This is a genomic window from Brevundimonas sp. LjRoot202 (assembly GCF_964253355.1).
Lineage (GTDB): Bacteria > Pseudomonadota > Alphaproteobacteria > Caulobacterales > Caulobacteraceae > Brevundimonas.
Genome location: NZ_CAXUQW020000002.1, coordinates 302559 through 359520, shown reverse-complemented (window position 1 = coordinate 359520; position 56962 = coordinate 302559). Strand labels below are relative to the sequence as shown.

Genomic DNA, 56962 nt, shown 5'->3' with positions numbered 1-56962 from the left:
GACTATCTCGTGGTCGCCGGCATCGTGATCCTCGGCGCGGTCATGGTCTACGGTCTGGCCACGGCGTCCGGCGACGTCCCCTGGCTCTAGGGGGGAGCGGCGGGACTGGAGCGGCCGGCGGGAATCGAACCCGCGACATTCAGCTTGGGAAGCTGACGTTCTACCTCTGAACTACGGCCGCGACCGGGGTCGCCGGGTCGGAGGCGGACCATAGCTTCGCGCGGGCAAAAGAAAAGGCCCGGCGCGGCGGCCGGGCCTCTCCATACGGGGGGCGTCCGTCGGTTACGGAGCGACCTCGACGTCGACGCCGCGGCGCTCGAGGATGTCCTGGACGCTGTCGTCGCCGGCGAGGTGGGCAGCGCCCACGGCGATGAACACCGTGCCCGAGCCGTCCAGCATGGTCTGGATCTGGTCGGCCCAGTTGGTGTTCCGCCGGACCAGCAGGGCCTGGTAGAGCGCCTCGCCGCTCTCGCGCATCGGCTCGACGCCCAGCGTTTCGATAGCCTCGACGTCGCCGGTCGCCCACGCCTCGACCAGCTTGTCCAGATCGACCGTGGCGGTCTCGAAATCCTCCAGGGTGCTGCGCAGGAAGGCCAGCTGCTCGTCCTCGGGGAAACCGGCGAGGATGCGGATCTGCTCGTCGATGGTCTCGAAGCCGGTGACCGGTTTGCCGGCGGCCTCGGCGCGGGCCTTGAGGATCAGTTCGACGCCGGAGGCGGGGTCGTAGCCGGCCTTGGCCAGCGGCGCGACCGACAGGGTCAGGGCGGCGAACCACGGGCGGAACGGGTCCATCTGGGCGGCGCTGAGCCCGAGGGTCTTGGCGGCGGTGTCGAGGGCGGCTAGCTCCTCGGCGTTGAGCAGGCTGGACAGCGGGGTGGCCAGCGACAGGCCGTGCTGCTGGATCAGCGGGATCACCGCGGCCTGGTCGTCGGGGTTGGAGATCTCGAGCACCAGCTTGTCGGCGCTGTCGAAGGCGGCGTCGACGCGCTGCGTGCCCCAGGCCGTGGTCGGGCGCAGCAGGTGGACGGTGCCGAACAGGTAGAGGGTCGAGTCGGCGTCCTTGATGACCCACAGGGCGGGGCCCTGGCCCTCGGCCGGCGGGACGGCGCGGATGGCGGGGGTCTCATCGGCGACCGGCGGCGTCACGACCTGTGCGGCGGCGGGCGAGACGACCGCGGCGGCGAGCCCGAGACCCAGCACGGCGCCGAGGGTCAGGCGGCCGACGGCGGAGACGGTGGTCTTGAGGCGCTTCTTGAAGGTCATGTCAGGTCCTTGACGGGAGAAAGAGGGAAAATCGGGGCGTCATTCGGCGATGAAGATGGCTTCGATCGGCTGTCCGAAGACGCGGGCGATGCGGAAGGCGAGGGGCAGGGAGGGGTCGTAACGGCCCGTCTCCAGGGCGTTGACGGTCTGGCGCGACACGCCGAGCCGCTCGGCCAGGTCGGCCTGGCTCCAGTTCAGTTCGGCGCGGAGGACCTTGAGGCGGTTGTTCATCGGAGCCTCCTAGCGGCGCTTCAGCCACCAGGCGGCCCAGGCGATGGCGTAGCCGACCAGCTGGAACAGCAGGATGGTCATCATGCCGCCGACGACCAGGTCGGCGGCGCTGAGTTCCCGGGTCGCGACGGGCAAGACGCCGTCACGGGCGGTGAGGGTGATCAGCAGGATGGCGCCGAAGGCCATGCCGCCGGAGCCGCCCCACCACCACGCCCATTTGTGGGCCTCGCGGGCGGCCTCGTCGATGCCGCGCCACCACCAGATGGAGACGAAACCGACGATGACCATGGTGATGAAAATGGGAATGAAGCTCAGCACCAGGCCGAACAGGCCGGGCTGCTCGCCGAGCAGGGCCGCGCCCCCGCCCAGGATGGCGCCGACAACGGCGAGTCCGCCCACCATCAGCAGATAGGTTCCGAGGCCGAATGGGCGTTTGGGCTGTCGGGTCATGGAGGTCCTTGTCGTGGTGACAAGGGTGTTTTACATCAGCCCCGGATAGTGTCAAGCAGGCTTGTCAAAAAGTCTGCAGACCTTGTCGTGCTATTCGGCGGCGATGTCGGGGGCCGGCGCGGCGAGTTCAGGGCGCGACAGGGAGCGAGGCGCGGACTCCACCGGCGGCAGTTCGGGCAGGTCCTTGCCCTCGTGGTCGACGTGGAGATCCTCGAACCGTCGCGCCGAGACCATGACCTGGCTTTCGAGCGAGCCGACGAACTGGTTGTACTTGCCGACGGCGGTGTCGAGGGCGCGGCCGACGGCGGCGGCGTGGCCGCCCATCACCGACAGGCGCTTGTAGAGCTCCTTGCCCAGTTTCGCGACCTGCTCGGCGTTCTTGGCCTGCTCCTCGGCGCGCCAGCCGTAGGCCACCGCCTTGCACAGGGCGAACAGGGTGGTGGGGGTGGCGATCAGCACGCGGGCGTCCATGGCCTGGGTGATCAGGTCGGGCTCGTGGTCGAGGGCGGCGGACAGGAAGGACTCGCCCGGCACGAACATCACGACCACATCGGGACTCGGCTTGAACTGGTCCTGATAGGCCTTGGACGACAGCTGGCGGACGTGGGTCTTCATGCTGGCGGCGGTGCGCATCGCGGCGGCGCGGCTCTGGGCCTCCTCGTCGCCGTCGGCGGAATCGGCGAAGGCCAGCGGCACCTTGGCGTCGATCACGAACATGCCGCCGCCGGGCATGCGGACGATGAAGTCGGGGCGCTGCTGGCGGCCCTGGTCGTCGGCGGCCGAGGTCTGTTCGGTGAAATCGAACCGCCCGGCCATGCCGGCGGCCTCGAGCACGTTGCGGCAGGTCTGCTCGCCCCAGCGGCCGCGCCGGCCGGTATTGCCCTTGAGCGCCTCGGTCAGGCGGCGGGCTTCGTCGCGGGTGGCGGTGGAGGCGGTCATCAGCAGCTGGAGCTGTTCCTTGAGGCCGCCGGTCTCCTCGGCCCGGACCTTCTCGAGCGCGGCGACGTGTTCCTGGAACGACTTCAGGGTGTCGGCCACGGGCTTGAGCTGGGCCTCCATGCGCTGCTGGGCCATCAGTTCGCGGTTTCGGAAGGTCTCGTCGGTGCGCTTGAGCAGTTCCTCGGCGACAGTGGAGGCGGACTCCCGGGCCTGGGCGCGAAGCAGTTCGCTGGAGGCGGCGGCCTGATCCTCGAACAGCCGCATGCGCGCCTCGGTTTCGGCATGGCGCTCGCGCAACTCCCAATTCCGGGCCTCGGCGGCGCCGGCGCGGCGGCGCTCCATCAGGGCCCAGGCGAGGGCGATGAGGGCGACGATGGCGGCGGCGAAAAAGGCGACGAGCGAAGCGTTCATGCTCCGTTCCTTAACGGGAGTCGCCGGGAGCCGCCATGGCGGCCAGTGGCGGAAAAACACCGTCTACGTCGTCTAAAGCCTCTACGGCTCGGTCGGGATCGTGCGTCATGTCGATACGCTGCACCCGGCCTGCGTCAGGATCGGACGTAAGCGGCCCGGGATGACGGGGATGAGGGGGTTGAGCTCAGGCCGGACGGCGGGCGCGCAGGGCCTGGATAATCGTCCCGTCGTCGAGCCAGTCGAGCTCGCCGCCGACCGGAACGCCGCGGGCGAGGGAGGTTATCTCGACGCCGGAGCCGGCCAGCCGTTCGGCGAGGTAGTGGGCCGTGGTCTGGCCGTCGACGGTGGCGGGCAGGGCCAGCACCACTTCCTTGGCTTCGCCCCCGCGCACCCGGCCGACCAGTTCGGCGATGCGCAGGGCGTCGGGACCGACGCCGTCCAGCGCCGACAGCAGGCCGCCGAGCACATGGTATTTGCCGCGGAAGGCGCCCGAGCGCTCCATGGCCCACAGGGCGCCGGCTTCCTCGACGACGCAGATCAGGCCGTTGTCCCGCGTCCGGTCAGAGCAGATCGAGCAGGGATCGCGGGTGTCGGGCGCGCCGCAGACGGAACAGGAGACCACCTTCTCGGCCGTCTCGGCGAGCGAGGCCGCCAGCGGGACGAGCAGTTGTTCACGGCGCTTGAGCAGGGCCAGGGCCGCGCGTCGGGCGGAACGGGGGCCGAGGCCCGGCAGCTTGGCCAGAAGGCCGATCAGCCGCTCGATCTCTGGTCCGGCGGAGGCGGCCAATCAGAACAGCTTGGGCATGCCGGGGATGTTCATCCCGGCCATGGGGCCGGCGGCCTCGCGCATCAGGGCGGAGTTGACCTCGTCCAGCTTGCGTTTGGCGTCGGCGTGGGCGGCGACGATCAGGTCGGCGAGGATCTCGGTCTCGCCGGGGACCATCAGGCTGTCGTCTATTGCGACCCGGGTGACTTCGCCCGGACCTTTGAGGTCGATGGTCACCAGGCCGCCGCCGGAACTGCCGGAGGCCGTGGTCTCGGCCATTTTCGCCTGGGCGTCCTGCAGCTTCTGCTGCATCGCCTGGGCCTGTTGCATGAGGGCGTTGAGGTCTTTCATGGGCCCTAGATAGGCCTCGCCGCCCCGCACCCGCAAGGGAGCGGCGGGAGCCAGTCGGTGGCGATCTGTAACAGTTTTTGTTTCTGAGCCCTTGGCATGACGCCTGCCGGTCTCTAATTAGCACTCACTACAGTTGCTATTACTGATCAGGAGGATTTTCCATGGCCTTTGACGCTTCCGCCGTCCGCGATCGCCCGCTGTCCGAACCGGCTCTCGCCCAGTTGTTCACCGAGGCGCGCACGCGCAACGCCTGGTCCGACCGTCCGGTGTCGGAGGACCTGCTGCACAGGCTGTACGACCTGACCAAATTCGGCCCGACGGCGGTGAACAACACCCCGGCCCGCTTCGTGTTCGTGACCTCGCCCGAGGCCAAGGCGCGGTTGATCCCGCTGATGAGCGAGGGCAACCAGGCCAAGTCGCTGCAGGCGCCGGTGAATGTGATCATCGGCATGGATCTGGATTTCCACGAGCAGCTGCCGGTGCTGTTCCCGCATGCGCCGGGGGCCAGGGACTGGTTCGTCGACGAGGCCGGCCGGCGCGAGTCGGCGTTCCGAAACAGCTCGCTGCAGGGCGGCTATTTCCTGCTGGCCGCGCGGGCCCTGGGTCTGGACGTCGGCCCGATGTCGGGCTTCGACCCGGCGGGTGTGAAGGCGGAGTTCTTCCCGGGGACGGCGGTTGAGCCGAATTTCGTGGTCAACCTCGGCTATGGCACGGACGAAAACCTGTTCCCGCGGTCGCCGCGGCTGGCGTTCGAGGAAGCGGCGGCGATTCTTTAGGGAGCCGGGAGTTCGGACAGCAGCCGTCTCAACGACTTCGAGATCACAGGTAGGAACCGTCAGGAGCCGGCAGGCTGATCTCGAACTCGTTGAAGAGGATCACCGGCGACAGGTGGTCGTTCCAGAAATGAACCTGCGTGTCCAACAGCCCCTGATCGAGAGTCCGGTCCACCTCGATGCGCAGCCTTGCCGCTGCCGGCGCCGGAGCCAGCAGGGGCAGAAGCATCGCGAACTGCTCGGTCGGCAAACAGAGATGTATAACGTACCGCTCGGGGCTGATCAGCGCCATGACGCCCCGATGCGGCCCCAGTTCCACCGCCCTTCCATGCTTGATGGGCAGTATCGTGCGCCCGGAATGTCCGTCGTAAATCCCCAGAAATCCTGAAAGCTGTGGCAGGGTCCGGTCGAGGCTTTCGACCACCGTAGGTGCGGAGGCTGTCACGGTGGCGGTGATGCGCCGCAGCATCGAACCGGTCACGATGAAGTTCGCGCCAGGACGAATATCGGATAGCTCGAACTCGGGCTCGGCGCCGAATGCGGGGCCTTCGGTGACACGCCAGTCGTCCTCAGGATGATCGGCCACGACGGTTATCCCAGAAGCAGGACGTCTCGCGCCGCTGCCGGGTCAGAATGCGGGCCATTGCGAACCTCTGCAACGGGGCAAGGCGGGCTTCGGCCCGGTCGGGCTTCGCCCAAGGGGCTGTCCACGACAGCATGGCGCTGAGCCGCTTCGGCCGTATAATCCCCTGGACTCATGGGAGGCGACCGATGAACGTCCGAGCGTTCGGCATCAGCTTGCTGTTTCTGTCCAGCCCGTCGCTTGCATGGGCGCAAATCCCGGAACGGTTCGATATCGACTGTGTCTGGACCCAGACCGACGCAACCGAAGGGCGGGCTCCGAGCACCCTCGACGGAATACGGCAGCGGTTTCGCATCGACACGGTCCGGATGGCCAAGTGCGAAGACGAATGCTCCCGCCTGTTCTCGATCGCCGAGGTGACGCCCGATCGCGTTGTGCTGATGAGGTCCACGGCGCCCATCAACCTCATGGAATATCGCGCCGACGGAACATTCGTGTGGGACACCGAATACCCGGAGTCGAACCGGCGGATTACGAGGCGCGGCGTCTGCGAAGTCCGGCGGTTCAGCGGCTTTCCAAGAGACGCACGGGACTACACCGACGACTAGAGGGCGCTAGCTGTCTTCATCCGACGCCTCGTCGGGGATCACCGGCAGTTCCACCGCCGGGGCCAGCGTCTTGATGTCGCCGATCTTCGCGCCGGGGAAGGCCTCCATGACCGCGACCACGAAGGGGTCCGCCTCGACGCCGGCGCGTTCCTCGGCGCGCTTGCGGCGGTCGATCTCGATCATGGTCTCGCCGCCGCCCTGGCCGTTGGCGGCGATCAGCCAGGTGCGGCCGGTCCACTCCCTGAGGCGCGAGGACAGGCGGCGGGCGAGGTCGATCGGGGCGCCCTCGATGCTCTCGTAGGTGATGGCGCCGGGCTTGAAGGCGACCGGGCGGACGTAGCGCTGGACGTCCATTTGCAGGCCGACCTCGCGCTTGTCGCCGATCAGGGCGACCACGGCCTCGAACGACTGGGGGTCGGGGAGCGCGGGGGCCTGGACCGGGCGGGCCGCCAGCTGGGCCGAGGCGCCGCCTCCACCCCCGCCGCCGCCTGAGGGACCGCGCGGGGCTGCGCCACCGCCCATGGGCTCGCCGTCGCGCAGGGCTTTCAGAGCCTCTTCCGGGCCGGGCAGGTCGGCGGCGTAGGCGAGGCGGACGATGGCCATCTCGACGGCGTCGGCGGGATTGGGCGCGCGGCGCACCTCGTCCAGCGCCTTGAGCAGCATCTGCCAGACCCGCGCCAGGGTCCCGGCCGAGATGACGGCGCCGAGGGCGGTCAGCTTCTGGGCCTGGTCGTTGGGCAGGCGGGTGGCCTGCGGGCCGAGCATCTTGGCCACCGAGGCGGCGTGGCAGTGTTCGAGCAGGTCGTTGGTCACCTGCACCGGATCGGCGCCGTAACCGTAGAGGGTGCGGAACAGCTCCAGCGCCTCGGGGGTGCGGCCGGCCATGATCGCCTCGAACAGGGCGATAGTCTGGCTGCGGTCGGCGAGGCCGAGCATGTCGCGCACGACCGTGGTCGGGACGGTCTCGCCCTTCTCGCCCTGCACCAGGGCCTGGTCGAGCAGGGACAGGCCGTCGCGGACCGAGCCCTCGGCGGCGCGGGCGATCAGGGCGAGGGCGTCCTGTTCGATCTTCATGCCCTCGCGGTCGGCGATGCGGGCGAGGTGGTCGACGAGGATTTCCGGCTCGACGCGGCGCAGGTCGAAACGCTGGCAGCGGGAGAGGATGGTCACCGGCACCTTGCGGATCTCGGTGGTGGCGAAGATGAATTTGGCGTGCGGCGGCGGCTCTTCCAGCGTCTTCAGCAGGGCGTTGAAGGCCTGGTTCGACAGCATGTGCACTTCGTCGAGGACATAGACCTTGTAGCGCGCCTCGACCGGGGCGTAGCGGACGCTCTCGATGATGTCGCGGATGCCGTCGATGCCGGTGTGGGACGCGGCGTCCATCTCGACCACGTCCATGTGCTGGCCGGCCATGATGGCGGCGTCGTGCCGGCCGTGGGCGGTCAACTCCAGCGAGGGCCGGTCGATGACGTCGGTCTGGTTGTTGAGCGCGCGGGCCAGCAGGCGGGCGGTGGTGGTCTTGCCGACCCCGCGGACGCCGGTGAGCATGAAGGCGTGGGCGATGCGGCCGGTGGCGAAGGCGTTGGTCAGGGTGCGGACCATGGCCTCCTGGCCGATCAGGTCCCCGAAGGTGCGCGGCCGGTATTTGCGCGCCAGGACGGTATACGCCTCGCCGTCGTCGGCGTGGGCGGCGGGGCCGTCGTCGGCGGCCGGGGCTGCCCGGGCGGTCTTCGGCGCGGGCTTCCCGGGCTTCGGCTCAGACGGGGCGACGGGCGCGGAGGCGGCCTCGGCCTCGCGCATGCCCGTGGGCTCGGGCGCGCCGAACATGTCCTCGGTATTGGGGTCGCGCTCTTCGGCCTCGGGGGCGTCTTCTTCCCACGGGGGGCCGTCGAGACTCGGATCGGCGTCGCTCATGCGTCCGTCTTAGCGCGAGAGGGAGAGAACGCGCACCCCCTCTCGCGCCGCGTCCCCGCTTTCACGGGGATGACGGAGTGGATCAGTCGGTCAGGTCGGGAATCCGGCCGCCGTTATCGCGGATCTTCTGCATGACCTGCTTGTGCAGCCAGATGTTCATGGCCGCGCTGTCGGAGGTGTCGCCGGTGTAGCCCAGCTCGCCGGCCAGTTCCTTGCGCTCGGCCAGGGAGCTGTCCATGCCGGTCAGCTTCATCAGGTCGACGATGGAGGTGCGCCAGTTCAGGCCCTTGCCCTCGTTCATGGCATCGAGCACGGCGGCGACGTCGACGGGCGCCGCCGCGGGGGCCGCCGTTCCGGGGGCCGGCTGGCCGGGCGCGGGGGCGGAGGTGGGCGTGACCACCTCGGGTTTGCGGCGAAAGATCTTGCCGAGGATGTTGCCGAGAATGCTCATGACGCGGGCTCCTGAAGGTGGAGCTTCCTTAGCGGTCGGCCGGGCGGGCGGTTCCGTGACGATACGGCGAAGTTTGCACGCGCACGCGCTCAGGCGGCGAGCGACCGGGTCGCAAGCGTTAGCGCACTTAAAGAAGAGAGGGTGGAGACCGCGACCCGAAGGGGAATTCGTTGTGGCTGCTGCCTTCCGGCCCTGACCAGGTTGGCGAAGCCTTCGCCCGCGATCTCCAAGGCCGATATGACGATTCCGGCTCGCGGATGCAAGCGGCGCCTTGCTAGACAGGCGCATGCCTCTCCCCGCCCTCAACACCTTCGCCGGCAATCCGCTCGATCGGGCGGGGGACCGGCGCAACGATCCCGACTGGCTGGCCGAGCAGGCGGCCGACCCCGACGCGCTGGCGCTGATGCTGTGGGAGGGGCGGCCGCTGCTGGAGGCGGGGGAGGAGCCGCGGCTGGCGTGGCTGGCGATGGATCATGCGCGGGCGGTGGTTCCGGACCGGGAGCTGTTCCTCGGCCTGTGGAAGGGCGCTCCGGTGTTCGCGGTCGAGGTCGAGGGGTCGGTCGATCCGACGGCGGGGCCGCTGCAGGGGCTGGGGGTCTTCCATGAGATGCGAGAGGCGGCGGCGCTGCTGCCGGGCCCGGACGCGGCCATGGCGGGGACGGCCAAGTCGCTGTTCGACTGGCGGCGGCGGCACGGCTTCTGCGCCGCCTGCGGGACGCTGAGCGAGGACGCCTGCGGGGGCTGGAAACGGGTCTGCCCGGCCTGCGCGACCGAGCATTTCCCGCGCGTCGATCCGGTGACCATCATGCTGGCCATCTACAAGGGCGGGACCGAGCCGCGCTGTCTGCTGGGGCGTCAGGCGAGCTGGCCGGAGGGGCGGATGTCGGCGCTGGCGGGCTTCCTCGAGCCGGGGGAGACCATCGAGGAGGCCTGCGCGCGCGAGATCGAGGAGGAGGCGGGGCTGACGGTGACGGCGGTGCGCCACCACTCCAGCCAGCCGTGGCCGTTCCCGTCGCAGCTGATGATCGGACTGATCTGCGAGGTCGATTCGGAAGACGCCGCGCCGGACCAGACCGAGCTTGAGGCGGTGGCGTGGCTGACGCGGGACGAGGCGCGGGCGTGTCTGGCCGGCGAGCACCCGTCGATCAAGGCTCCGCCGCGGATCGCCATCGCACGGACGTTGATGCAGGCGTGGGTGGAGGGGTTCGAGGTCGGGTGAGGGATGAGGGATGAGGGATGAGGTGCAACTTTAACGTGATCGCGATTTCGGCTACTTGAGGAGGAGGCCGAACTGGAGATCCGCATGCCGCCTCAGTCGCACCGTGAGCTGACCGTCTGGCAAAAGGCCGTCGACCTGGCCTGCGAAGTGTACCGGCTGACCCGGCAGATGCCGAACGAAGAAGCCTACCGGATGTCTGGGCAGATCATTCGGTGCTCCTCCTCGATCGCCGCAAATATCGCTGAAGGCAACGCAAGAGGCACGCGGCGGGACTACGCCCACTTCATCAGCATCGCTCGTGGCTCGGCCGCCGAGTTGGAGACTTTCTTGATCATCATTCGGCGCCTGCGGCTGGCGCCAAGCGACCAGATCGACGACCTGTTACACCAAGCCGACGAAATCTCCCGGATGTTGAATGCGCTGCGATCACGCCTGAAGAACTCGGGCAACGGCCCCTCATCCCTCATCCCTAATCCCTAATCCCTGCCGCGCCAGCGCCCGCGCCGCCTCCAGGTCCGCCGGACTGTCCACCGACAGCGGCGCTTCATCGATTACCGCCGCCCAGATCTGCAGGCCCATTTCGAGGGCGCGGAGTTGTTCCAGCTTTTCGCGGCGCTCCAGCGGCGACGGGGGCGCGGCGCAGAAGCGTTCGAGCGCGTCGCGGCGGTAGCCGTAGAGGCCGACGTGACGCCAAACCGGACCGTCGCCGTACAGGGTCGAGCGGGTGAAATAGAGGGCGCGGCCGTGACGGGCGCCGTCGGCGAGGGTCAGCACGGCCTTGACCACGTCGGGGTTGGCGCGATCGGACGGGTCGGCCTCGGGGGCGACCAGGGTCGCTATGTCGCAGGCCGGCTCGGCCTCGAGCAGGCGGGCGCAGGCGACGGCGAGGCCGGGGTCGGCGAACGGCATGTCGCCCTGCAGGTTGATGACGGCGTCGTGGCGGCCCTGGGGGTCGATGGCGTCGAGGGCGGCGCGGATGCGGTCCGACCCCGAGGGCAGCTCCGGGTCGGTCAGGACGGCGACGCCCCCCGCGGCCTCGACGGCGGCGACGATCTCGGGGTCGCCGGCGGCCACGGCGACGGGCAGGCCGGAGGCGGCCGCTTGGCGCCAGGCGCGGACGATCATCGGCTGGCCGCCGATGTCCGCCAGCGGCTTGCCGGGCAGACGGGTCGCGGCCATGCGCGCCGGGATCAGAACGAGGGGGTTCATCGTTGCTTTACCTGCCTGCGACGCCCCGACGCCGCCCAGGACGACCGGGGCCGGTTGCGAAGGTCGCGCTAGCGTGTAAGAGACGCGCACGCAAGAATCCGCCCGTCCGCGCTCGCGGCAGGGCCTCAAGAACGGGATGCGACGACGCGCATGAGCGGCGATCTGAAGTGGAACAAGATTATGGGCGCCGCCCTGGCGACGGCCTTTGTCGTCATCGGCGTGCAGCAGGTCACGGGCGCGATCTACCACACCGAGGCCCCTGAAAAGATGGGCTATTTCGTCGACGCGCCGGAAGAGGCCGCCGGCGGGGCCGCCGAGGCCGTGCTGCCGCCCGACTGGGGCACGGTGCTGCCGACCGCCGACCTGGCCGCCGGCGAGGCCGCCTTCGCGCGCTGCCAGGCCTGCCACACGGTCAACGCCGGCGGGGCCAACGGCACGGGCCCGAACCTCTATGGCGTGGTCGGCGGGCCGGTCATGCACGCGGCCGGCTTCGCCTATTCCGACGCCATGGCCGCCCACAAGGCCGAGGCGCCGACGTGGACCTATGACCAGCTGGACCAGTTCCTGACCGCCCCGGGCCGCCACGTTCCGGGCACCAAGATGTCGTTCGCCGGCATCCGCGACACCCAGACCCGCATCAATCTGATCGCCTGGCTGCGCAGCCAGGGTTCGGGCGGCTTCGCTGTTCCGGCCCCCGATCCGGCCCGCCAGCCGGGCGCCGCGGCTCCGGCCGAGGCGGCCCCCGCGGAAGCGCCCGCTCCGGGCTCCGAACAGGCGGCCGCCCAGGCCGGCGGCGCGGCGGGCTCGGCCCCCGACACCGGTCCGGCGGCCCAGTCCACGACCCAGGCCACGCCGGCCGCCCCCTCGGCGGCGACCAGCGGGAACCACAGCCCGCGCTGAACCGCGAAGCTGTCGCAGAATAAAGACGGGCGCCCGTGATCGCGGGCGCCCGTTTCTATTGGTGGATGGTCTCGCCGTGCTGGGTGTAGTCGAGGCCCTCGATCTCCTCCTCCTTCGCCACCCGCAGGCCGGTGGTGAATTTGCACACCATCAGGATCAGGAAGGCGCCGACGCCTGACCAGGCGATGACGGCGAGCAACCCGATCAGCTGGTTCAGCACACTGGCGTTCCCGCCGGCGGGGTTGATGGAGGCGGTGGCGAACACGCCGGTCAGCAGGGCCCCGACGATGCCGCCGACGCCATGGAGCCCGAAGGCGTCGAGGCTGTCGTCGTATTTGAGGGCGCGCTTGAGCCAGACGGCGCCGGCGTAGCAGGCCGGGCCGGAAATGATCCCGATCATGAAGGCGCCCTTGGGGTCGACCAGGCCGGCGGCCGGGGTGACGCCCACGAGCCCGGCGACGAGGCCGGACAGCAGGCCCAGCAGGGTCGGCCGCCGGTGGTCGATCCATTCGACGACGCACCAGCCGATCGTGCCGGCGGCGGCGGCGAGGATGGTGTTGAAGGCGGCCACCGCGGCGATGCCGTCGGCCGCCCAGGCCGAGCCGGCGTTGAAGCCGAGCCAGCCGACCAGCAGCAGGCCGGCGCCGATGGCGGTGAGGGCGAGGTTGTGCGGGGCCATGTTGTCGCGGCCGAAGCCGTGGCGCGGCCCGAGCACCAGCGCCGCGACCAGACCGGCGACCCCGGCGTTGACGTGCACCACCGCGCCGCCGGCGAAGTCGAGCACCCCGAGCGAACCCATCCAGCCGCCGCCCCAGACCTGATGGCAGATCGGCACATAGACCAGCAGGTGCCACAGGAAGAAGAACAGGATGGAGGCCGAGAACTTGATCCGCTCGGCGAAGGCGCCGGCGATCAGGGCCGGGGTGATGACGGCGAAGCTCAGCTGGTAGGCGATCCACACGAACTCAGGCAGGCCGGGCGCCAGGCTGTGCGCCGTGGACGGGGTGACGCCGTTCAGGAAGGCCGCCTGGAGTCCGCCGATGAAGCCGTTGGTCGCCTCGCCGCTGGAGCCGAACGACAGGCTGTAGCCGACCGCGAACCACAGCACGGTGACGATGGCGAAGGCGGCGGTGGAGTGGGCGATGGTGGCGATGACGTTCTTGCGCCGCACCATGCCGCCGTAGAACAGGGCCAGGCCGGGCAAGGTCATCAGCAGGACCAGGGCCGTCGAGGTCAGGATCCACGCCGTCGAGGCCTCGTTCAGCGCCAGCGGCGCCTGGTGCGCGAGCAGGTCGGGCGCGGCGGCCAGCGCGGGCCCGGCCGTCAGGCAGAGTGCAAGGACGAGCAGGGAGGCGGGAAGTCGAATCATGCGCGGCGTCCGGGCTCTGGAGGTCAGCAGTCTCGGCCCGAACCCGCGTTCGACGCCGCGGATAGGGATACGACCCTATTGCGGCGCAGCAGGCAAATCATTTCTTGTGCGGCGCAATATGGGCCTGCGAAGCTGCGCCCACCCTCGCGGGATGGAGCATTTCCGCACGACCTTGCCTCTGGCTTTCGCGAATGCGTCAGACGCCGTAGAACTCGCGATACCAGTCGACGAACCGCTTCACCCCGATGTCGATCGGGGTTCCGGGCTGGTAGCCGAGGGCGGCCCGGGTCTCGGTGACATCGGCCTCGGTGCGCGTCATCTCGCCCTCCTGCGTCGGCATCACATTGAGGATCGCCGCCTTGCCGATCGCCTCCTCCAGCACCGCGATATAGCGCGAGAGCTTCTCCCGCCGGCCGGCCCCCAGGTTCAGGATCCGCCACGGCGCGACGCCGCTGGTCGCCTGGCCGGGCGCGTCGGCGCGCCACGCGGGATCCTTGCCGGGAATGTCGTCCAGGGCCGCCACGACGCCGTCGACGATATCGTCGACGAAGGTGAAGTCCCGCTCCATCGCACCTTCGCCATAGACGTCGATCGGGCGGCCTTCGAGGATGGCGCGCGTGAACTTGAACAGGGCCATGTCCGGGCGGCCCCACGGACCATAGACGGTGAAGAAGCGCAGGCCCGTCGAGGGGATGCCGAAGATGTAGGCGTAGCTGTGCGCCATCGCCTCGTTGGCGATCTTGGTCGCCGCATAGACGTTGAGCGGATGGGCCACCCCCTGCTGCACCGAGAACGGCAGGGCCGCCGAGGCGCCGAAGACGGAACTGGTGGAGGCGAAGACGAGGTGTTCGGCCTGGACCGCGCGGGCGCCTTCGAGCACGGTCAGGAAGCCGACGACGTTGGAGTCGATGTAGCTCTCCGGGTTCTCGACGCTGTAGCGGATGCCGGCCTGGGCTCCGAGGTGGACGATGCGGCGCGGCGAGTGCTCGGCGAACAGCGCCCGCATGCCGTCTCGGTCGGCGAGATCCAGCGTGTGATGGACGTAGCCGGGTTCGGCCTGCAGCCTTTCCAGCCGGGCGTGCTTGAGGGCCGGGTCGTAGTAGTTGTTCAGGTTGTCGACGCCGATCACCGTCTCGCCGCGCGCCAGCAGGCGGCGCGCCGTGTGGAAGCCGATGAAGCCGGCCGAGCCGGTGACGAGGACGGGGCCTTGGGTCATCCGTCCTCGTTACCGTTCGTAAGGCCCGACCGCCAGCGTCAGCGCGCGTACCGCGCCTCCACCGGCTCGTACCGGTCCCACACGCGGCGGTCGGCCAGCGAGCGCAGCAGCTTGATATATTCGGCGTGGGTCCAGGCCAGGGGGGTGGCGGAGTTGGTGCCCTGGCCCGGGCGGTAGTCGTGGGCGGTGTCGTCGCCGACGCCGTCCCAGGCCTGTTCGGGCAGCAGCAGGCCGCCGTTGGCGAAGGACTCCATGCCGCGGACGTAGACGTCGCGGACCGGCGTCAGGTCGGTCTCGCCGGCGTGCAGCCGGGCGGCCAGTTCGTAGTGGCCGCGCTCGCCGGTGAAGAAGGGCCACAGGCGGCCGCGCTGGCCGGGGTGCATCTCGCCGCCGACGCCGTAGTTCTCGCCGGTGTCGGTCTGCTCGCCGTAGCCGTCGTTGCCGTAGCGGCGGAAGCCGGGGACGCCGTTGACGTCGTAGCGGACGCGGAAGCGGTCCTCGCGGGTCTGGTCGTCGTATTCGGGCAGGGTGGCGACGATGGACGGGGCGTCCGGGGCGCGCACGCCATAGCGGACCAGCTCGAGGAAGCCGCCGTCGACGATCTTGTCCTCGGCGTGGGCGGGCTGGCCGTTGTTCTCGCCGATGGGGGCGTGGTCGTTCGGGTTCTCGTTGCGGGTGATGCGCACGAAATAGTCGCCGTCGCCCCATGGCCCGGAGGTGGTGAACATCCGCGCCTCGACCTTGGCGGCGTAGTCGTCGGCGGCGGCCTGGTAGCGATCGGCCGAGGCCGCGTCGCCCGAGGCGCGGGCGATGTCGGCGGCGACGGTCAGGCCGGTGATGACGGCGGCGGTGGTCGAGGGGGAATAGCCCTCCTGCTCCTCCCAGCGCTCCTGCTGGGTCCACGGCGGGGTGACCTGGCGGTCGTTCCACAGCAGGCCGGCCTTGCCGCCGTCGACGAGGAAGTCGGCGGCGGGCTTGATCATCTGGCCGTACATGCGGGCCATCTCGGCGTCGGAGACGAGGCCGGCCTTCCACAGCTTCCAGCCGAGCATGATCGGCATGGCGGTCTGGTCCAGCTGGACCCCGACCCATTCGATCTCGCCGTCGACGTGGGTCTTCTGCAGGAACCAGCCGGTCGCGCCGGTGTTGCCCGGCGTCTCCGCATCGACCTGCACCTGCGGCAGGTAGCGGAAGGCCGCGAGCGGGGTCTCCTCGTCGCCGAGCGCCGCCAACGCCATGGCCACCTGGTAGAAGTCGCGCGGCCAGACGGCCTTGTAGCCGGTCGAGGGGTTGGTGGCGTCGACCGTGTCGCCCCACGGATTGGACAGGGAGGCGATCAGGGCGCCGGCGTGGGTGCGGTCCTCCTGCACCTTGAGCATCAGGGCCGAGGCGTAAGCCAGCCTGCCGCCGTCCGTGGACTGTTCGGCGAGGCGGGGGAGCTGGTCGAGGGAGGCGATGTAATCCTCCCAGCCGACGCGATCGCCCTCGCCGTTGAAGCGGGCGAGGACCTCGTCGAGGCCGGTCTCAAAACTTCTCCAGGCGGCGGCCCTCGCCCCCCGGCGATTGGCGCCGAAGCCGATCACGAAATCCTGCGCCAGGGTCCCGCCTTCGCGCAGGCGCTGCATCTGCCCGGTCAGCATGATGTTGCCGGTCTGATCGCCCGTCGTCCGGTAGAGGTTGTCCAGGCGACCATCGGCCAGATCGGTCAGGCCATCCGATACGCCGACGAAGCCCGCGCTGACCGCCGCAAACGCCGCGTTGGTTTCGAGCGAAAGATGCACCTCGCCTTCGCTGGCGTGCAGCGTGCCGCCCGGCTCCGTGATCAAATCGCCCTGGGCGGACGCCTGGGTGGTCGTCACATCTCCCCGGTCGCCGACGCCGGTGTTGGCCATGTGCGGTTCGAGCAGCAGGTAGGGGGTGATCTCGCCCTGGAGCGCGCGGATCGTGGCGCGGATGACCAGCGCCTGCCCGTCCGGGTCGGTGTAGATGCGCTTCTCGATCTCGTAGCGGCCGGCCTTGTCGGTGGTGATCACGCGGTAGGCGGGGGAGAGCGGGCGGCCCTGAGTGTCCGTGTGCAGATATTCCGTGCGGGCCGTGGTGTCGGCGCCCTCGACCGACAGCCCGTCCTCGGTGACCACGGCGAAGCGCAGCTGCTTGATCTGGGCCTGGTGGATCAGGCCGTACATGGTCTCGGTCAGGACGCCGTCGGCGATGGAGAACCAGACGCGGGAGACCTCGCCGGTCGGGCCGCCGTCGCGATACTGGCCGTCGACATAGGCCTCGTACGAGGCGCCGGCGCCGGTCTTGGCGGCGTTGACCCAGGTGGGGACGTCGCCGGGCGCGCCGGGGGCGACCTCGGCCGTCACGGGAAGGGGGGCGGCCGGGCTGTCCGGAGCCGCGGTGGCGCAGGCGCCGAGGGCGAGCAGGGCGGCTCCGGCGAGGAGGCTGGAGGTCAGGCGCATGGCGGGACTCGTCAGACTGGGGGAAGCAGGAAGGTGAGGGGGGCGTCGAGGCGCTGGTTCCAGCTGGCCTCGTTGTGTTCGGCGCCGGGGAAGACCAGCGAGCGGAATCGGTCGGGGGTCCAGCCGGCGGCGCGGACGGTGGCGTCGATGCGGGTCTGGAACTCGGCGTAGAAGGCGTCGAGGCTTTCGTCGCCGCGGTCGAAATAGAGACGGTGGTCGCCGGGCGGGGGAAGGTCGGCGCGGACCACGCCGGTCCAGGCCTCCGTCAGCCGGTCGCGCCAGGCGGCGAGGGCGGCGGGGTCGCTCAGCTGCTCGATGCGGATCGGCCAGTGGGTGGAGACGCAGCCGGCGGCCCCGAACACCTCCGGATGCTTCATCAGGGCGTACATCGAGATCAACCCGCCCATGCTGCTGCCCATGATCACCGTGTCGTCGCGGCCGGGCCGGGTGCGGTACGTCGCGTCGATGAAGGGCTTCAGCTCCTCGACCAGGAAGCGGACGTAGCCGTCGGACAGGGGCTCGCCGCCGTAGATGGCCTGGACGTCGGCGCGCATGTCGTCGGGCAGGGCGGCGATCAGATTGGCGGGGATGTATTCGCGCAGGCGCAGCGGCGTGTTGCCGATCCCGACCACGATGGGGGTGCGGATCTGACCGGTCGCGGCGAGGCGGGCGACGTGCTCGTCCACGCCCCACTCGGCCCCGTAGGGCGCGCGCGAGGCGTCGAACAGGTTCTGGCCGTCGTGCATGTAGAGGACGGGATACGAAGCGTCCGGGGCGTCGTAGCCGGGCGGCAGCCAGACGGTGACGTCGCGCGGCTGGACGTGGGCCGACGGCATGGCGGGGTGTTCGACGGGGCGGCCGAGGACGGGGGCTTCGGCGCGGGCGGCGGTCGCCAGCGGCAGAGCCGCGAGGCCGGCGAGGATGGCGCGGCGGTCGGGGGTCACGTCCCCTCCTTCGGCACCAGCAGGCTGGCGCCGGCGGCGATCAGGAAGCTGACGGCGCCCAGCGCCAGGGCCCAGATCGGCTGGCCGCCGAACACGCCCTTGAGCACCGCGCCGAGGATGGTGGCGGCGACCAGCTGGGGCACGACGATGAAGATGTTGAAGACGCCCATGTAGACGCCCATCTTCCGCCCCGGCACCGCGTTGGCGAGGATGGCGTAGGGCATCGACACGATGCTGGCCCAGGCGAAGCCGACGCCGATCATCGGCAGCCACAGCCACTGCGGATCGCGGATCAGGAAGACGCCGAGGAAGCCCGCGGCGCCGAGCGTCAGGTTGACGGCGTGGGCCCCACGCAGGCCGGTCTTCTGCGCCAGCACCGGAATCAGGAAGGCGGCGAGGGCGGCGACGCCGTTGTAGATTCCCATCAGCACCCCGACCCAGTTGGCCCCCTCGCCGTAGCCGGCCGAGGTCGGGTCGGGCGAGGCGTAGTGCACAGCGGTGACGGCCGGGGTCATGTAGATCCACATGGCGAACAGGGCGAACCAGCTGAAGAACTGGACCACGGCCAGGCCCTGCATGGTCTTCGGCATGGCGAAGATGTCCGCCATGATTTCGGTCAGGGCGTTGGAGCGCCCGGCCGCCGCCAGCGCGCCGACGGCCATCTGCATCAGGCCGAAGGCGAGGACGAAGCCGGCGAGGACATAGAGCTCCTTCTGCAGGCCGAGGATGTTGACCGCTCCCACCGCGATGGCGCCGGCCAGCGCCCAGATCAGGCCGCCCGTGTACCAGGCGGTCTGTGAGCGGGCGGCGGCGGGCGCGTGGCCGGCGTCCCGGGCGGCCTCGAAGGCCTCGATCTGTTCGGGGCTGTATTCGCGGGTGGTGAAGACGGTCCACAGCACGGCCGCCAGCAGGGCGGCGGCGCCGACGTAGAAGGAGATGCGCACCGCCATCGGCACCACGCCCGCGGGCGCGGTCGAGGCCATGTCGAACCATTCGGTCAGGATCCACGGCAGGCAGGAGGCGAACACCGCCCCGGCCCCGATGAAGAAGCTCTGCATCGCATAGCCGGTGGTGCGCTGCTCCTCCGGCAGATTGTCGCCGACGAAGGCCCGGAACGGCTCCATGGTGATGTTGATCGAGGCGTCCATGATCCAGAGCATGGAGGCCGCCATCCAGAGGTAAGGGCTGTGCGGCATGACGATCAGCGCCAGCGTCGTCAGGATGGCGCCGACGAGGAAGTAGGGCCGGCGCCGGCCCAGCGGCCCCCAGGTCCGGTCGCTGAAATGGCCGACGATGGGTTGTACCAGCAGGCCGGTCAGCGGCGCGGCGATCCACAGGATGGCGAGGCTGTCGACCTCGGCGCCGAGGGTCTGGAAGATGCGGCTGGTGTTGGCGTTCTGCAGCCCGAAGCCGATCTGGATGCCGAAGAAGCCGACACACATGTTCCAGATCGCCCAGCCGCTGAGGCGCGGCCGGGCGGAGGCGAGGGCGACGTGGGCGTCAGGCGTGCTGGTCGTCAACGGCGGGCCCTTCCGAGCGGGACGAAGCGGATGGCCTGGCCGCCGCCGGGGGCGAGGCGCAGGGTCAGGACGTCGGCCGAAGTGACCTCGCGGGTGGAGATGTCGATCGCCTCCCGGTTGGCGGTGTAGTTCGCGCCCGGGGCGTCGGCGTAGATCTCGGCCCGATAGCGGCGGCCAGGCTCGAGGAAGCCGAGCGAAGCCGTCAGCACGCGCGGCTGCTCATCGGTGATCGAGCCGAGGAACCATTCGTCGGAATGACGGTCCTTGCGGGCGATGGTGACGAAGTCGCCGACCTCGCCGTTGAGCACCCGGGTCTCGTCCCAGTCGACGGCGACGTCCTTGATGAACTGGAAGGGCGCGGGATTGGCCTCGTAGTTCTCGAGCAGGTCGGCGGCCATCTGGATCGGGCTGTAGATGGTCACATAGAGGGCCAGCTGCTTGGCCCAGGTGGTCTGCACGCCGCCGGGGGTGCGCGTCTCCATGCCGAAGATGCCGGGGGTGTAGTCCATCGGCCCGGCCAGCAGGCGGGTGAACACCAGGTTGGGCTCGTGTTCGGGCGGGTTCCCCGGCTGGCCCCAGGCGGCGTATTCCATGCCGCGCGCGCCTTCGCGGCTGATGGTGTTGGGATACGTCCGGCGCAGGCCGGTGTCCTTGATCGGCTCGTGGGCGTTGACCGCGACCTGGTATTTCGCCGCCGTCTCGACGACCTTGAGGTGGTGGCGGGCCATGTGCTGGCCCTCGTGCCAGGCGAGGGCCGACTGGCCGTCGCCCGTGCCGACCCGGGCGCCGCCGGCGTCGGCGACGTAGCCGGTCTTCACCGAATGCCAGCCGAAGCGCTGCATCTGGGCGAAGGCGGCGTCGAGCTGTTGCTCGTAGAAGAAGCCGTTGCCGCCGGTTTCGTGGTGGCCGACGATCTCGACGCCCTTCTGGCGCGCATGGGCGGCGACGCGCTCGATGTCGAAGTCGGGATAGGGCTGGGTGAAGCTGTAGTTCCAGCCGGTCCCGAACCATTCGCCGTCCCAGCCCACGTTCCAGCCCTCGACCAGCACGCCGCCGAAGCCGTGCTCGGCCGCGAAGTCGATGTGTTTGAGGGTGTATTCGGTGGTGGCGCCGTGCTTCGGACCCGAGTTCCAGCTGCGGGTGTCGAGGTGCATGTCCCACCAGATGCCGACGTATTTCATCGGCTTGAACCAGCTGACGTCGCCCAGCTTGTTGGGTTCGTTGAGGTTCAGGATCAGGCTGGACTCGACGAGGCCGCCGGCCTGGTCGGCGATCTGGATCGTGCGCCACGGGGTGTGGAACGGCGCCTCGCGGACGACGGCGGCGCTGGTCAGGCCGGGGGTCAGCATGGCGCGGAATTTCCCGCCCTCGACCCGGCGCAGGTTCATGCCCGAATATTCGACCAGGGCCGCCTCGTGGATCGACAGGTGCGTGCCGTCCTCGAGCCGCATGGTCAGGGGCGTCTGGCTGACGCCGACCGCCGAGATCGGGGTCTTGTTGTAGAGGTATTCGGCGCGGTTGTACTCGAAGGCCGGCAGCCACCAGGCCGTGCCCGAATCGGCGACGGTGAACTCGGTCAGCTCGGCGCCGATGTTGACGGTCTTGAGGTTCTCCTGCTCGGGGAACTCATAGCGGAAGCCGAGGCCGTCGTCGTAGAGGCGGAAGACCACGTCCATGCGCCGCATGTCGCCCCAGCGTTCCTGCAGCGCGAGGCGCAGCTCGTTGTAGCGGTTGCGGATGAATCGGCGCTCGCCCCAGGGCTGCTCCCAGGTGTCGTCGTGGGCGGTGACGGTCTGGCTGACGATGCCGAAGGCGCGTTCCAGCTTCTTCGCGTCGGTCAGCATCAGGCCCAGGCGCGAGGACGCGATGACCGGCCGGCCCAGACGGCTGACCGTGTAGGCGACGAAGCCGTCCTTGTCGGCGGTGACCTCGACGGAGATCACCCCCTCGGGCGAGGCGGCGGTCGCGGCGCCGGGTTGAGGACCGGTCGTGGCGGCGTCCTGCGCGGCGGCGGGACTGGTAACCGCGGCGACCGCGGCGCCGGTGGTGATCAACGAACGGCGGTTCAACATCGGGACCTACTCCACGCAAAGGGTCTTGCCAGACGCCGCCGGTGCGGCGCAGAACAAGCAAGGTTTGCAGCAAATTTTGCAGCCATGCCATTAGCAGGAAACCAAACGTGAGCCGTCGCAACACCCGCCTGGAAGATCTGGCCAAGCTGGCGGGCGTGTCGATCTCCACGGCTTCGCGGGCGCTGAACGACAGTCCGGCGGTCAACGCCCGGACCAAGCAACTGATCTGGAAGCTGGCGCGCGAGCACGACTATCCCTTCCGCCGCTACATGCCGGCCGGGCCGATCGGCGCCGACGGCGTCATCGCCCTGGTGACGCCGCGGCCGCAGGGCCGCGAGGGCCGGCTCAGCGACCCCTTCTTCCTCGAACTTCTGGCCGGCGTCGGCGAGGCGGCGCGTGAGCGCGGCTGCGACGTGATCATGAGCCATTTCGCGCCGACCAGCTACGACGACCTGTCGGCGGCGATGAACACCAGCCGCGCCGACGGCGTGATCTTCCTGGGACAGTCGTTCCTGCACCAGAGCCTGAACCGGCTGGCCGAGACCGAGGGCCGGTTCGTGGTCTGGGGCGCGGAGATGCCGGATCAGGCCTACTGCTCGGTCGGGTCGGACAACCTGGCGGGCGGGCGGCGTGCGACGCTGCATCTGGCCCGGCTGGGCCGCAAGCGCATCGTCTTCCTCGGCGACCTCGATCCGCCCGAGGCCATGCAGCGCCACCGGGGCTATCTCGACGCGCTCGGCAAGGCGGGGCTGCCGGTCGATCCGGACCTGATCATGGAAGCCCATTTCGAGGTCGAGTCGGCCGAGGCCTCGGTCGACAGCCTGATCCGCCGGGGCGTCAGCTTCGACGGGGTGGTGTGCGCCTCGGACCAGATCGCGCTGGGCGCCGTGCGGGCCCTGTTGCACGCGGGGCTGCGGGTGCCCGAGGACGTCTCGGTGATCGGCTTCGACAATGTGCCGTTCAGCCGCTATGCGCGCCCGGCCCTGACCACCATCGCCCAGGACACCATGAAGGCCGGACGGCTGCTGGTCTCCAAGCTGCTCGACAACCCCGGCGACTCGGTCGGCCGGTCGGAACGGATTCCGACCGACCTGATCGTGCGCGAGAGCTGCGGCGGCTGAGGTCATCCGGCGGCGCCGGCGAGGACCATCCCGGCCATCGGCGGCAAGGCGCCGCCGGACCCGGTCGGGGCGTTGACCGTCTCGAGCAGGCGCCAGCCGGCCGGCGCGGCCCAGTCCACCGTCCGCTCACCCAGGTTGAACACGCACATCAGGCGATCGCCCGCCAGTTCGCGCTCGAAGCACAGCAGGCCGGGGGCGGCGTCCACGAGGCGCATGTCGCCGCGGATCAGGGCCGGATGGGCCTTGCGCAGGGCGACCAGCCGCCGGGTGACGTTGAGCATGGACGACGGATCGGCCTCCTGCCGGTCCACGGCGAGGGCGACATGGCGGGCGTCGACGGGCAGCCACGGCTCGGCGGTCGAGAAGCCCGCGTGAGGCTGGTCGGCCGTCCAAGGCATCGGCGTCCGGGCCCCGTCGCGGCCGAGTGTCTGGGGCCAGTTGGCGATGGCCTCGGGATCGACCAGCCGGTCGAACGGCACCTCGGCCTGGGGCAGGGCCAATTCCTCGCCCTGATAGATGAACACGTTCCCGCGCAGGCACATCAACAGCAGCATGGCCATCTCGGCGAAGGCCTTGAGATCGCGCCCGCCGGCCCAGCGCGAAATGGCGCGCGGGGCGTCGTGGTTCGAGAAGGTCCACGAGGGCCAGCCCTGGCCGTCGCGGCCATGCCAGGCCTCGGCCCCCTCGCGCACCAGCTGGTCGTTCAGGGCGGGGGCGTAGAGGTAGAGGAAGCCGTAGGCGCTGTTCAGATGGTCGTCGCCGGCGGTGAAGGCCTGCATCTCGCGTTCGGCGTGGTCGCCGCCGACTTCGGCCACGGTGAAGCGGCCGCCGTAGCTGTCGGTCAGGGCGCGGACGCGCTTCAGGAAGTCGGCGATCTGCGGCTGGGACTGGTTGTGGACCTTGTCCTGGAAGTCGAACGGCCGGGTCCGCTTGCCGCCCGGGGGGAGGGGCGGATTGTCCCGCAGCAGGGGGTCGTGCATGGAGAAGTTGATGGCGTCGAAGCGGAAGCCGTCGACGCCGCGGTCGAGCCAGAAGCGGGCGGCGTCCAGCAGGGCGTCCTGCACCGCCGGCAGATGCAGGTTCAGCTGCGGCTGCTCGGGCAGGAAGTTGTGCATGTAGTACTGGCCGCGCCGCGCATCCCACGTCCACGCCGGACCGCCGAACACCGACTGCCAGTTCGAGGGCGGCGAGCCGTCCGCCTTGGCGTCGGCCCAGACGTACCAGTCGGCCTTCGGATTGGTTCGGGACTGGCGGCTCTCGCGGAACCAGGCGTGCTGGTCCGAGGTGTGGGCGAAGACCAGATCGGTGATGATGCGCAGGCCCAGCCGGTGAGCCTTGGCGATCAGGGCGTCGAAGTCGGCCAGCGTGCCGAAGATCGGATCGACGTCGCAATAATCGGCCACGTCGTAGCCGAAATCCTTCATCGGCGAGGTGAAGAAGGGCGACAGCCAGACGGCGTCGACACCGAGCGAGGCGATATGGTCGAGGTGGTCGGTGATGCCCTTCAGGTCGCCGACGCCGTCGCCGTTCGTATCGGCGAAGCTGCGCGGATAGACCTGATAGACGACCGCGCCGCGCCACCATTCGGCGGCGTCGGCTCCGGCCTGCGGGGACTCGAGAAACTGGACGGTCAAGCTCAACCTTCGGATACGCAAACGAGATAGCCCAGGGCGGGCACGGAAACGGAGACGGCGCCGGGGGCGGCGGCGCGGGCGGGGCACTGGCCGAGCAGGGCGCGCCAGTCGGACGAGGTGGTCTCGACCGGGATGTTGACGGCGCGCGCCTCGGTGGCGGTGTTGAACACCACCAGGGTCTCGCCGCCGTCATCGAGGCGGGAGATGGCCAGGATGCCCGGTTCCTGATCGGCGATGCGGACCGCGACGCGGCCGTGGCGCAGCCGGGCGTCGGCGGCGCGGACGCGGGTCATTTCGGCGATGCGGCGGTACATGTCGGCGCCGGTGTCGAACGGCCCGGCCGCCTGCCCGATGCGGCGGTCGTCGGCGTAGGAGGCGGTGCGGGTCTCGAACATGTCCTGGCGCGAGCGGCGGTCGTCGCCGTCGCCGGTGAAGCCCTGCTCGTCGCCGTAGTAGATCACCGGCACGCCCCGGCCGAGCAGGACCATGGCGTGGGCCAGGGCCGAGCGGTCGAGCAGTTCCGCGTCGGAGATGTCGGGCATCGCCTTGAGGATCAGGTGGCCGATGCGGCCCATGTCGTGGTTGCCGGTGAAGGTCGGCAGCTTGCGCGCCGTCTCGACGCCGCCGGCGTAGATGGCGTCCTCCATCAGCAGATAGCCCATGGCGTCCGGATGGCGGACGCCGGTGACCATGTCCTGCACCGTGCGCTGGTAGGCGAAGTCGAGCACCGTCGGCAGGCCGTCGACGACGGTGTGCATCGCCGCCGTGCCGCTCTGGAAGTCGTAGGTCTCGCCGAAGATGTGGAAGTTCGGGATGCCCTTGGCGCGGGCGCGCTCGAGGATGGCGGGGACGAAGGCCTGCCAGAACTCCGGGTTGACGTGGCGGGCGGTGTCGATGCGGAAGCCGTCGACGCCGTAGTCGTCGATCCAGCCGCCGTAGATGTCGATGAAGCCCTGCACCACGCGCGGGTGTTCGGTGAACAGGTCGTCGAGGCCCGAAAAGTCGCCGTCCATGCGGGCTTCGCTGTACCAGGCGCTGTTGCCCCGGTTGTGATAGAGGCCGACGTCGTTGAGCCAGGCGGGAACCTTGACCGTCTCCTCGCCCGCCGGATTGTAGGGCGTGTACGCATAGTCGGGGCGGATGAGGCTCCCGAAGTCGCTGCCCGGCTCGCCGCTGAAGCCGGCGTTGATCGGCTCGCCGGCGAGGCCGCCGCGGCGCTGGTAGGGATAGTCGCCCTTCCAGCGGTAGTCGCAGTTGTTGTCCGGGCATTCGCGGTAGCGGATGACGTCGGCGGTGTGGTTGATGACGATGTCGAGATAGACCTTGATGCCGCGCGCGTGGGCCGCGTCGACCAGGGCGCGGAAGTCGTCGTTGGTCCCGAAGTGGGGATCGATGCGGGTGAAGTCGGTGATCCAGTAGCCGTGGTATGCGGCGCTCTCATGCCCGGGCGGGCCCTGCACCGGCTTGTTGACGAACGGCGGCGCGATCCACAGGGCGGTGACGCCGAGTCCCTGCAGGTAGTCGAGCCGCCCGGTCAGGCCGCGCAGGTCGCCGCCGTGGTAGAAGCCGGGGTCGGTCGGGTCGTACCCGGTCTGCAGCCGGTCGCCGTCGAGCCCGCCGCGGTCGTTGGCGGGGTCGCCGTTGGCGAACCGGTCCGGCAGCAGAAAGTAGATCACCTCGTCCTCGGCGGGACGGTCGCGCACGCCCGTGTCCTGCAGATTCGGCCCCGCCAGCGCCGGCGCGGCCGAGAGGGCGGCGAAGGCGACGCACAGGGCCGCCACGCAGGTGCGATTCAGCCGCTTCGAGCGTTCCGTCATCGTCTCCGTCCCTTCGGATCGCCTGCGGACGGCGTGGCCCGTCAGGTCAGTTTGCAATATTTTGCAGTGTAGAGGGCGTCTGTCAACCGGCTCAGGTGTGCGGGCCAAATTGCGGCGTCGTAAGGCAAAAAGCCCTTGTGCGGTGCAAAACAGCCAAGGCGGCCCGTCACATTTTCGCCACGTCGGGACGGCGTCGGCCCACAGGGCGCTTGCATCCTTTCCATAAGTTTGCATTACTTTGCGGTAACACCGGACGCTTCGACAGAAATGCGACGGCCTTAGGGAGAATGAGATGCGAACCCAAATCACTCGTCGTACCCGCCTGCTCGGGGGCGCCGCCCTCGGCGCCGTCGCCGCCCTCGCCTTCGTCGGAACCGCGTCCGCCCAGGACGTCCCGCAGGAGGAAGTGACCCAGGTCGAGGAGGTGATCGTCACCGGCATCCGCGCCTCGGTCGAGGCGTCGATCGCCGCCAAGGCCAACAACACTTCGATCGTCGAGGTCATCTCGGCCGAGGACATCGGCAAGCTGCCGGACGTCTCCATCGCCGAGTCGCTGGCCCGCCTGCCGGGCGTGACCTCGCAGCGCCTGGACGGGCGCAGCCAGCTGATCTCGATCCGCGGCCTGGGCCCGGACTTCACCACCGCCCTGCTGAACGGCCGCGAACTCGTCACCACCGGCGACAACCGCGGCGTCGAGTTCGACCAGTTCCCCTCGGAACTGCTGGGCAGCGTGGTCGTGTACAAGACCCCTGACGCGACCCTGATCGGCCAGGGTCTGGCCGGCACCGTCGACCTGCGCACCGTCCGGCCGCTGGACTACGGCCGCCAGACCGTGGCGCTGAACTACCGTCATGAGTGGAACGAACTGGGCGCGCTGAACTCGGGCACGACCGACAGCGGCGACCGCTACACCGTTTCCTATATCGACCAGTTCATGGACGACACCGTCGGCCTCGCCCTGGGCTACGCCCACATGAGCTCGCCCTACCAGTCCGAGCGGTTCAACGCCTGGGGCTATCCGACCTATTCGGACGGCAACCTGCTGACCGGCGGCGTCAAGCCCTACGTCATGTCGTCGGAGCTGGAGCGCGACGGCTACATGGGCGTGCTGGAATGGCGCCCCAACGATCGCTTCCACACCACGCTGGACGCCTTCTATTCCGAGTTCGACAACACCCAGGTGCTGCGCGGCATCGAGTTCCCGCTGGCCTGGGGCGGTTCGTCCGGCGCCTGCCCGGGAACCCCGGACGTCTGTCGTCCCGGGCCGAGCCTGCGTCCCGGTTACGTGGTGGACGACGGCCTGATCGTCGCCGGCACCTGGGACAACATCAAGGGCGTGGTCCGCAACGACCTGAACAAGCGCGAAAGCACGCTCACCGCCATCGGCTGGAACACCGAGTTCTTCGCCAACGACGACTGGACCCTGGGCCTGGACCTCAACTATTCGGAGGTCGAGCGCCACGACATCATCCTGGAGACCAACGCCGGCACCGGCCGCAACATCGACGGCGCGCTGGACACCCTGGGCTTCGAACTGACCGATGACGGCGTCACCCGCTTCACCAGCCAGCTGGACTACGCCGATCCCAGCCTGATCGTCATCACCAGCCCGCAGGGCTGGGGCGGCGACGTGATCCCGGGCGGCCAGGTCGGCTACATGAACACCCCGACCGTCACCGACGAGATCAAGGCGGTGCGCCTGACCGCGACGCGTGCCATCCATGAGTCTCCGTTCAAGTCGCTGAGCTTCGGCTTCAACCATTCGGAACGCCAGAAGGCCTTCATCAACGACCAGTTCTACCTGGGCGTCCCGGGCGGCGGCGACCTCGTCGTTCCCAGCGAGCTGCTCCTGGCGCCGACCGACCTGGGCTACCTCGGCATCTCGCAGGTGCTCAGCTATGACGCCCTCGGCCTGGTCAACAGCGGCGCGCTGGACCTGGTCCGCAACCCCAACGCCGATGTCATCGCGGGCAACTGGGAAGTGACCGAGAAGGTCTCGACCACCTATGCCATGGCCAACATCGACCATACGCTGTTCGGCCTGCCGCTGACCGGCAACGTCGGCGTCCAGGTGGTCCACACCGAGCAGAGTTCGGAAGGCTTCTCGGCCCGCCAGGTCGCTCCGGGCGTCTCGGAGACGGTGGCGGTGTCGGGCGGCGATGAATACACCGAGATCCTGCCCAGCTCGAACTTCATCCTCGAGGTCCGCGAGGACACCTTCGTGCGCTTCGCGCTGGCCCGCACCCTGGCCCGCCCGCGCATGGACGACATGCGCGCCTCGCGGAACTACTCGTTCAACGTGGCCAACAACATTCCCTCGGCCCAGCCGGACCTCAACTCGCCGTGGAGCGCCTCGAGCGGCAATCCGGAACTGCAGCCCTACATCGCCGACGTGGTGGACCTGTCGCTCGAGAAATACTTCGCGGATCGCCGCGGCTATGTCTCGCTGGCCGGCTTCTACAAGCACCTCGAGAGCTTCGTTTACACCCACAACCAGATCGTCGACTTCACCGGATATCCGACCGGCGGCGTGGTCCCCGTGATCAACTCGGGCCTGTCGTCCTCCCCGGACAACGGCGAGGGCGGCTGGATCAAGGGTGTCGAGTTCGCGGTCTCGACGCCGCTCGACATCTTCCATCCGGCGCTGGAAGGCTTTGGCGTCATATTCAGCGCCTCGGCGACGGACAGCGAGATCCAGCCCGATCCGACCCAGGACCCCACGCCCCTGCCGGGCCTGTCGGAAACGGTCGTCAACGGCACGTTCTACTATGAGAACAACGGCTTCCAGGCCCGCGTGTCCAACCGGTATCGCTCGGACTTCCTGGGCGAGGTCGCCGGCTTCGGCAACGGCCGCACCCTGCGTTCGGTCGCCGCCGAGAACGTCGTCGACGCGCAGATCGGCTACGAGTTCCAGTCGGGCCCGCTCGAGGGCCTGTCGATCCTGGCGCAGGCCAACAACCTGACGGACGAGCCGTTCAAGACCTTCGAGAACGGCGACGAGCGCCGGACCATCGACTACCAGAGCTACGGCCGGACCTTCTCGGTCGGGATCAACTACCGCTACTGATCGGCCCAACCGATCAGCGAGACTGGGCCGTCCCGGGAGACCGGGGCGGCCTTTTCGTGTCCGGCGCCCTCGCCGGATCCGGCCACTTTTGGTTACGGTCCCGGTAAAACGGCTGGACGCGGCCGTTTGACGGTGAAACCGTTTACGCGAGCGCCGCGCGCGACAGACGCACGGCTACCCCGGGGAGAGAAATGACCGATACGAAAGCGCCGGCGCGGCAGGGCACGACCCTGGCCTTCGCCTATGTGACCACCCTGTTCTTCGCCTGGGGCTTCGCCACCTCGCTGATCGACCCGCTGATCGCGGCGGTCCGCAAGGTGTTCGACCTCAGCACCGCCGAGGCCATGCTGACCGCCTCGGCCTGGTTCATCGCCTACGCCGTCGTCTCGGTGCCGGCCGCGGCCGTGCTGGGCAAGCTGGGCTACAGCCGCTCGATCATCTCGGCGCTGGCCGTGATGGTGCTGGGCTGCCTGATCGTGCCGGTGGCGACGATCATGGACTGGTACCCCGGCGTTCTGATCGCCCTGTTCGTCATCGCTTCGGGGGTGACCCTGCTGCAGGTGGCCGCGAACCCGCTGGTCGCCGCGCTGGGCTCCAAGAAGAGCTCGCACGCCCGCCTGAACTTCTCGCAGTTCTTCAACTCGCTGGGCACCACCGTCGGTCCGTACCTCGGCTCGACCGTCCTGCTGACCGGGGGCGTGTTCGCGGCCGGCGCCGTCGTCACCGCGGCGACGCGGGACGAATCGCTGCGCAGCATCGACTTCGCCTTCCTGGCGCTGGGGGCCTTCTTCGCCGTCGTCGCCTTCTTCATCTTCACCGCCCGGAAGAAGATCAACGCCGCCGCCGCGGGAGCCGAGGAGGAAGGCGGCGTGTCGTCGCCCTTCAAGGCCTTCAGCTCGCCCTGGGCCCTGTTCGGCGCCCTGGCCATCTTCATCTACGTCGGCTCGGAAGTGACCATCGGCGGCATCCTGACCAACTTCCTCGCCAGCACGCCCATCCTGAATATCCCGGAAGCCGACGCCGGCCGCATGGTCAGCCTCTACTGGGGCGGCGCCATGGTGGGTCGCTTCATCGGCGCCCTGTTGCTGACCAAGGTTCGCGCGGGCGTGCTGCTGACGGTCAACACCGTCGTCGCGGCGACGCTGTGCCTGGTCGTGACGCAGACGTCCGGCGAGACCGCGGCCTACGCCGCGATCGCGGTGGGCTTCTTCAACTCGATCATGTTCCCGACGATCTTCACCCTGACGCTGGAGCGCTCGGGCGCGCCGGCCTCGGCCACCTCGGGACTGCTGTGCACCGCCATCGTCGGCGGCGCGGTGCTGCCGTATCTGGGCGGGCAGATCGCCGACGCGTCGGCGACCTTCAATCCGGTCTTCTACGTGCCGCTGGTCGGCTATCTGCTGCTGACCGTCTTCGCCCTCGCCGCCGCGCGGACGCGGGTGAGGGACGCCGACGTGGTGGCCAAGCCCGCCTCGCACTGACAGCGTCGCTGCAACGAGGTCGAGGGCCGCCGGGGGCATCCTCCGGCGGCCCTTGCACGTTCAGGGCGGACCACTCCACAGTGGAGCCCATGTCCGGAGACCGCATGACCCGCAGCCTGTTTCGCACCCTAGCCTCCGCCCTGCTGCTGGCGCTGATCGCCGGCCAGGCCTGGGCCGAGGTGACGGTGACCTTCTACGCCCACCCCGGCGCGCGGGTGCGGGACGGCTATCTGTTGTTCCCCCACGCCTATGTGCACGCCGAGGGGACCGAGGACGCCACGGGCGAGCCGGTCGACTGGTCGGCGGGCTTTACGGCGAAGAGCCCGGGGCCGCATCTGCTGTTCATGCGCGGCGGCGGCGTGGTGGAGGAGCCCGACGCCCGCTATGTCAACGAGGGCCAGCCGTTCCTCGAGCTGACCGTCGATGACGCCACTTGGCATGCGCTCAGGGCGCGGGCGGAGTGGTGGAACAGTCCGGAGGGCTCGGTCTACGATCTGAGGCGGCGCAACTGCATCACCTTCATCGCCGATCTGGCCCGGGTGGTGGGGCTGCGGACGGCCCCCGAACCGTCAATGAAACCGGGGACTTTCCTCGAGGCGACGGCGGCGCTGAACCCCGCGGCGGTCTGGCGCGAAACGCCCGCTGTTCCCGTCGTTCCCGTGGAGTCGCCGTCGCCCGTGGTCGTGGTCGTTCCGGCCCCCGTCGCGGCGGAACCGGCTTCCGGAGCGTGATCGGCTGATGTCCGCCTAGGCGTCGCCGGACCACATGTTGTTGGCCTTCAGGTAAGCCTCGTGTTCGGGCAGGTCTTCGACGACGTGGGCGAGGACATCGGAAATGTCACGTAGACGGGCGGCGGACCGTTCCTGGTCCTGATAGGCGTACAGCGGGTTGAACGTCCGGGGCTGGATGCCCTGGCCGTACATCACCGCCAGCCACGAGGCCTGGCTGAAATACTCGTCGGCGCCGACCTGGTAGAGCAAGGCGCGATCCCGGAAGGCCTCGACCCGCTCGGCCAGGGCGTCGGGGATCGGCATGGCCGCCACCCGCCGCCAGAACGGCGAATCGTCCCGTTGCGACGCGTGATAGTGCAGGATGACGAAGTCGCGGATCAGCTCGACCTCGCGCCCCAGCCGGCGGTTGTAGGCGGCGATGTTGACGGGGCTGAATTCGCGATCCGGGAAGTGCTGCAGCAGCCGGACGAGACCCGCGTGGACCAGGTGGATGCTGGTCGATTCCAGGGGCTCGATAAAGCCGCTGGACAGGCCGAGACTGACGACATTGCGGTCCCAGAAGGTCTTGCGCCGCCCGGTCACGAAACGGAGCGTGCGCGGGTCCGCCAACGGTTCCCCGTCCAGATGGGCCAGCAACGTCTCGCGCGCCGCGTCGTCGCTGATGTAGTCCGAGCAGTAGACGTAGCCGTTGCCGGTGCGGTGCTGCAGATTGATCCGCCACTGCCAACCGGCTTCGCGCGCGGTGGACAGGGTGTAGGGCGTGGCCTGGCCGACCTTGGCGCAGGGAACGGCGACGGCGCGGTCGACGGGCAGCCAGTGGGACCAGTCATCATAGCCCGCCTTGAGGGTCTCCTCGATCAGCAGGCCCCGGAAGCCGCTGCAGTCGATGTAGAGGTCCGCCGACAGGCTCCTGCCGTCGTCGAGGACCACGCCGTCGATGAAGCCATCCTCCGGCCGTTGCGAGACCTCGACGATCTTGCCCTCGACACGCCGGACTCCGCGGCGTTCGCAGATCTCGCGCAGGTATCGGGCGTAAAGGCCGGCGTCGAAATGATAGGCGGTGAACAGGCCGTTTCGGGGCGACCGGGGATCGGAGTCGCGTGGCCCGACCTTGCCGGCCTCGGCCGCCCGCCAGCAGATCGAATAATCGCCTAGCGGCCCGGCCTTTCCGGTCGACTGGAGGGCGAAGAAGGTTTGCTGGAAGTCGCCCAGCGTCGGCCCGGGACCGAATGTGCCGAATGGATGGGTGTAGCGGGCGCCGATCCGTCCCCAATCCTGGAATACGATGGCGGCCTTCAGCGTAGCCTTGGTTTCGCGCATGAACTCGGCTTCGTCGAGGCCGATCATGAGGTTGAAGTCGCGGATGGGCGGCACCGTGGCCTCGCCGACCCCCACGGGGGCGATCTCCCCGGATTCCACCAGCGTCACGGCGACGTGCGGACCGAGGGTCCGTTGCAGCGCCGCCGCCGCCATCCAGCCCGCGGTGCCGCCGCCGACGATCAGGATGCTGCGTATAGGCTCTGGCAAGACGGCTTCCGGGGTGCTGGCCACCGCCGAGCGGAACGGGGGGCGTGATGGCTCCGCAGCCTATACCGTGAGTTGATCGCGGCAAAATGATTGCGCGTTCTGTCGGCTCGGCCCTAGGGTCGGGTTCGGGGCGTGTTTCGAGGTGAAGATTGGTGCGTACTCGTCGGGCGGGGTCGATCTCAGGACTGCTGCTGCTCGCCGCGCTGGCGACGCCATTGGCCGCTTGCGGCGGCGGTGGCGGCGGTGGCGGCGGCGGTGTGGTCACGCCAATTCCGCCTCCTCCTCCGCCCCCTCCACCCCCTCCGCCTCCGCCGCCCCCTCCGCCGCCGCCGCCACCCCCGTCGCCTCCGCCTTCCGCGAGTTCGGCGGAGTATCAGCGCAACTATGGGGTGGTGAATTCGGGTGCGATCACCGCATGGAACGCCGGGGCGACGGGCGCCGGGATCAACATCGGGGTGATCGACTCAGGGATCGACTTCACCCAGGCGGACCTCACGGGCCGCATCTCGACGTCCCTGTCGACGGACGTGATCATCGGCCGCAACACGCCCACGGGTACGCCCGGCGCCGGCGGACAACCCGCTCACGGGACCCTGGTTTCGGGGATCATCGCGTCGAACTTCAACGGGTTCGGCACGATCGGCACAGCCTATCAGTCGACCATCGTGTCGATCCGGTCGGACCGCAGCGACTGCGAGGATGCAGATGACGATGTCTGCTTCCACACAGCGGACCTGATCCGGGCGATCGACTACGCCATCGCCCACGACCTGCCGATCGTGAACATGTCGCTGGGCGGCGAAACCTCCCTCGGGGCCCAGTTCGAGGCGGCCCTCGAGCGCGCCGTCAGAGCCGGCATCGTCTTCACCATCGCGGCGGGGAACGCCGGCGAGGAGGCGACCGGAGGCAACCCGGAATGGCCGGGGCGCTACGCCACCGATCCCAGGTTCGCCGGCAGCATCATCGTGGTGGGCGCGCACAATGCGAGCAATGTCCTCGCCGCCTTCTCGAACCGGGCGGGCGTATCCGCGGCCAGCTACCTCAGCGCCGCGGGCGAGGACGTCATCACCGGATGCGACGGCACGAGCTGCTGGCGGATCAACGGCACCTCCTTCTCGGCGCCGGCCGTCGCCGGAGCGCTGGCGCTCCTGCTCGACGCCTTCCCGAACCTGACCGGCAGGGAAGCCGTCGAAATATTGCTGACGACGGCGCGGGAAGCGGGCGCTGCGGGCACGGACGCGGTGTACGGCCGTGGGCTGCTCGATATCGCCCAGGCCTTCCAGCCGGTCGGTTCGACGAGCGTTCCGATGGCGTCCGGCGCCACCGTGTCGGTCACCACCCAGAGATTCTCCTATTCCGGGGCGGCGTTCGGCGACGCCTTCCGCAACACGCCCGGGCTGCAGACGGTGGGACACGACTCGTACGACCGCCTGTTCCGGGTCGACCTCGCGGCCGCGTATGGCCAGGCCCCGCGCGGAGACCGGAGCCGGATGCCGCAGCTGGAGCGTCAGCAGGCGACCCTGACCCTCGACGCCCCGATCGGCGGCCAGCTGTCGCTGACCAGCAGCGCGGCCGTCGATGACAGCGCCCACGATCCCGCGGCGCTCTCCAACGCCCTGACGCCGTGGCTTGATGAGCGGCGGCGCGAGGACGTCATGGTCCAGTTCTCCACGGATCACGGCGCGGTGGCGGTGTGGCAGGGCCGGAACGGCGCCCGGTCGCCTTTCGAATTGGGGGCCGGCGACGGTTTCGCTTCGCTGGCGCAAGTGGATCGCGCCTGGCTCGGGGCGGCCCGGATCGGCGCCCTGACCTTCACGGCCGACGCCGGCGCCGGCGACCGCGCCATGCCGTTCCAGTCCGCCGAGGAGGACGTGTCGCGATACAGCCGTTTCGCCATGAAATGGGATGCCTCGCCCACGGCGCAGCTGACGTTTGCGGGGGGGAGCCTTGAGGAACGGATGGGCCCGCTGGGTTCCTATGCGCCCCTCGGCTCCGGGTTCGAGATGCCGAGCGACAGCACATTCGCCGGCGTTTCGGGCCGGTTCGGCCTCGGCTCCGGCCTGTGGCTGGACGCGGAGATGGGCTGGGCGCGGACCGATCTCGCAGGGCAGTTCCTGAGCCTGTCCGAGCAGGCGGTGAGCTCCAGCTGGCGACTGGGCCTGACCTCCGCCTGTGAACAGTTGGGCTTCGGCTGCCGGTCCCTGACCTGGTCGATCTCGCAGCCCCTGCGGGTGGAGAGTGGTGAGTTCAGCGCCTGGCTGGCCGACGCGCCGCTGGAGTATTTCGATCCGCTGACCTTCTCGGAACGCCGCTTCTCGGCGACTCCGACGGGACGCCAGATCGATCTGGCGCTGGGCAGTCTTCATGAACTGCCGAACGGATCGTACCTGGACCTTCGCGCCGTCGTGACGCGCGACGATCGCCATGTGCGAACGGCGGCCCCGGCCCTCGGGCTCATGGGTCAATGGCGGACGACCTTCTAGGGGTGGACCGCCGTCCGTCGCTGGCGCTCACCCGCGCCAGCGTCTAGACCGACCGCTTCGGACACGTTGGGGCGCGCTATGGTGGTGTTTCCGGTCATCCTCTGCGGCGGGGCGGGAACGCGTCTCTGGCCCGCTTCACGACCGAACAGCCCCAAGCAGTTTCTCGACCTCGTCGGCGAGCTGTCGCTGTTCCAGGAAACCGCCCGGCGGGTCGCGCCCCTGACCACGGGGGGAGGGCGGCTCATCGTCGTCGCCGGCGAGAGCCACAGGGACGCCATCGTCCAGCAACTGGCGGCCCTGTCGATGGAAGCCACGGTGCTGCTGGAGCCCGAAGGCCGGGACTCGGCGGCGGCCATGGCGGCGGCGGCCCTCTGGATCAGCCGGCAGGCGCCGGAGGGGATCGCGCTGTTCGTGGCCTCCGACCACCACATTCCCGACGCCGAGGCGTTCAGGCGTTCGGTGATGACGGGCGCGCCCGCCGCGGCCCGGGGCGAGATCGTCACCTTCGGCGTGCGGCCGACCGGCCCTTCGTCGGCCTATGGCTATATCGAGCCGGAGTCGGACGGCCTCGCCAAGGTCCGGCGCTTTGTGGAGAAACCCGGCCGCGAACAGGCGGAAGCCTACGTTCGCGACGGCTTTCTGTGGAACAGCGGCAACTTCATGGTCCGGGCGGACGTGCTGCTCGGCGAGCTCGAGGCGTTCGCCCCGGACGTCGCCGCGGCGGTCGCCGGGGCGCTCCCCGACACGGCGGGCGACGTCGTGCGTCTGTCCGACGCCTTCCTGCATTCGCCGCGGATCTCGATCGACTACGCGGTGATGGAACGGAGCGGCCGCGTCTCGGTGCTGCCGGTCGATTTTCGATGGTCCGACCTCGGCGCCTGGGACGCGGTGGCATCAGCCGGATCGGGCGACAAGGGCGTGTGGATCGGAGCCAAGGGCGACACCTGTCTGGTCCGGGCGGCCGAAGGGATCGTGGTGGCCACGGCCGGCGTCAAGGATTTGGCGATCATCGTCGAGTCCGACGCCGTGCTCGTCTGCAGCCTCGATCGCGCGCAGGAGGTCAAGGCGCTGGTGGACCGCATCCGCCAGACCTCGCCTGCACACGCCGAAGGTCGATCCCCGGTCGCCACGCTGGAAGAGCAGGCGCGGGCGTTCGACAGCTGGATGCGTCTCGCGGCCCTGCCGTTGTGGGCGGCGCTGGGGGTCGACGAGGACGGCGGCTTCCGCGAGGCCCTCGACGACCGGGGGATCTGCACCAGCGCCTTCCGGCGGGCCCGGGTGCAGGCGCGGCAGGCCTGGGTGTTCAGCGTCGCCGGCGAAGCGGGCTGGCCCGGGCCCTGGCGCCGGCTGGTGAGCGAGGGCCTGGACCGGTTCGAGGCCACCAACCGGCGGCCGGACGGCCTGTATCGCACGCGGGTGTCGACCGGGGGCGAGACGCTCGACGACACCGCCTCCCTGTACGACCAGGCCTTCGCCCTGCTGGCCTTCGCCGCCGCGCGGCAGGCGGGCGTGGAGGCCGGGCGGATGACGGCGCGGGCGCAGGCGCTGCGTGAGGGGCTGGCCACGCTCGCCCATCCCGCCGGGGGCTGGCGCGAGGACGGGGGGCATCCGTATCAGGCCAATGCCCACATGCATCTGCTGGAGGCCTGTCTGGCCTGGGAGGCGCTGGAGCCGGCGGGCGTCTGGACCGCCATGGCCGACGAGATCGTCGGTCTGGCGCGGCGCCACTTCATCGATCCGGCGGGCGGCTTCCTGCGCGAGTTCTTCGCAGCCGACTGGACCCCCGCCGCCGGCGAGGCGGGTCGTCTGGTCGAGCCCGGCCACCAGTTCGAATGGGCCTGGCTGCTGACCCGGTGGGGTCGGGCGCGGGCGGACGATCCCTGGGCCGCAGAGACCGCGCGCCGGCTTTATGAGGCGGGCCAGCGCGGCGTCGACGCCTCGCGCGGCGTGGCGATCGACGAACTCGACGACGGCCTCGCGGTCCGCTCCGCCCGGGCCCGGCTGTGGCCGCAGACCGAGCGGCTCAAGGCGGCCCTGATCCTGGGCGAGGGTGCGCCGGATGGGCATGCGGCGGAGGCGCTGAAGGGGCTGCGTGCGTATCTCGAGCCGTTCGGCCTGTGGCGGGACAAGCAGGACGCGGACGGGCGGTTCGTCGACGAGCCGGCGCCGGCGAGTTCGCTCTATCACATCGTCGCGGCGTGGGTTCAGCTACGGGAAAGCATGGGGGACGGTCGACCGGCCCCGGGCGAGGCGTGACTACGAGACCTTGCGTTCGGGCGTCGCACCCAGTTCGCGCCGATTGACCGGCAGGGTCACGACTTCGCCGTAGAGGCCGGAGGTGCGTGCAGGGCCGGAGGTTGGGCGGCGCAACGCCGACGCGGACGCCGGCGCACGTGACAAGGGCTGTTCGCTATGCATTCTCGACCCTCCCTGTGGGCTCCCTCAATCTTAACGCCCTCTTTACCGGTTCGGTCAAGCGCCGGCGGAGCGGTCGGCCGATCTCGATACCCTCAGGGCAGGAGTTCGCCGCCGGCCTGACGCTTCGCCTCGATCTCGCGCTGGACCTGTTCCAGCGCCAGCGCCCGGGAACCCGCCGAGGCATGGCCGATCTGGGGGAACCGAACGCGCCAGTTGGACTCGCCGAAGCGGCGCCAGAAGGGAGCGGCGACGGCCGGATCGAAGCCCGCGCGAGCCAGGAGGTAGAGGCCGACGCGGTCGGCCTGCTGTTCCGCATTGCCCTCGCCCCCGTCGGCGGCCCACGCCGCCTCGTTGACCTGGCGGGCGGCGCCCCCGGTGTCGCTCCAGTGCCGATGCCGCAGGACGTGGTGGGCGAGTTCATGGCCGAGGATCACGGCCAGTTCGTCGTCGTTCCGGGCGAAGCTGGCCAGGGCGGTGCTGATGAACAGCCGCCGCCCGTCGGCGCGGGCGTTCAGTTCATCCGACGGATTGAGCTGCACCTCATAGCCACAGGCGCGGCGGGGTTGGATGGTGATCTCCTGCCGCCGCCCGTCGCGGCGCAGGGTGAACCGTGTCGGTCCATTCGCCAGCGCCGCATCGATCCTGCGGACGTTTTCCGCCAGGCCCTCGAATTCCGGCGCGCGACCGCCATCGCCGGGATCGAGGGCGACCGTCGCGGTTGATAGCAGCAGATCGCCCTGACGGACCCCCGCCTCGGCGGCCGGTGATCCGGGAGGCGCCGCGAGCACGCCGGGCAGGTCGCCCTCCAGGCCGAAGCGCTGCTCGGCGTAGCCGCGGAGCTCCGGGCTATACTGCCGCGCCGAGTGCAAGGCCCAGCCGGCGGACAGTCGCACCGTCGGGCAGAGGCCCGCATTGGCCTCGAGCAGCCGCTGCGCGACCCGGGCGACCTGCTCGTCAAGAGCGATGAGAGAGGTCAGCCGCTGGTCGGCGTCGCCGAGGCTCGTCTGCTCCGGGCCCAGTGCGGGGGGCGACGGGACGCAGCCGCCGATGATCGCCGCCGTGATGACGGGAAGCACAACCGTACAAAATGAGCGCTTCATGGAGCCTAGAAACACGATCGGATCGACGGTGGCAATGCTCGTGCGACCGAAGCCGGTGGGGCCCCTCCGACGCTGGTTTTCTGACGCCTTCGGGGCGCGCGGAGGCCCACGGATCGGCTAGTCCGCCCGCACGCGAACCTTCTGTCGCTCGAGCAGCGGCCGGGCCGCCCCCTCCAGCAGCGCCGCGAACAGCGCGAACAGCACCGCGATGGTTTCGGTCCGCATCGGATAGTCCACGATCGAGTGCAGCATGATGATCAGCATCGCCACACTGGCCGCCCTCTGGAGGTCGGCCTCCGTCGAGGGGGGGCGTTGCCAACACGTCCAGCTGCGCCGCGCCCACCAGACGAGGAAGACGGCGAGCAGGCCGATGCCGAGCCACCCGGTCTCCAGCCAGAGCTCCAGATACTCGTTGTGCGCCTGGTTGAAGAACGTCGAGTCCAGCCGCTCCAGCGGCTCTACCGAACGGTACACCGGATCAAAGGAGCCCAGGCCCGACCCGACGGGCAGGTAGTTGTTCGCGGCCTCGACCACGATCGGCCAGTTTTCGAACCGGCCTTCCGGCGGCGAGTTGGGATCGAAGCGCGCCAGGATCGGCGCGAGGGCGAAGAAGCCCACGGCCGCCACGGCGGCGGCGGCGACGCCCACGCCTGCCAGCAAGGCCGGTTTCGGACGGCTGCGCCCGGAGGCCACCCAGGCGGCGAGCACGCTTAGCGCCAGGGCCGGGACCGCGAGAACGATGCCTGCGCGGGATCGTATGACGCCGATGGCGACGATGGCGAGGCCGATGAACAGCATGCCGATCCACTGGGTCAGGCCGCCCCGCTCCGCCCTGCGCCGGAGTGCGGTCGCGGCGAGCACCGCTGCAAACGGCAGGGAGGCCAGGAGCAGGGTGGAGAGGTGGTTCCGGTTGGCGAAGAAGCCGACCATGTTGCCGGCGGCCGTGGTGGCCCACGGGTACAGCCGCTCGCCGCCGCTGGCCAACTGCATCACCCCCAGCATCACCGAAGCGACGGCGGCGGCGAGGTAGAGGTGGACGAGGCGGAGCCTTGTGTCCTTCGTCGCCGCCAGGACGCCGAGGAACATGGCCACGGGGGGCAGCAGGGCGAGGAATGACCGCCACGTCAGGTCGGGGGTCAGCGACAAGGGAACCCAACCCGTGGGCTGACCGACGAGGTCGAGCGCCAGCACGAGCTGCTCGCGGCCGGGAAGGGCGGTCCAGATCGCCGGGGGCAGGGGCGCCAGTTGAAGGAGAGGCAGGAGGAAGATCGCGGCGAGCAGCCCGAGCCCGAACTTGTGGGTGGACCAGGACTCCCGGTTCAGCAGGCGTGAGACGGCGAGCACCAGGACCGGCAAGGAGGCCAGCTCCACGAGTGCGAGCCGAAGGGCGTGATTCCGGCTGGCGCCCCCCAGCACAATTGAAAAGACCAGCAGAATACCCGTCGCGATGGCGACGGCATTCCACTGGTCTTCTCGATACCTGGGTATCACGCGCGACGGTCAGCGATCAGAGACACGCGTTGGTCGCGGCGCTGTAATTTAGTCGCTTTCCGAGTCGTCGTCCGAAACAACGACGACGGTGGCGACGAGAACGGCGGCGCCGATCAGGAGAACCGGCAGCGGAATCCCGGCGAACTCTTCGGACGCACCGGCTTGGGCGCCGACACGATCGCCAACTTGGTTCACGGCGCTGGTGGAGCCGGCGGCGGCAGCTTGGCCGGCGACGAGCAGCAAGCCGCAAACGGCGGCGGCAACGGTCTTACGCATGCAAAATCCCCTTCGAATTTAGTGCAGGTCGACCCTGCAAGCTTCATCAATGTCGACGTTAAGGGTGCGGCGGTTGAGATGCAAGAGAAATCAACAACTCAGCATGGCGCCGCGCGCCCGGAAATCGTCATCGCGGCGTCACAGCCGGGTCCGTCCTCGTGATCTGAAAGCGGTCGAACCACGCGACGACCGTGGATCGGCGATCACCTGGCCGTGGCTCGAGACGCAGCCACTGGGCCGCGCAGCGTTCGGCGGGCACCACGAATTCCAGGGAGAAGGAGGCCCACTTGGCCGGATCCTCGCCGGATGGAACGTACCGTCCGAGTTCGGCGCCGGTCTGGGAGCAGGAAACAGTCCAGATCATCCGGGGCTCGTCGGGCGCCGTCTCTATCCGCGCCGCGCCCGTCAGGGTGTAGGCGCCGGGCCGCAGCAGCAGGAACTGGCGAGCCAGGCCCGTAGAGGCGAAACCGTCATACTGGACTCGAAGCGCGCTCTCCCGGGGGTTGAAATCGTCGGCCGTAATCCCGGCCTGCACGCCCGGTCCGACGCCGATGATCCAGGCGAACGGCGGCGTTTCCGTGGTTTCAGCGAACGCGCCGTTGACCAGCAGCGGGACCAGCGGAGGACGTCCGAGGCGCTCACGGATCAGCGCCAGGCCGTCCAGGCGGCCCTCGCGAACCCAGGTGTTGTAGAGCAGCTGCAGTTCGGCGCTGTCGAACGGCGCCGGCGTCTGCTCAAGGTTGATCGCCAGGGCGGCGATGAGGGGGGCGTTCTCCGGCGCCTTGTACAGGCTTCGAATGTAATTCAATCGCCACGGCGGGTTCTTGCTCAGCAGGCCAACCAGCGGGCCGACCGCGCGGGGATCGGCCAGCGCCGCGGCGGTGAAGAGCCGAAACACCTGCGGTTGATGCTCCACCTGACGGCGGGCCAGGGTGTCCGCATGGGCGAGGGCGGAGACGTAATTGCCCTGTCTCAGGCGCTGCTGGACCAGCCAGGCGTGCGCCGGGTCGTCGCGCAGGCTCCAGTTTCCAGCGAGGGTGAGAATGCCGTCGGCCGCATCGAGCCGGCCATCCTCAGCCTCGATCAGGCCGAACACCCGCATCGCCCGGACATTGAAGGGCGCCTTCGAGAGGGCCAGCCCCGCCAGACGCCGACCATTCTCGGGCCGGCCGGCCAGCACCTCCGCCTCGGCGGCGCGTCCCAGCACGCCGGGAGAGGCGGGGGCGACCCGGATCGCCATCGCGGGCGGGGCCCGCTGGGCGATGGGGCTGAGGATGATCTGCCATGCGAGCCAGATGGCCGCCACGATCAGAATCAGCGGCAGGTATTTGACCACGCCGGACCCGCCTCCGGGAGAGGCGGCGGTTCCGGCTGCCGGGCCCGCATTCACCGACGGGCGACCTTCTTCTTCTCGGACTCGCCGCCGTAATTATAGTCGTAGGCGTAGTTGTAGCCGCCGTACTGGGTCTTCTTCGTATTGAACTTGGTCAGCACGCCGCCGATCAGTCGGCTGTTGCGGACGGACAGACGCTTGAGCGCACCCTTGGCCTGGGCCCGACGGGTGCCATGCGCTTCGAGGACGAAGATGGTTCCGCTGACGGCCGAGGCCAGCAGGGGGGCGTCGGCGAAGCCGAGGACGGGCGGCCCGTCGATCACCACGTGATCGTATTCGGCGCGAGCCTGTTCGAGAACGCGGCGGAACCGGTCTCCCCCCCACAGCTCGGCGGGGTTGGGCGGCAGCGGACCGCAGGCGATGAAGTCGAGGTTCTGATGCTTGGTCGGCACGCTGACCGCCCGGAGGTCGTCCGAGCCCGACAGCAGGTTGCTCATGCCCTTGTCATTATCCACGCCGACCACGCGGTGCATGGACGGATTGCGCAGATCCCCGTCGATCAGCAGCACCTTTTTATCGAGCCGGGCAAGGTTCAGCGCCAGGGCGTAGGCGGTCGTGGATTTTCCTTCGGCCGGCCGCGAACTGGTGACGAGAAGCGAGGCCGGGGCACCGTCCGGGGTCGAGAATTGCAGCGCCGTTCTCAGGGAGTAGTACGCCTCCGAGAAACTGGACCGGATGTCCGCCAGCGCCTCGGCCGGGGTCTGGCCCTTGTCGAGCAACGGCACCACGCCAAGAACCGGAATGTTCAGCTTGGCCTCGACGTCCTCGGGCGTGCCGAGGCTTTCGTCGAGCGCTTCGATGAGGAAGGCGGCGCCGACGCCCAGACCCAGGCCGAGGAGCATGGCGATGGCGAGGTTCAGCAGCAATTGCGGCTTGGAGGGGGAGTCGGGAATTTCCGCCGCGTCGACAATGGAGATGTTGTTTGACGCCAGCGTGCCCGTGACGCCGACTTCCTTGTAGCGCTGGAGCAGCCCTTCATAGAGGGACCGGCTGGTGTCCAGTTCCCGCTGCAGAATGTTGTACTGGATGCTCCGCGAGCGGAGGTCGAGCACGTCGCCCTTGAGGGCGTTGACCCGGTTCTGGAGCGCGCGTTCCTGATTGGCGGCGACGACATACTGTCCCCGGATCGAGTTCAGGATGGAGCGCGCGACGGTGTTGATCTGGCTGTCCAGTTCGTCGATCTGCGCCTTGAGTTGCTGCTGGGCAGGCCAGTCCGGCTGATAGACGCTGGCGTTCTGCTGATATTGGGCGTCCAGCCGCGCGCGCTCTTCCGTGAGGCGCTGGATCGTCTGGTTCTGGAGCACGTCGGTCAGGCTCAGGACCGGCGCCGCGCTGGCCTGGCGCCACCGCTCCTCGGCCGCGACCCGCCCCGCCGTGGCCTGGGCCAGGGCGTTATTGAGGGCGTTGAGGTTCGTTCCGACCAGGGACTGGCTCGCGCCGCCCTCCTCGTCGCCCTCGGAGACGTTGATGATCTGCTGGGCGGCGGCGTAGGCGACCAGTTGACGCTCGGTATCCTCGAGCCGGGCCTTGGTCTGGGCGATGCGATCCTCGAGGAACTCCCGCGCATAGGCCGAGGACTCGAAGCGGCGATCCAGGTTCGACTGGATGAAGTTCTCGGCGATGGCGTTGGCGATCTGCGCCGACAGTTGGGGACTGGGGCTGTCGAAACTCACGTTCACCAGCCGCGAGCCCCGGACGGGGAGGACCACGAGATTGTCCTGGATCAGGGTCACCGCGGCGTCCCGGCGGGCGTTCACCCGGGCGGCGGCGGTGCCGCCATTCGCGGACGGCGCCTGCCCGCCCATCTGTTCGATGAACCTGTCCGAGGTGGCCAGGCCCAGGCTTTCGACGACGCGTTCCGCGAGCGAGCGGCTCTTGAGCAGGCCATACTGGGTCTGGAAGAATTCCTCGGCGCTATACGCGGACTCGCTCGGCGAAACCTCCTCAACGTCGACGACATTGGCGGTCGAACGCTCGATCTGGATGGTGGTCGTGGCGGTGTAGATCGGGGTTGTCAGCAGCGTCACCGCGACGCCGATCACAAGGGCGGCCAGGAAGGCCCCGCCGATCAGGAAGCGATGTTTGACGAGAAGGCGCCAGTATTCGGCTACGTCAAACGCCTCCCCACCTGAAGACATGGTGTCAGGACGATCAGAGACTGCGCCCGCGATGCCGTCATAGTCAGTCCCGATCCGGGAAGTCCTGTCCACGTAACCCTCACCAAACATTTTCAGAGACAACCTATTTCAAACGGCCGCGACGGGTCGCCGATATTGCACAGGCTGATTAACCCATAGCCGTGCGTCGCGCGAGAGAATGCCAGCAAACTTTCGTCCAACCACGCCATTTCGGCCAACAACAGACTCGTCGACAGAACTGATCTCGCCACGGCCGCCGCCGGAACCTGGGCCGGGGCCGGCCGCAGAAGGCGGGCGCGGAGGCGAACGCTAGATATAGGCGAACACCGCCAGACCGGGCAGGAGGGCGACCACCTCGCGCATGGCGGCGTTGAGCCGCGATGTGTCGACGATGACCACGTCTTCGCCGAGGATCGCCGGGTCTTCGGCCTGGCCGTTGCGAATGGCGGCGAGGTCGAAGACCGCCACCATGCGGCGATCGCCCACGGTGCGGAAGACGGCGACGCTGCGAAGGTCGGCTTCCTTGACCGGACCGGAAGCCATGGCGACGGCCTGGAGCAAGGTGGTGCGGCCGCTCAATTCGTAAACGCCCGGCCGGGTGACGGCTCCGTCGACGGTGACCTTCTGGCTGACCGCCTCGACCACCGTGATGCTGACCTGCGGGTCGCGAAGATACCGCTGGGCGAGCAGTCGCTCGACCTCGGACGTGATCTCGACCGGAGTCAGGCCAGCGGCGCGCACCGAACCGATCAGGGGCAACTGGAGGTTTCCGGCGGTGTCGACCACGATCGAGTCGAATGACAGGTCCGGCACCTGGAAGACCGACACCTTAAGCGTGTCCCCCTCGCCGATGCGATAGGAGAGGTTCTCTGTCTCGGCGGCGCTCGCCCCGAGGGCGATTGGATCAACGGTCAGGGCCGCATCAGCCGTGGTCGGGCGCTTCGGACCGCTGGCGCAGGCGGCCAGGGTCAGGGCCAGAATGGCGAGAAGGAAGAGGCGCATGGTCGTCGTCAAGCCTTGAACTGGACGCCCGGGAGGGCGATTGAAAGCAGCCTTCCCCATAGCGCGCAGGAACCCGAAGAACGCGCAGCCAATGAGGAGAGCCGATGTCTAGCACCGGTTGGGGCTGCGGCACCAGAATTCATTGGCGCTGGTTCGTCGGAACCTTTGGGCGTCGGGGGAGTCTGTCACGCTACTTCCGGAGGAGGAGAAATATTCTGCTTCACGGTTCCGTTGTGATATTGGGCGCGCCTGCGACAGCCGACCTGGCGGGCCGGCGATAAGGTGAGACGACGTGGCTATTCCGAACAGCATCCTGATCCGTGGCATCAAGTTGGGGGCTCGAGCCGCTGTCCGGGCGCTGGCTGTGGTTGTGGCCTTTGCCCTCTCTGCCGGCATCACGCCGGACATCGGGTCGATCCTCATCGTGACGAGGGGGGCCTGGCCCTACGCGCGGCCCTGGTGATCGTGCTGGCTCTGGACGTGACCATGGCCCTCGGGCTGGCGGTGCTGCGCCGTGTCCTGCACGACAAGGAGGCGCGCCGCAGCTTCCTTCCCTTCGTCGGCTTCAGGGACGAACGGACTCCTCTGGTCCTCGTCGGCCGCATGGACCGGGCCGAGACCTTCCTGCGCGAGCTCGCCCGCGGTGAGCAGGAGTTCAGGCCCGTCGGCATCGTCTGCGAGGGGGCCGGCGCGGTCGCCCGCGAACTGCGGGGCGTCAAGGTGCTTCCCGACCTGTCGGCGGCGACGGACCTCCTGCTGAGCGAGGTCGACCGGGGTCGACCCGCCGCGGTGGTCTTCCTGGACGACCTGCTGTCTCCGACCGACCTTGGGGTTGAACGGCTGGGCCAGCTCCGCGCCAAGGACGTCAAACTCCTGCGGGTGCCCAGCCTGGCCGAGATCGGTGGCGTCGACGACACCGTCATGCGCGAGTTCAAGCTCGAGGAACTGCTCGCCCGACCGCCCGTCAGCCTCGACAAGACGGCGGTGAAGGCCCTCGTCGCGGGCAAGCGTGTCCTGGTCACCGGCGCCGGCGGTTCGATCGGCTCGGAAATATGCCGCCAGGTGGCTGGCCTGGGCTGCGGACATCTGGTGTTGCTGGACAATTCGGAATTCAGCCTGTTCCGGATCGATCAGGAGATCGGCGACCGCTGGCCCACGCTCTCACGGGCCGAATATCTGCACGACGTCCGCAACAAGGCGCGCCTGACCGATGTCTTCAGGGAAGAGCGGCCCGATGTCGTGTTCCACGCGGCGGCCCTGAAGCACGTCCCGCTGATGGAGCGGCACCCCTGCGAAAGCGTGCTGACGAACGTCCTCGGCACATGGAACGTCGCCGAGGCCGCGAACGCCGCCGGGGTGAAGCACATGGTCTTCATCTCGACCGACAAGGCTGTCGATCCCCCGAACGTCATGGGCGCCACCAAGCGTCTGGCCGAGGCGGTGGTTCGCGCCCAGCAGACGGGCGAGGGCGAGACGCGCTTCAGTGTCGTGCGGTTCGGCAATGTCCTGGGCTCGGCGGGTTCGGTCGTGCCGACTTTCCGCGCCCAGATCGAGCGCGGCGGTCCGGTGACCCTGACCCACCCCGACATCGAACGCTTTTTCATGACCATACCGGAGGCGGTGCAACTGGTGCTGCACGCTACGGCCCATTCCGCGCAGCAGCCGGACGGACCGCTCGGCGTCTTCGTGCTCGACATGGGCAAGCCGGTGAAGATTATCGACCTGGCGCGACAGCTGATCGGCCTCTACGGCAAGGTCCCGGGGCGGGACATCGAGATCGAGGTCACCGGCCTGCGTCCCGGCGAGAAGCTGTTCGAGGAGCTGGTCGACTCCAGCGAAGTCGCCGAGATGTGCGGACAGAGCCTGATGTGCGTCACCGACCGCCTCAAGGGCGCCCGGATGACCGAGGCCATGGTGCACAAGCTGGAACAAGTCGCCTGCACCGGCGACAACGCCGCGGCCCGGGAGCTGGTCTTCGCAACGCTGGCCGAGGTTCGGGCCCTGACCCCGGATGGCGAGCGCTCGGGTTCGGTCCTGCCGATGAAGCGGGCCTAGGGGAACGGGCGGATTCTGCGGAAAGTGCGCTGATCCCGGGACACGGCGCCCACCGGGCGGGATTCAGCGCTCAGTGCGAGACATCCTTCGCCCGCAGGACCTTGCCGGCGGTGAGCCAGATGGTTTTCAGGTCCATCATCAGGCTCTGTTTGTGGAGGTACTCCACGTCGAGCTTCACCTTGTCGGGAATCGGCAGCTCATCGCGGCCGTTCACCTGGGCCCAGCCGGTGAGCCCCGGCCGCAGGCGGTGCACCCCCTGTTCGGTGCGCAGGGCGATGAGGTCGTCCTGGTTGAACAGGGCGGGGCGTGGCCCCACGAGGCTCATGTCGCCGACCAGTATGCTCCATAGCTGCGGCAGTTCGTCCAGGCTGCTCTTGCGCAGGAAGCCGCCGATGGGCGTAAGCCATGCACTGGAGTCGGCCAGCAGGTGGGTCGGCACCGGCGGCGTGTCCGACCGCATCGAGCGAAACTTGGGCATGCGGAACAGCTTGTTGTCCCGCCCGACCCGGTCCGACCAGTAGATCGCCGGCCCCTTCGACGTTAGTCGAACGGCGACGGCCACGACCGCCATGGGCGCCGCGAAAACGACCAGGCCCCCGGCCGCCATGACGATGTCAAAGGAGCGCTTCAACGCGTTGGGGCCCACCAAGGGGCGTGTGGCGCCGCTCTGCTCGTCGCTGGAGTCTCGAAACGTCACGGCTGCGCCTCTGCCTTCGCCTCTCGGGGCGGAGCGTTCAGGGTCGACTCTGTTTTGGCAATTCGCCTGCTCGAACAAGGGGTCAATCCGTTGACGCTCGTGCGGCTATTCTTCATGGGGGGTTGTTAGGGTGTTCGGATGGACATGGGAATAGGTCCGGCCGGCTGACGCCGCCACCTGGAACCGGGATGGCCGACGCGCGTGCTTCGCGCCTCGTTCGCCGGCGCCGGCGACGTCACAGAGCAGAACGGCCGGGGAAGGCGTCATGCGAGTAGCTATATCCGGAGCCCGAGGCTTCGTCGGACGCCGGACGGTCAAGGACCTGGGGGCGGCGGGGTTCGATGTCGTTCCCCTGGTGCGCCGATCCGGCGGAACCGACGACGAGATCGCGGTCGGTGATCTGGCGGAGATCGCCCCGACCCTGGCGTTGCCGGCGATTGACGCCTGCCTGCATCTGGCCGGGCGCGCCCACAAGCTGAATGATGCCGCCGAGGATCCGCTTGCGGCTTACCGCAGCACCAATGTGGAAGGGACCCGCCGGCTTCTCGACGCGGTCATTCGGGCGGGCTGCCGGCATTTCGTCTATGTCAGCTCCGTCAAGGCCGCGGGGGAACGCTCGACGGCCGGCCCCCTGCACCCGGACGATCCCATGCATCCGGAAGACCCCTACGGCGTCAGCAAGGCCGAGGCCGAGATCCTGGTGCGCGAGACCTGCGACGCGGCCGGAATCGGCTGGACCATCCTGCGTCCGCCGCTCGTCTACGGGCCCGGCGTGGCCGCCAATTTCCACCGGCTCCTGAGGCTGGCCCTGTCCGGCCTGCCGCTGCCCCTGGGCGCGGCAACGAACCGTCGCAGCATGGTCTTCGTCGGCAACCTCGCCGACGCCATGCGCGCCGTGCTGACGACGCCGGAGAGCCGCGGCCGGACCTTCTATGTCACCGACGGCGAAGACGTCTCCACCGCCGATCTGATCCGGCGGATCGCGCGCGCCGGCGGGAAGCGGGCGTGGCTGCTGCCGGTTCCCCGGACGCTGCTTGCGCTTCCGGCGCGTCTGGTCGGCAAGGGCGGAGAGTTCCGGCGGTTGTTCGATGACCTGCAGGTGGATGCGCGGCCTCTGCGCGAGGCGTTGCACTGGACTCCGCCCTATTCGGTGGATCAGGCGCTGCAGCTCACCGTTGGCGGACTTCAGGGGCAGGGAGGGGGCGTCGGCCCCGCAGGCCAATGATCGGTTCGCGCCGTGTGCTGGCGGTGATCCCGGCGCGAGGCGGTTCCAAGGGCGTTCCGCAAAAGAACATCCAGCCGGTCGGGGGCCGGCCGCTGATCGCCTGGACCGTGGCCGCCGCCCTGGCGGCCAGGACGGTCGACCGGGTGATCCTGTCCTCGGAGGACGAGGCGATCATGGCCGCCGCGCGCGACGCGGGGTGCGAGGTCCCTTTCCGGCGCGACGCGAGCCTGGCGACGGATGAGGCGGCCTCGATGGACGTGCTCGTTGATGCGCTGGAGCGAGTCCCCGGCTTCGACGTGGTGGTGCTGCTTCAGCCGACATCGCCGCTTCGGACCGCGGAGGATATCGACGGCGCCCTCGAGACCATGCAGCGCAGCGGAGCGCCGGGGTGCGTGTCCGTATGCGAGGCGACCGACCACCCATGGCTGACGTTCGGGCGCGATGAGGCCGGGGCGCTGGAAAGCCTTTGTCCGGGGCCCGCTGGAGCCTCGATGCGCCGCCAGGACCTGCCGCCCGCCTACGTCCTGAACGGAGCGGTCTACGCCGCCGATATCGCATGGCTGCTGGAGCACCGCCGGCTGACCGCGCCGGGGCGGACCGCCGCCTATGTGATGCCCCCCGAGAGGTCCGAGGACATCGACACATGGGAGGATCTCCGCCGCGCCGACAGGCTGCTGTCGGAAAGAGCGGCGACGGCCGGCGACTGACCGGTCCTCCGGCGGCCTACCGCCCCGAGAAGATCGCCTTCATCGAGCTGATGATCCGCTCCATTTCATCGGGACTCATGTTCGACCCCGACGGCAGGCAGACTCCAGTCTCGAAGATGCGGTCCGAGACCGGCTCGTTCCCGTGGGTGAAATGGCGCGCGCCGCTGAACACCGGCTGCAGGTGCATCGGTTTCCACACCGGGCGCGCCTCGATCATTTCCTCGGCCAGGCGTTTGATGAACTCGCCCGCCGTCAGGCCGGACACTGCGGGGTCCAGGGTGAAGGCCGTCAGCCAGCGGGTCGAATAGCTCCAGTCGGGCTCCGGCATCCATTCCAGACCAGGAATGTCGGACAGTTGGTCTCGGTAGGCCTCGAACACCGCCCGGCGAGCCAGAACCCGCTCCTCCAGCACCTGCAGCTGACCGCGTCCCACCCCCGCCAGAATGTTGCTCATGCGGTAGTTGAAGCCGATTTCGCTGTGCTGGTAGTGCGGCGCCGGATCGCGGGCCTGGGTCGCCAGGAAACGGGCCCGCTTGATCAGGTCCTCGTCATTGGACACCAGCATGCCGCCGCCCGAGGTGGTGATGATCTTGTTGCCGTTGAAGGAATAGATGCCCATCAGGCCGTGAATGCCGCTGGGCTTGCCCTTGTAGCGCGCGCCGAGGGATTCCGCGGCGTCCTCGATGACGGGCACGCCGTGGCGGTCGCAGATCTCTATCAGCGCATCCATGTCGGCGCTCTGGCCGTAAAGGTTCACGACGATAACCGCCTTGGGCATCCAGCCTTCGGCCCTGGCGGCTCCGAAGGCGCGTTCGAGCGCTGCCGGCGACATGTTCCACGACCCCGGTTCGCAGTCGATGAAGACCGGTTCGCCGCCCTCGTAAACGATGGGATTGGCGCTCGCCGCGAAGGTCAGGGTGGAGCAGAACACCCGGTCCCCGGGACGGACGCCCAGCATCCGGACGGCCAGATGGATGGCGGCGGTGCCGGAGGACACCGCGGCGCCGTGAGCGATGCCGACCACGTCCGTCAGCTCGCGCTCGAAGGCGTCCACATTCGGCCCCAGCGGGGCGATCCAGTTGGTGCGGAAGGCCTCTTCCACGAACTGAAGTTCCGCCTCGCCCATATGGGGCGTCGACAGCAGGATCTGCTTGCCGACGTCACGCCGGTGCAGCAGATCGACCACCTGACCGTCGGCGTTGACGAGGGGCAGATGGTCAATGACCTTTTCGTCCATCAGCGCCAGGGCCGTCTTGCGGCTGACGCTTTCCGGGGCCGTGACCGAATGGATCGCGGGCAGGTCGGCGAGGGTGTCGGACAACTCGCGTCCGGCGAGCAGCAGGCGGCGCAGGTCGCCGTCGGTGACGGTCCGCTGCAACCTCCCATCGTCGTCCAGCAGCAGCAGCATCTGCACGCCCGAACGGTTCAGGAGCGCCATGGCTTCCCGGATGGTCGCGGTGCGCGAGGCGCAGATGTCTTGAATGTCAGTCATGGAGTCTTGATGGCCTCTTGGCGGCGCCGAGCCTCGGCCCCGACATCAGGGCTGGTATCACGAATTCAGCATCCATCTCAGTACCGGTTGACCTTCATCAGCAGACCCTCATCCAGCACCGCGGCGGCGAGCGCATCGGCGATGCGGTCCGCCGCACGGCCGCCTCCCGGGCGCCGATAGATGTTGGTCGCAGGGAACCGGCCCTTCGTCAGCATCGCCCGTATGCCGTCGCCCAGTTCGGCGGCGACGGCCACGTCGAGGATGTTGGCGTTCCGCTCGCGCAGGTTCTGCCGCGGTCCGATGTTGAGAACGGGCGTGCCGAAGCTGGCCGCCTCGATGATTCCGGCGCTGGAGTTGCCGACCATCAGATCGGCGCAAGCCATGGCGGCGATGAAGTCGGGCCGCGCCAGATGGTCGTGCAGAACCAGACCGGGCGCGCCGCGGGCGCTCGACAGGGCGGCGCGCACGCCGTCGCTGCCGGCGTCCGCGTTTGGCATCAGCGCCAGAATCTGCAGGTCGGCGGCCTGAAGCGCCGCAAGGATCGCAGTGATGTCGTCCGCCGCCGTAGCCGCTTCCTGCAGAACCGGATGATACATCAGAAGAGCGAACGGCCGCGCCGGGTCGAGGCCGTGAGCGCGCACCGTGGCGTCGCGATCCGGCGCCCCCGCCTCGACGAGGTCGTCGAGGCCGGGCGCGCCGGTCACCTGGATGTGCGCCGGATCCTCGCCCATGCGGACCAGCCGCTCCCGGGCGGCTTCGGTTGCGGTGAAATGCAGATGGCTGAGCTTGGAAATCGCGTGGCGCACCGGCTCGTCGACCGTGCCCGAGCGCTCGCCGCCGTGGATGTGCGCCACGGGAATGTTCAGGTGAATGCCGGCCAAGGCCCCGGCCAGCATCTCCCCCCGGTCGCCCAGCAGAAGCACGATGTCCGGTCGTTCGACCTCCATCACGTCGACGAAGGCGCCCAGCATGGTCCCCAGATTGCGCGCCATGGTCGCACCGGTGGCGGGCTCGAGCGGCACGGGGACGCGGGCGCAGATGCGCAGCCCGCTGGCCTCGATCTCGGCGACGGTGTTCCCGTGGGCCTGGGACAGATGCATGCCGGTGACGATCACCGACAAGTCGAGGGCGGGGTGTTCGTGAACAGCGGTGAGGGCCGATCGCATCAGGCCGAAATCGGCCCGCGTGCCGCTGATGTAACAGACCTTCCGCATGCTCAGGCCAGAAGTTCCCATGTCAGGGGCTGGCCGGCTTCGACGGCTGCCCGCAGGGTTCGACCCGGTAGTTCGTCACGGTGACGAGGCGCGATGCCTGAAGCGGGGCGCAGCAGGATCAGGTCCTCGAGGCTCAATCTGTGGCCGGCGGGCAGGGCGGTGCGCGCCATGACCGAGCGGCGGGCGACCGCGCGGACCGGCAATTCGGCCTCGGTCGGCGCCTTGACCGGTGAGCCGAGGGCGGCCTCGACATCGCGGATCTGGCGCACCAGGGCGGCCAGTTCATCGACCGTCAGCGAAGCGCGGTGATCGGGGCCGGGCAGGGTCGGGTCGAGGGTGAAATGCTTTTCGATGACCACTGCGCCGAGGGCGGCTGCGGCGGTCGAAACGGCGAGGCCGAGGGTGTGGTCCGAGTAGCCGACCGGGAGGCCGGTCGCCTCGCCGATGGTGCGCATGGCGCGCAGGTTCACATCCGATGGCGCGGCCGGGTAGTTGGAAGTGCAGTGCAGGATGGTCAGCACATCCCGCAGCGGCGCCGTCAAACCGTTCGTTGCGCGCGTGTCGGCGATGACGGCGACGGCCTCCGTGATCTCGTCCATCGTGGCCATGCCGGTCGAGACGATCAGCGGCCGGTCCAGCGCTGCGAGATGGCGCAGGAACGGGTGGTTGACGATTTCACCCGACGGAACCTTGATCCGCGCCATTCCGGCGTCGACCAGAAAATCCGCCGCCTCCTCGTCGAAGGGGGTGGACATGAACTCCACGCCGACCTCGCCACAGCGAGCGATCAGCCGGTGGTGCAGGTCTTCGGACATCTCCAGGGCCCGGAGCATGGCGTGCTGACCGCCGTCGCCGGTTGCCCGCTTCTGGTAGTCCGCTTTTTCCGCCCCGGGCGCGGCCAGCTTGTCGGCCGAGAAGGTCTGGAACTTGACGGCGTCCGCACCGGCGGCGTGCGCGGCGTCCACCATGCGCAATGCGCGGTCTGCGTCGCCATTATGGTTGACGCCGGCCTCGGCTATGATGAAGACGCTCAAGGGTTCCCCCGAATACAGCGGACGCTTGGCGGGATTGGATGGCTACTCCTGCCGGCCGAGACGCCTGACCTAACCTATTCATCCAGGAAGAGGAAGCGCTCCAGCATGGCGCTGACCCGCTATTGGCGGGTCCCGAAGCCGATGCAATAGTAAGCTATGAAGATAGCAATCTACGGCCCCGGCGGCTTTGGCCGAGAACTCGTAAGGATCGCGCGTGAAAACGTCGATGCGGGCGTCGGCGGACCGGATGACGTGGTGTTCGTCTCGGACAACCCGATCGAGATCGGCCGGACGATTTGCGGCGTTCGTGTCATCCCGCTTTCGGAACTGAATTGCCCTGCGGTGATAGCCGTCGCCGACGGAGCGGTGCGAAGGCGGCTCGCCGACCGCATAACGGCCGGCAACCTTGTTTCGCCCCTGCACCGCCGGGGGGGTGACGTCGAGGTCGGCGAGGGCGCGATCTTCTGCGACTTCACCATGGTCACCGCCTCATCCAAGATCGGCCGGCATTTCCACTGCAACTATTATTCGTACGTCGCCCACGACTGCGTCGTCGGGGACTTCGTGACGTTCGGGCCACGGGTTTCGTGCAGCGGCAATGTGATCATCGAGGACGACGTGTACGTCGGGGCCGGCGCCCTGTTGCGGCAGGGAACCCCTGATAAGCCCCTTCGCATCGGACGGGGAGCGGTCATCGGCATGGGCGCCGTCGTCACCCGGGATGTCGCCCCCGGGACCACCGTTGTCGGCGTCCCGGCCCGGCCGCTCAATTCAAGGTAGGCGTTCCCGGGCCCCGGCCCGCCGCCTCAACCCGGACCAGATGGTTGAGCGCCGCCACAGGGGTGTTGGTCAGCAGCGACCGGAGCATGAGCTGTATGGTCGGCTGACGTCGCCAGTGCTCGAGGCTCTCGCGGCTCCACTCGCCGTAGTCCGCCGGATTGAATGGCGAGAACACCCAGTTGCAGCACTGGGTGACGTAAAAGCACAGGCGCGCATCCTGGCGCATGGCCTCGTTGACCTGCAGCCGGCCGGCCGCCGCCTCGACCAGCAGGTTGCGGTATTGCTCGAGGGTGTCGGCGCGCCAGACGAAGCCCAGTCCCGAGTAGTAGGCGTTCGAACCGGTGATCACCGGCCGGCCGAAGGCGGCCGCCTCCGTGCCGATGGTCGAGGTATGGACCACGACCGCCGCGACGCGTTCCAGCAGGGCGTAGCTGTTGATCGGGTCCTCGGCGGCGATGAAATGCAGCCGCGGATGCGCGCCGAAGTGGCTGGCGAGCAGCGCCCGGTAGTCGTCGGTGGTGCGCGCGAAGGCCAGTCGTTCGGCCGGGTGCTGGCGCACGATGACCGGCGCCTCGGTATGGTCCAGCAGGTGCCGGACCGTCTCGACGATCCATTCGGTATTGCCGGGAAAGACAACGTGCGGGCCCAGGGCGGCCGCGTCCCACGACGAGTTCAACGCCAGGAGCACCCCGCCGCGGAGCGCGTCGCTGCCCGCGCCGCCGTGCTTCAACTGCGATGCGAAGGTGTCGGAGCCCTGCTTGCGCTTCTGGATCTCCTCATCGGCCGCCGCTAGCGCCGCGGCCAGTTCGGCCGGCGCCTTCCCGGTGTGGTCGCGGACCGCCTCGAAGGCGCGGGGCACGTCCTGAAGCTGGCAGGCCAGCCCGTCGGACGCCACCAGTACGGCCTGATAGGCGCCGGTGTCGTAGGTCCCCACGCGGATGCCCGCCGCGCGGGCGCAAAGCGTCCAGAGGCCCGACGTGCCGTAAACGCCGCCCGGCACGAACACCATGTCGAAACGCTCGTTGCGGAAGACGGCCGAGATCCGGCCGTAGGCGGCGCCGATCTGCTTGCGGCGTTTCGCCTCAAACACCTTGCGCCCCTTTTGCAGCATCTCTCCCCTGAGCGCCCATGTGGTGTTGAGGCGCGCCAGGCGGGCGACCTCGGCCTCCGCCGCGTCGTCGAGGGGGTCCGGTTGAAGCGCCGACAGGTGGATCACCCGATGGCGCTCGGCCGCCGTCTTCATAACCCGGCGGATGGCCTGCACGATCATCCAGTGACGCAGGGGATTGGGGCCGAAGCTCTGGTCGTCGACGGCGAAGGTGACCTCCGCGCCCTCGGCGGACAGCATCAGCCCCACCCCGAGCGAGAACCACGGGATGCTGGTCCCCTCCCACGGTGTCACGATCACCAGGCAGCGCGGCCGGCCGGCGCCGGCCGGGCCCTCCCCCGCGGCCTCGCGTACGAGCTGGCGCATCCGCGGAACCGAGCGGACCCAGGCCACGGGATTGAACCCGATGGCCTGCCTGAGTTGGCGCAGAATGCTATTCATGGATTTGGCTTCCCCGAAGGCCGGGGTCCTGTGGCAGGTTGGCCATACCAAGGCAACCTGGGGTATCCATCCAGGCCAGAGGGCGTGGTGACGCCGTCATCTGGCGTACAGCCGGCGAAGCATCATGATGATCTGGGCCAGCCGCTGGGGCGCGTAGAGGGCGAAGACGGCGAGGAAGACCGTCCCGACGACAGCGAGCTTGGCGACGACCGCCACAGGCAGGGCCATGCCCTGCCATCCCGGCCAGAGCGCCAGCAGCGCAAGTCCGCACAGGGCGGCGAGGGTCATGCCCATCTGCCCGAAATGGGACTGCCGCGTGAGCCGGTACGCCATTATGTGGCTGGCCAGAGAGGTGGCGAAATAAGCCCCCAGGGTCGCGATGGCGCCGCCCATCAGCTGGTAGCGGGGGATCAACGCCAATCCGAGGATCACCGACATGACGGCCCCGACCACCGAGACCGCGGCCGCGGTCTTCGGTCGCCGATGATATTCCAGCGCGGTGTTGGAGACGAGGTTGAGCGAATAGATGAAACCGGCGATCAGCAGCACCAGAAGGATGTTGAGTCCGGATAGATAGGCCGCGGGCGCCGTGATCTGCACGATCTCGCGGCTGAACATGACCACGCAGCCAGCGGCGCCGAAGATCAGCAGGATGAATAGCCGGCTCGAGCGGCGCAGCACTTCGGGGGCGTGTTCGGCGTCGGCGCCGAAGACCGCCGGCTGCATCGCCTTTCCAAAAGACTGGGACACGACCGTGATCAGCAGGGCCAACTGCTGCGCCAGTCCGAAGATCGCAATCTGGTCGATGGGCACATGATGCTGCAGCGTCATCACGCTGAACCGGTTGAGCAGGAAGAAGGCGACATAGCTGACGACGAA

Annotated in this window: 47 protein-coding genes, 1 tRNA gene and 1 other RNA gene (2 of these 49 only partly in view); 16 read left to right on the top strand and 33 right to left on the bottom strand. The window is 69.0% G+C overall.

The window, feature by feature from the left end:
- Positions 1 to 90, top strand: partial view of a hypothetical protein gene (locus ACSQ1L_RS06700; protein ID WP_435993214.1) — the 3' portion only. It extends 69 nt beyond the left edge of the window; only the last 90 of its 159 coding nucleotides appear in the window; its start codon lies off the left edge, out of view; the stop codon is at positions 88 to 90.
- 16 nt (positions 91 to 106) lie between these two features.
- On the opposite strand, the gene ACSQ1L_RS06695 is transcribed toward ACSQ1L_RS06700, so the two are convergent.
- The 7 genes from ACSQ1L_RS06695 to ACSQ1L_RS06665 form a co-directional block, all read right to left on the bottom strand.
- Positions 107 to 181, bottom strand: a tRNA-Gly gene (locus tag ACSQ1L_RS06695).
- A 101-nt stretch (positions 182 to 282) separates the two neighbouring features.
- On the bottom strand, positions 283 to 1263 hold the full coding sequence (locus ACSQ1L_RS06690) for a TraB/GumN family protein (RefSeq protein WP_435993212.1): 981 nt from the start codon (positions 1261 to 1263) through the stop codon (positions 283 to 285).
- Positions 1264 to 1302: 39 nt separating this feature from the next.
- Positions 1303 to 1494, bottom strand: coding sequence for a helix-turn-helix transcriptional regulator (locus tag ACSQ1L_RS06685; RefSeq protein WP_435993210.1), 192 nt, complete (start codon positions 1492 to 1494; stop codon positions 1303 to 1305).
- A 9-nt stretch (positions 1495 to 1503) separates the two neighbouring features.
- A complete protein-coding gene (locus ACSQ1L_RS06680) occupies positions 1504 to 1944 on the bottom strand; it encodes a hypothetical protein (RefSeq protein ID WP_435993208.1) in 441 nt (146 codons plus the stop codon).
- Between the two features lie 90 nt (positions 1945 to 2034).
- Positions 2035 to 3294, bottom strand: a complete 1260-nt coding sequence (locus ACSQ1L_RS06675) for a DNA recombination protein RmuC (RefSeq protein ID WP_435993206.1) — start codon at positions 3292 to 3294, stop codon at positions 2035 to 2037.
- 184 nt (positions 3295 to 3478) lie between these two features.
- Positions 3479 to 4081, bottom strand: a complete 603-nt coding sequence (gene recR / locus ACSQ1L_RS06670) for a recombination mediator RecR (RefSeq protein ID WP_435993204.1) — start codon at positions 4079 to 4081, stop codon at positions 3479 to 3481.
- Positions 4082 to 4411: a YbaB/EbfC family nucleoid-associated protein gene (locus ACSQ1L_RS06665; RefSeq protein WP_435993202.1), complete on the bottom strand. Its 330-nt coding sequence runs from the start codon at positions 4409 to 4411 to the stop codon at positions 4082 to 4084.
- Between the two features lie 161 nt (positions 4412 to 4572).
- Here ACSQ1L_RS06665 and ACSQ1L_RS06660 point away from each other — a divergent pair, with 161 nt between their 5' ends.
- Positions 4573 to 5187: a malonic semialdehyde reductase gene (locus ACSQ1L_RS06660; RefSeq protein ID WP_435993200.1), complete on the top strand. Its 615-nt coding sequence runs from the start codon at positions 4573 to 4575 to the stop codon at positions 5185 to 5187.
- A 43-nt stretch (positions 5188 to 5230) separates the two neighbouring features.
- Here the strand turns inward: ACSQ1L_RS06660 and ACSQ1L_RS06655 are convergent, their stop codons facing one another.
- Positions 5231 to 5770 (bottom strand): hypothetical protein, encoded by a 540-nt coding sequence (locus ACSQ1L_RS06655; RefSeq protein WP_435993198.1) that lies wholly within the window; start codon positions 5768 to 5770, stop codon positions 5231 to 5233.
- A gap of 185 nt (positions 5771 to 5955) precedes the next feature.
- On the opposite strand from ACSQ1L_RS06655, the gene ACSQ1L_RS06650 reads away from it, so the two are divergent.
- Positions 5956 to 6375: a hypothetical protein gene (locus ACSQ1L_RS06650; protein ID WP_435993196.1), complete on the top strand. Its 420-nt coding sequence runs from the start codon at positions 5956 to 5958 to the stop codon at positions 6373 to 6375.
- A 6-nt stretch (positions 6376 to 6381) separates the two neighbouring features.
- Here ACSQ1L_RS06650 and ACSQ1L_RS06645 read toward each other — a convergent pair whose 3' ends face one another.
- The 3 genes from ACSQ1L_RS06645 to ffs all read right to left on the bottom strand — a co-directional run bounded on the left by ACSQ1L_RS06645 (position 6382) and on the right by ffs (position 8972).
- Positions 6382 to 8289, bottom strand: a complete 1908-nt coding sequence (locus ACSQ1L_RS06645) for a DNA polymerase III subunit gamma/tau (protein ID WP_435993194.1) — start codon at positions 8287 to 8289, stop codon at positions 6382 to 6384.
- A gap of 82 nt (positions 8290 to 8371) precedes the next feature.
- Complete coding sequence (locus ACSQ1L_RS06640) at positions 8372 to 8740, bottom strand: DUF3597 domain-containing protein (protein ID WP_435993192.1); 369 nt, start codon at positions 8738 to 8740, stop codon at positions 8372 to 8374.
- A gap of 136 nt (positions 8741 to 8876) precedes the next feature.
- An RNA gene (ffs, locus tag ACSQ1L_RS06635) (signal recognition particle sRNA small type) lies at positions 8877 to 8972 on the bottom strand.
- A 54-nt stretch (positions 8973 to 9026) separates the two neighbouring features.
- On the opposite strand from ffs, the gene nudC reads away from it, so the two are divergent.
- Together nudC and ACSQ1L_RS06625 are read left to right on the top strand one after the other, a co-directional pair.
- Entirely contained in the window at positions 9027 to 9959 is a 933-nt protein-coding gene (gene nudC / locus ACSQ1L_RS06630; protein ID WP_435993190.1) for an NAD(+) diphosphatase, read from the top strand.
- An 84-nt stretch (positions 9960 to 10043) separates the two neighbouring features.
- The gene (locus ACSQ1L_RS06625; protein ID WP_435993188.1) at positions 10044 to 10439 is read left to right on the top strand and encodes a four helix bundle protein; all 396 of its coding nucleotides are present in this window, start codon (positions 10044 to 10046) and stop codon (positions 10437 to 10439) included.
- On the opposite strand, the gene ACSQ1L_RS06620 is transcribed toward ACSQ1L_RS06625, so the two are convergent.
- On the bottom strand, positions 10416 to 11168 hold the full coding sequence (locus ACSQ1L_RS06620; RefSeq protein WP_435993186.1) for a 3-deoxy-manno-octulosonate cytidylyltransferase: 753 nt from the start codon (positions 11166 to 11168) through the stop codon (positions 10416 to 10418). The genes ACSQ1L_RS06625 and ACSQ1L_RS06620 overlap by 24 nt on opposite strands.
- A gap of 150 nt (positions 11169 to 11318) precedes the next feature.
- On the opposite strand from ACSQ1L_RS06620, the gene ACSQ1L_RS06615 reads away from it, so the two are divergent.
- On the top strand, positions 11319 to 12068 hold the full coding sequence (locus ACSQ1L_RS06615) for a c-type cytochrome (protein ID WP_435993184.1): 750 nt from the start codon (positions 11319 to 11321) through the stop codon (positions 12066 to 12068).
- Between the two features lie 55 nt (positions 12069 to 12123).
- Here ACSQ1L_RS06615 and ACSQ1L_RS06610 read toward each other — a convergent pair whose 3' ends face one another.
- From ACSQ1L_RS06610 to ACSQ1L_RS06585, 6 genes are all read right to left on the bottom strand, one after another.
- Entirely contained in the window at positions 12124 to 13437 is a 1314-nt protein-coding gene (locus tag ACSQ1L_RS06610; protein WP_435993182.1) for an ammonium transporter, read from the bottom strand.
- A 196-nt stretch (positions 13438 to 13633) separates the two neighbouring features.
- Positions 13634 to 14653: an NAD-dependent epimerase/dehydratase family protein gene (locus ACSQ1L_RS06605; RefSeq protein ID WP_435993180.1), complete on the bottom strand. Its 1020-nt coding sequence runs from the start codon at positions 14651 to 14653 to the stop codon at positions 13634 to 13636.
- 38 nt (positions 14654 to 14691) lie between these two features.
- Entirely contained in the window at positions 14692 to 17115 is a 2424-nt protein-coding gene (locus ACSQ1L_RS06600) for a glucan 1,4-alpha-glucosidase (RefSeq protein ID WP_435993178.1), read from the bottom strand.
- An 11-nt stretch (positions 17116 to 17126) separates the two neighbouring features.
- Positions 17127 to 18059 (bottom strand): alpha/beta hydrolase, encoded by a 933-nt coding sequence (locus ACSQ1L_RS06595; protein ID WP_435993176.1) that lies wholly within the window; start codon positions 18057 to 18059, stop codon positions 17127 to 17129.
- Positions 18056 to 19501, bottom strand: coding sequence for an MFS transporter (locus ACSQ1L_RS06590; protein ID WP_435993663.1), 1446 nt, complete (start codon positions 19499 to 19501; stop codon positions 18056 to 18058). The genes ACSQ1L_RS06595 and ACSQ1L_RS06590 overlap by 4 nt, the downstream gene beginning before the upstream one ends.
- A 74-nt stretch (positions 19502 to 19575) precedes the next feature.
- Positions 19576 to 21651 carry a glycoside hydrolase family 97 protein gene (locus ACSQ1L_RS06585; protein ID WP_435993174.1) on the bottom strand — a complete coding sequence of 692 codons (2076 nt, stop codon included), beginning with the start codon at positions 21649 to 21651 and terminating at the stop codon, positions 19576 to 19578.
- Positions 21652 to 21758: 107 nt separating this feature from the next.
- On the opposite strand from ACSQ1L_RS06585, the gene ACSQ1L_RS06580 reads away from it, so the two are divergent.
- Positions 21759 to 22772 (top strand): LacI family DNA-binding transcriptional regulator, encoded by a 1014-nt coding sequence (locus tag ACSQ1L_RS06580; protein WP_435993172.1) that lies wholly within the window; start codon positions 21759 to 21761, stop codon positions 22770 to 22772.
- A 2-nt stretch (positions 22773 to 22774) separates the two neighbouring features.
- On the opposite strand, the gene ACSQ1L_RS06575 is transcribed toward ACSQ1L_RS06580, so the two are convergent.
- Together ACSQ1L_RS06575 and ACSQ1L_RS06570 are read right to left on the bottom strand one after the other, a co-directional pair.
- Entirely contained in the window at positions 22775 to 24406 is a 1632-nt protein-coding gene (locus tag ACSQ1L_RS06575) for an alpha-amylase family glycosyl hydrolase (protein WP_435993170.1), read from the bottom strand.
- 2 nt (positions 24407 to 24408) lie between these two features.
- Entirely contained in the window at positions 24409 to 26223 is a 1815-nt protein-coding gene (locus ACSQ1L_RS06570; protein ID WP_435993168.1) for an alpha-amylase family glycosyl hydrolase, read from the bottom strand.
- 292 nt (positions 26224 to 26515) lie between these two features.
- Here ACSQ1L_RS06570 and ACSQ1L_RS06565 point away from each other — a divergent pair, with 292 nt between their 5' ends.
- The 3 genes from ACSQ1L_RS06565 to ACSQ1L_RS06555 all read left to right on the top strand — a co-directional run bounded on the left by ACSQ1L_RS06565 (position 26516) and on the right by ACSQ1L_RS06555 (position 31502).
- Positions 26516 to 29290 (top strand): TonB-dependent receptor, encoded by a 2775-nt coding sequence (locus tag ACSQ1L_RS06565; RefSeq protein WP_435993166.1) that lies wholly within the window; start codon positions 26516 to 26518, stop codon positions 29288 to 29290.
- A gap of 191 nt (positions 29291 to 29481) precedes the next feature.
- On the top strand, positions 29482 to 30771 hold the full coding sequence (locus tag ACSQ1L_RS06560; protein ID WP_435993164.1) for a sugar MFS transporter: 1290 nt from the start codon (positions 29482 to 29484) through the stop codon (positions 30769 to 30771).
- A 104-nt stretch (positions 30772 to 30875) separates the two neighbouring features.
- Positions 30876 to 31502 (top strand): hypothetical protein, encoded by a 627-nt coding sequence (locus ACSQ1L_RS06555; protein ID WP_435993162.1) that lies wholly within the window; start codon positions 30876 to 30878, stop codon positions 31500 to 31502.
- A gap of 15 nt (positions 31503 to 31517) precedes the next feature.
- Here ACSQ1L_RS06555 and ACSQ1L_RS06550 read toward each other — a convergent pair whose 3' ends face one another.
- The gene (locus ACSQ1L_RS06550; RefSeq protein ID WP_435993160.1) at positions 31518 to 33029 is read right to left on the bottom strand and encodes a tryptophan halogenase family protein; all 1512 of its coding nucleotides are present in this window, start codon (positions 33027 to 33029) and stop codon (positions 31518 to 31520) included.
- 392 nt (positions 33030 to 33421) lie between these two features.
- On the opposite strand from ACSQ1L_RS06550, the gene ACSQ1L_RS06545 reads away from it, so the two are divergent.
- A complete protein-coding gene (locus ACSQ1L_RS06545) occupies positions 33422 to 35512 on the top strand; it encodes a S8 family peptidase (protein WP_435993158.1) in 2091 nt (696 codons plus the stop codon).
- A gap of 78 nt (positions 35513 to 35590) precedes the next feature.
- The gene (locus ACSQ1L_RS06540; protein ID WP_435993156.1) at positions 35591 to 37768 is read left to right on the top strand and encodes an AGE family epimerase/isomerase; all 2178 of its coding nucleotides are present in this window, start codon (positions 35591 to 35593) and stop codon (positions 37766 to 37768) included.
- Between the two features lie 254 nt (positions 37769 to 38022).
- On the opposite strand, the gene ACSQ1L_RS06535 is transcribed toward ACSQ1L_RS06540, so the two are convergent.
- The 6 genes from ACSQ1L_RS06535 to ACSQ1L_RS06510 all read right to left on the bottom strand — a co-directional run bounded on the left by ACSQ1L_RS06535 (position 38023) and on the right by ACSQ1L_RS06510 (position 45330).
- Positions 38023 to 39045, bottom strand: coding sequence for a M48 family metalloprotease (locus ACSQ1L_RS06535; protein WP_435993154.1), 1023 nt, complete (start codon positions 39043 to 39045; stop codon positions 38023 to 38025).
- A 102-nt stretch (positions 39046 to 39147) separates the two neighbouring features.
- Entirely contained in the window at positions 39148 to 40386 is a 1239-nt protein-coding gene (locus ACSQ1L_RS06530) for an O-antigen ligase family protein (RefSeq protein WP_435993152.1), read from the bottom strand.
- A gap of 183 nt (positions 40387 to 40569) precedes the next feature.
- Positions 40570 to 40797 (bottom strand): hypothetical protein, encoded by a 228-nt coding sequence (locus tag ACSQ1L_RS06525; RefSeq protein WP_435993150.1) that lies wholly within the window; start codon positions 40795 to 40797, stop codon positions 40570 to 40572.
- 127 nt (positions 40798 to 40924) lie between these two features.
- Positions 40925 to 42133 carry a hypothetical protein gene (locus ACSQ1L_RS06520; protein ID WP_435993148.1) on the bottom strand — a complete coding sequence of 403 codons (1209 nt, stop codon included), beginning with the start codon at positions 42131 to 42133 and terminating at the stop codon, positions 40925 to 40927.
- A 50-nt stretch (positions 42134 to 42183) separates the two neighbouring features.
- A complete protein-coding gene (locus ACSQ1L_RS06515; RefSeq protein ID WP_435993146.1) occupies positions 42184 to 44328 on the bottom strand; it encodes a GumC family protein in 2145 nt (714 codons plus the stop codon).
- Between the two features lie 309 nt (positions 44329 to 44637).
- Positions 44638 to 45330: a polysaccharide biosynthesis/export family protein gene (locus tag ACSQ1L_RS06510; protein WP_435993144.1), complete on the bottom strand. Its 693-nt coding sequence runs from the start codon at positions 45328 to 45330 to the stop codon at positions 44638 to 44640.
- A 459-nt stretch (positions 45331 to 45789) separates the two neighbouring features.
- On the opposite strand from ACSQ1L_RS06510, the gene ACSQ1L_RS06505 reads away from it, so the two are divergent.
- Positions 45790 to 47385 (top strand): polysaccharide biosynthesis protein, encoded by a 1596-nt coding sequence (locus tag ACSQ1L_RS06505; RefSeq protein ID WP_435993141.1) that lies wholly within the window; start codon positions 45790 to 45792, stop codon positions 47383 to 47385.
- A 70-nt stretch (positions 47386 to 47455) separates the two neighbouring features.
- Here ACSQ1L_RS06505 and ACSQ1L_RS06500 read toward each other — a convergent pair whose 3' ends face one another.
- Complete coding sequence (locus tag ACSQ1L_RS06500; RefSeq protein ID WP_435993139.1) at positions 47456 to 48016, bottom strand: sugar transferase; 561 nt, start codon at positions 48014 to 48016, stop codon at positions 47456 to 47458.
- A 331-nt stretch (positions 48017 to 48347) separates the two neighbouring features.
- Here ACSQ1L_RS06500 and ACSQ1L_RS06495 point away from each other — a divergent pair, with 331 nt between their 5' ends.
- Positions 48348 to 49307, top strand: coding sequence for an NAD-dependent epimerase/dehydratase family protein (locus tag ACSQ1L_RS06495; protein ID WP_435993137.1), 960 nt, complete (start codon positions 48348 to 48350; stop codon positions 49305 to 49307).
- On the top strand, positions 49304 to 50014 hold the full coding sequence (locus ACSQ1L_RS06490) for a cytidylyltransferase domain-containing protein (protein WP_435993135.1): 711 nt from the start codon (positions 49304 to 49306) through the stop codon (positions 50012 to 50014). Before ACSQ1L_RS06495 ends, ACSQ1L_RS06490 begins: the two co-directional genes overlap by 4 nt.
- Before the next feature lie 16 nt (positions 50015 to 50030).
- Here the strand turns inward: ACSQ1L_RS06490 and ACSQ1L_RS06485 are convergent, their stop codons facing one another.
- The 3 genes from ACSQ1L_RS06485 to neuB form a co-directional block, all read right to left on the bottom strand.
- The gene (locus ACSQ1L_RS06485; protein ID WP_435993133.1) at positions 50031 to 51506 is read right to left on the bottom strand and encodes an aminotransferase class I/II-fold pyridoxal phosphate-dependent enzyme; all 1476 of its coding nucleotides are present in this window, start codon (positions 51504 to 51506) and stop codon (positions 50031 to 50033) included.
- Positions 51507 to 51583: 77 nt separating this feature from the next.
- Positions 51584 to 52720 (bottom strand): UDP-N-acetylglucosamine 2-epimerase, encoded by a 1137-nt coding sequence (gene neuC, locus ACSQ1L_RS06480; RefSeq protein ID WP_435993131.1) that lies wholly within the window; start codon positions 52718 to 52720, stop codon positions 51584 to 51586.
- A 2-nt stretch (positions 52721 to 52722) separates the two neighbouring features.
- On the bottom strand, positions 52723 to 53754 hold the full coding sequence (neuB, locus tag ACSQ1L_RS06475) for an N-acetylneuraminate synthase (protein ID WP_435993129.1): 1032 nt from the start codon (positions 53752 to 53754) through the stop codon (positions 52723 to 52725).
- Between the two features lie 156 nt (positions 53755 to 53910).
- On the opposite strand from neuB, the gene ACSQ1L_RS06470 reads away from it, so the two are divergent.
- Positions 53911 to 54534, top strand: a complete 624-nt coding sequence (locus ACSQ1L_RS06470; protein WP_435993127.1) for an acetyltransferase — start codon at positions 53911 to 53913, stop codon at positions 54532 to 54534.
- Here the strand turns inward: ACSQ1L_RS06470 and ACSQ1L_RS06465 are convergent.
- Entirely contained in the window at positions 54521 to 56083 is a 1563-nt protein-coding gene (locus ACSQ1L_RS06465) for a capsular polysaccharide export protein, LipB/KpsS family (protein WP_435993125.1), read from the bottom strand. The genes ACSQ1L_RS06470 and ACSQ1L_RS06465 overlap by 14 nt on opposite strands.
- Positions 56084 to 56179: 96 nt before the next feature.
- On the bottom strand, positions 56180 to 56962 hold the 3' portion of the coding sequence (locus ACSQ1L_RS06460) for a lipopolysaccharide biosynthesis protein (RefSeq protein ID WP_435993123.1). Its footprint extends 666 nt past the window's final position; 783 of the gene's 1449 nt are visible here — the last part of the coding sequence; the start codon falls outside the window, past its right edge — the gene reads right to left on this strand; its stop codon occupies positions 56180 to 56182.

Coding starts and splice junctions, on each gene's coding strand:
- ACSQ1L_RS06690 (WP_435993212.1), bottom strand. CDS start 1,263: ATGACCTTCAAGAAGCGCCTCAAGACCACCGTCTCCGCCGTCGGCCGC.
- ACSQ1L_RS06685 (WP_435993210.1), bottom strand. CDS start 1,494: ATGAACAACCGCCTCAAGGTCCTCCGCGCCGAACTGAACTGGAGCCAG.
- ACSQ1L_RS06680 (WP_435993208.1), bottom strand. CDS start 1,944: ATGACCCGACAGCCCAAACGCCCATTCGGCCTCGGAACCTATCTGCTG.
- ACSQ1L_RS06675 (WP_435993206.1), bottom strand. CDS start 3,294: ATGAACGCTTCGCTCGTCGCCTTTTTCGCCGCCGCCATCGTCGCCCTC.
- ACSQ1L_RS06665 (WP_435993202.1), bottom strand. CDS start 4,411: ATGAAAGACCTCAACGCCCTCATGCAACAGGCCCAGGCGATGCAGCAG.
- ACSQ1L_RS06660 (WP_435993200.1), top strand. CDS start 4,573: ATGGCCTTTGACGCTTCCGCCGTCCGCGATCGCCCGCTGTCCGAACCG.
- ACSQ1L_RS06650 (WP_435993196.1), top strand. CDS start 5,956: ATGAACGTCCGAGCGTTCGGCATCAGCTTGCTGTTTCTGTCCAGCCCG.
- ACSQ1L_RS06645 (WP_435993194.1), bottom strand. CDS start 8,289: ATGAGCGACGCCGATCCGAGTCTCGACGGCCCCCCGTGGGAAGAAGAC.
- ACSQ1L_RS06640 (WP_435993192.1), bottom strand. CDS start 8,740: ATGAGCATTCTCGGCAACATCCTCGGCAAGATCTTTCGCCGCAAACCC.
- nudC (WP_435993190.1), top strand. CDS start 9,027: ATGCCTCTCCCCGCCCTCAACACCTTCGCCGGCAATCCGCTCGATCGG.
- ACSQ1L_RS06625 (WP_435993188.1), top strand. CDS start 10,044: ATGCCGCCTCAGTCGCACCGTGAGCTGACCGTCTGGCAAAAGGCCGTC.
- ACSQ1L_RS06620 (WP_435993186.1), bottom strand. CDS start 11,168: ATGAACCCCCTCGTTCTGATCCCGGCGCGCATGGCCGCGACCCGTCTG.
- ACSQ1L_RS06615 (WP_435993184.1), top strand. CDS start 11,319: ATGAGCGGCGATCTGAAGTGGAACAAGATTATGGGCGCCGCCCTGGCG.
- ACSQ1L_RS06610 (WP_435993182.1), bottom strand. CDS start 13,437: ATGATTCGACTTCCCGCCTCCCTGCTCGTCCTTGCACTCTGCCTGACG.
- ACSQ1L_RS06605 (WP_435993180.1), bottom strand. CDS start 14,653: ATGACCCAAGGCCCCGTCCTCGTCACCGGCTCGGCCGGCTTCATCGGC.
- ACSQ1L_RS06600 (WP_435993178.1), bottom strand. CDS start 17,115: ATGCGCCTGACCTCCAGCCTCCTCGCCGGAGCCGCCCTGCTCGCCCTC.
- ACSQ1L_RS06590 (WP_435993663.1), bottom strand. CDS start 19,501: ATGTGTGTCGGCTTCTTCGGCATCCAGATCGGCTTCGGGCTGCAGAAC.
- ACSQ1L_RS06585 (WP_435993174.1), bottom strand. CDS start 21,651: ATGTTGAACCGCCGTTCGTTGATCACCACCGGCGCCGCGGTCGCCGCG.
- ACSQ1L_RS06570 (WP_435993168.1), bottom strand. CDS start 26,223: ATGACGGAACGCTCGAAGCGGCTGAATCGCACCTGCGTGGCGGCCCTG.
- ACSQ1L_RS06565 (WP_435993166.1), top strand. CDS start 26,516: ATGCGAACCCAAATCACTCGTCGTACCCGCCTGCTCGGGGGCGCCGCC.
- ACSQ1L_RS06560 (WP_435993164.1), top strand. CDS start 29,482: ATGACCGATACGAAAGCGCCGGCGCGGCAGGGCACGACCCTGGCCTTC.
- ACSQ1L_RS06555 (WP_435993162.1), top strand. CDS start 30,876: ATGACCCGCAGCCTGTTTCGCACCCTAGCCTCCGCCCTGCTGCTGGCG.
- ACSQ1L_RS06540 (WP_435993156.1), top strand. CDS start 35,591: ATGGTGGTGTTTCCGGTCATCCTCTGCGGCGGGGCGGGAACGCGTCTC.
- ACSQ1L_RS06525 (WP_435993150.1), bottom strand. CDS start 40,797: ATGCGTAAGACCGTTGCCGCCGCCGTTTGCGGCTTGCTGCTCGTCGCC.
- ACSQ1L_RS06515 (WP_435993146.1), bottom strand. CDS start 44,328: ATGTCTTCAGGTGGGGAGGCGTTTGACGTAGCCGAATACTGGCGCCTT.
- ACSQ1L_RS06510 (WP_435993144.1), bottom strand. CDS start 45,330: ATGCGCCTCTTCCTTCTCGCCATTCTGGCCCTGACCCTGGCCGCCTGC.
- ACSQ1L_RS06495 (WP_435993137.1), top strand. CDS start 48,348: ATGCGAGTAGCTATATCCGGAGCCCGAGGCTTCGTCGGACGCCGGACG.
- ACSQ1L_RS06490 (WP_435993135.1), top strand. CDS start 49,304: ATGATCGGTTCGCGCCGTGTGCTGGCGGTGATCCCGGCGCGAGGCGGT.
- ACSQ1L_RS06485 (WP_435993133.1), bottom strand. CDS start 51,506: ATGACTGACATTCAAGACATCTGCGCCTCGCGCACCGCGACCATCCGG.
- neuC (WP_435993131.1), bottom strand. CDS start 52,720: ATGCGGAAGGTCTGTTACATCAGCGGCACGCGGGCCGATTTCGGCCTG.
- ACSQ1L_RS06470 (WP_435993127.1), top strand. CDS start 53,911: ATGAAGATAGCAATCTACGGCCCCGGCGGCTTTGGCCGAGAACTCGTA.
- ACSQ1L_RS06465 (WP_435993125.1), bottom strand. CDS start 56,083: ATGAATAGCATTCTGCGCCAACTCAGGCAGGCCATCGGGTTCAATCCC.